The 55,382-nt window shown below is 68.4% G+C and carries 55 protein-coding genes (1 of these 55 running past the window's edge); 18 read left to right on the plus strand and 37 right to left on the minus strand.

Going from position 1 to position 55,382, the window contains the following annotated elements; genetic code table 11:
- The 10 genes from B0W80_RS14905 to B0W80_RS14945 form a co-directional block, all read right to left on the minus strand.
- A partial coding sequence (locus B0W80_RS14905; RefSeq protein ID WP_179106931.1) for an autotransporter-associated beta strand repeat-containing protein occupies window positions 1-1,840 on the minus strand: 1,840 nt, incomplete at its 3' end.
- Window positions 1,841-2,260: 420 nt separating this feature from the next.
- A complete protein-coding gene (locus B0W80_RS14910) occupies window positions 2,261-2,686 on the minus strand; it encodes a hypothetical protein (RefSeq protein ID WP_076999940.1) in 426 nt (141 codons plus the stop codon).
- 12 nt (window positions 2,687-2,698) lie between these two features.
- Window positions 2,699-4,282 carry an FAD-dependent monooxygenase gene (locus B0W80_RS14915; RefSeq protein ID WP_076999941.1) on the minus strand — a complete coding sequence of 528 codons (1,584 nt, stop codon included), beginning with the start codon at window positions 4,280-4,282 and terminating at the stop codon, window positions 2,699-2,701.
- A gap of 31 nt (window positions 4,283-4,313) precedes the next feature.
- Entirely contained in the window at window positions 4,314-5,657 is a 1,344-nt protein-coding gene (locus B0W80_RS14920) for a TolC family outer membrane protein (RefSeq protein WP_076999942.1), read from the minus strand.
- 28 nt (window positions 5,658-5,685) lie between these two features.
- Window positions 5,686-8,769, minus strand: a complete 3,084-nt coding sequence (locus tag B0W80_RS14925) for an efflux RND transporter permease subunit (protein ID WP_076999943.1) — start codon at window positions 8,767-8,769, stop codon at window positions 5,686-5,688.
- A complete protein-coding gene (locus tag B0W80_RS14930; protein ID WP_077000006.1) occupies window positions 8,766-9,857 on the minus strand; it encodes an efflux RND transporter periplasmic adaptor subunit in 1,092 nt (363 codons plus the stop codon). The genes B0W80_RS14925 and B0W80_RS14930 overlap by 4 nt, the downstream gene beginning before the upstream one ends.
- 43 nt (window positions 9,858-9,900) lie before the next feature.
- Entirely contained in the window at window positions 9,901-10,350 is a 450-nt protein-coding gene (locus tag B0W80_RS14935; RefSeq protein WP_076999944.1) for a hypothetical protein, read from the minus strand.
- A 53-nt stretch (window positions 10,351-10,403) separates the two neighbouring features.
- Window positions 10,404-10,853 carry a hypothetical protein gene (locus tag B0W80_RS14940; protein WP_076999945.1) on the minus strand — a complete coding sequence of 150 codons (450 nt, stop codon included), beginning with the start codon at window positions 10,851-10,853 and terminating at the stop codon, window positions 10,404-10,406.
- On the minus strand, window positions 10,850-11,041 hold the full coding sequence (locus tag B0W80_RS34930; RefSeq protein ID WP_143684632.1) for a hypothetical protein: 192 nt from the start codon (window positions 11,039-11,041) through the stop codon (window positions 10,850-10,852). The genes B0W80_RS14940 and B0W80_RS34930 overlap by 4 nt, the downstream gene beginning before the upstream one ends.
- A 59-nt stretch (window positions 11,042-11,100) precedes the next feature.
- Window positions 11,101-14,316 (minus strand): BTAD domain-containing putative transcriptional regulator, encoded by a 3,216-nt coding sequence (locus B0W80_RS14945; RefSeq protein WP_076999946.1) that lies wholly within the window; start codon window positions 14,314-14,316, stop codon window positions 11,101-11,103.
- Between the two features lie 93 nt (window positions 14,317-14,409).
- Between B0W80_RS14945 and B0W80_RS14950 the strand changes: the two genes are divergently transcribed.
- Window positions 14,410-14,850 (plus strand): hypothetical protein, encoded by a 441-nt coding sequence (locus B0W80_RS14950; RefSeq protein ID WP_083745412.1) that lies wholly within the window; start codon window positions 14,410-14,412, stop codon window positions 14,848-14,850.
- Window positions 14,851-14,869: 19 nt separating this feature from the next.
- Here B0W80_RS14950 and leuB read toward each other — a convergent pair whose 3' ends face one another.
- From leuB to B0W80_RS14970, 4 genes are read right to left on the minus strand one after another with little or no spacing between them, the layout of a single operon-like run.
- Window positions 14,870-15,943 carry a 3-isopropylmalate dehydrogenase gene (leuB, locus tag B0W80_RS14955; RefSeq protein WP_076999947.1) on the minus strand — a complete coding sequence of 358 codons (1,074 nt, stop codon included), beginning with the start codon at window positions 15,941-15,943 and terminating at the stop codon, window positions 14,870-14,872.
- A 15-nt stretch (window positions 15,944-15,958) separates the two neighbouring features.
- Window positions 15,959-16,564 (minus strand): 3-isopropylmalate dehydratase small subunit, encoded by a 606-nt coding sequence (gene leuD / locus B0W80_RS14960; protein ID WP_076999948.1) that lies wholly within the window; start codon window positions 16,562-16,564, stop codon window positions 15,959-15,961.
- Between the two features lie 11 nt (window positions 16,565-16,575).
- Complete coding sequence (gene leuC / locus B0W80_RS14965) at window positions 16,576-18,000, minus strand: 3-isopropylmalate dehydratase large subunit (protein WP_076999949.1); 1,425 nt, start codon at window positions 17,998-18,000, stop codon at window positions 16,576-16,578.
- A 6-nt stretch (window positions 18,001-18,006) separates the two neighbouring features.
- On the minus strand, window positions 18,007-18,972 hold the full coding sequence (locus tag B0W80_RS14970; protein WP_077000007.1) for a tripartite tricarboxylate transporter substrate binding protein: 966 nt from the start codon (window positions 18,970-18,972) through the stop codon (window positions 18,007-18,009).
- A gap of 82 nt (window positions 18,973-19,054) precedes the next feature.
- Here B0W80_RS14970 and gcvA point away from each other — a divergent pair, with 82 nt between their 5' ends.
- Together gcvA and B0W80_RS14980 are read left to right on the plus strand one after the other, a co-directional pair.
- On the plus strand, window positions 19,055-20,005 hold the full coding sequence (gcvA, locus tag B0W80_RS14975) for a transcriptional regulator GcvA (RefSeq protein WP_179106932.1): 951 nt from the start codon (window positions 19,055-19,057) through the stop codon (window positions 20,003-20,005).
- A gap of 147 nt (window positions 20,006-20,152) precedes the next feature.
- A complete protein-coding gene (locus B0W80_RS14980; protein WP_076999951.1) occupies window positions 20,153-20,338 on the plus strand; it encodes a CsbD family protein in 186 nt (61 codons plus the stop codon).
- 84 nt (window positions 20,339-20,422) lie between these two features.
- On the opposite strand, the gene B0W80_RS14985 is transcribed toward B0W80_RS14980, so the two are convergent.
- Window positions 20,423-21,400, minus strand: a complete 978-nt coding sequence (locus B0W80_RS14985) for a tripartite tricarboxylate transporter substrate binding protein (RefSeq protein ID WP_076999952.1) — start codon at window positions 21,398-21,400, stop codon at window positions 20,423-20,425.
- 160 nt (window positions 21,401-21,560) lie between these two features.
- Here B0W80_RS14985 and B0W80_RS14990 point away from each other — a divergent pair, with 160 nt between their 5' ends.
- The 4 genes from B0W80_RS14990 to B0W80_RS15005 all read left to right on the plus strand — a co-directional run bounded on the left by B0W80_RS14990 (window position 21,561) and on the right by B0W80_RS15005 (window position 25,321).
- Window positions 21,561-22,133, plus strand: coding sequence for a VOC family protein (locus B0W80_RS14990; protein ID WP_076999953.1), 573 nt, complete (start codon window positions 21,561-21,563; stop codon window positions 22,131-22,133).
- Window positions 22,126-23,619, plus strand: a complete 1,494-nt coding sequence (locus B0W80_RS14995) for a bifunctional 3-(3-hydroxy-phenyl)propionate/3-hydroxycinnamic acid hydroxylase (protein ID WP_083745415.1) — start codon at window positions 22,126-22,128, stop codon at window positions 23,617-23,619. The genes B0W80_RS14990 and B0W80_RS14995 overlap by 8 nt, the downstream gene beginning before the upstream one ends.
- Before the next feature lie 33 nt (window positions 23,620-23,652).
- Window positions 23,653-24,408 carry an IclR family transcriptional regulator gene (locus tag B0W80_RS15000; RefSeq protein WP_256856583.1) on the plus strand — a complete coding sequence of 252 codons (756 nt, stop codon included), beginning with the start codon at window positions 23,653-23,655 and terminating at the stop codon, window positions 24,406-24,408.
- A 61-nt stretch (window positions 24,409-24,469) separates the two neighbouring features.
- The gene (locus tag B0W80_RS15005) at window positions 24,470-25,321 is read left to right on the plus strand and encodes a fumarylacetoacetate hydrolase family protein (protein ID WP_076999954.1); all 852 of its coding nucleotides are present in this window, start codon (window positions 24,470-24,472) and stop codon (window positions 25,319-25,321) included.
- Window positions 25,322-25,398: 77 nt separating this feature from the next.
- Here the strand turns inward: B0W80_RS15005 and B0W80_RS15010 are convergent, their stop codons facing one another.
- Both B0W80_RS15010 and B0W80_RS15015 read right to left on the minus strand, forming a co-directional pair.
- Complete coding sequence (locus B0W80_RS15010) at window positions 25,399-25,857, minus strand: HEPN domain-containing protein (protein ID WP_076999955.1); 459 nt, start codon at window positions 25,855-25,857, stop codon at window positions 25,399-25,401.
- Window positions 25,838-26,479, minus strand: a complete 642-nt coding sequence (locus B0W80_RS15015) for a nucleotidyltransferase domain-containing protein (RefSeq protein ID WP_083745416.1) — start codon at window positions 26,477-26,479, stop codon at window positions 25,838-25,840. The genes B0W80_RS15010 and B0W80_RS15015 overlap by 20 nt, the downstream gene beginning before the upstream one ends.
- 304 nt (window positions 26,480-26,783) lie before the next feature.
- Here B0W80_RS15015 and B0W80_RS15020 point away from each other — a divergent pair, with 304 nt between their 5' ends.
- The gene (locus B0W80_RS15020) at window positions 26,784-27,335 is read left to right on the plus strand and encodes a hypothetical protein (RefSeq protein WP_143684633.1); all 552 of its coding nucleotides are present in this window, start codon (window positions 26,784-26,786) and stop codon (window positions 27,333-27,335) included.
- A gap of 33 nt (window positions 27,336-27,368) precedes the next feature.
- Here B0W80_RS15020 and B0W80_RS15025 read toward each other — a convergent pair whose 3' ends face one another.
- The 14 genes from B0W80_RS15025 to phnG form a co-directional block, all read right to left on the minus strand.
- A complete protein-coding gene (locus B0W80_RS15025) occupies window positions 27,369-28,412 on the minus strand; it encodes an aldo/keto reductase (protein WP_076999957.1) in 1,044 nt (347 codons plus the stop codon).
- A 115-nt stretch (window positions 28,413-28,527) separates the two neighbouring features.
- A complete protein-coding gene (locus B0W80_RS15030; protein WP_076999958.1) occupies window positions 28,528-29,085 on the minus strand; it encodes a phosphonate degradation HD-domain oxygenase in 558 nt (185 codons plus the stop codon).
- 2 nt (window positions 29,086-29,087) lie between these two features.
- On the minus strand, window positions 29,088-29,894 hold the full coding sequence (gene phnE / locus B0W80_RS15035) for a phosphonate ABC transporter, permease protein PhnE (protein WP_076999959.1): 807 nt from the start codon (window positions 29,892-29,894) through the stop codon (window positions 29,088-29,090).
- A 151-nt stretch (window positions 29,895-30,045) separates the two neighbouring features.
- Window positions 30,046-30,990: a phosphonate ABC transporter substrate-binding protein gene (gene phnD / locus B0W80_RS15040; protein WP_076999960.1), complete on the minus strand. Its 945-nt coding sequence runs from the start codon at window positions 30,988-30,990 to the stop codon at window positions 30,046-30,048.
- 54 nt (window positions 30,991-31,044) lie between these two features.
- Window positions 31,045-31,887, minus strand: a complete 843-nt coding sequence (gene phnC, locus B0W80_RS15045) for a phosphonate ABC transporter ATP-binding protein (protein ID WP_077000011.1) — start codon at window positions 31,885-31,887, stop codon at window positions 31,045-31,047.
- 99 nt (window positions 31,888-31,986) lie between these two features.
- On the minus strand, window positions 31,987-32,241 hold the full coding sequence (locus tag B0W80_RS15050) for a Txe/YoeB family addiction module toxin (RefSeq protein ID WP_076999961.1): 255 nt from the start codon (window positions 32,239-32,241) through the stop codon (window positions 31,987-31,989).
- Window positions 32,238-32,489 (minus strand): type II toxin-antitoxin system Phd/YefM family antitoxin, encoded by a 252-nt coding sequence (locus B0W80_RS15055; RefSeq protein WP_076999962.1) that lies wholly within the window; start codon window positions 32,487-32,489, stop codon window positions 32,238-32,240. The genes B0W80_RS15050 and B0W80_RS15055 overlap by 4 nt, the downstream gene beginning before the upstream one ends.
- A gap of 148 nt (window positions 32,490-32,637) precedes the next feature.
- On the minus strand, window positions 32,638-33,792 hold the full coding sequence (locus B0W80_RS15060) for an alpha-D-ribose 1-methylphosphonate 5-triphosphate diphosphatase (protein WP_076999963.1): 1,155 nt from the start codon (window positions 33,790-33,792) through the stop codon (window positions 32,638-32,640).
- On the minus strand, window positions 33,789-34,505 hold the full coding sequence (gene phnL, locus B0W80_RS15065) for a phosphonate C-P lyase system protein PhnL (protein WP_076999964.1): 717 nt from the start codon (window positions 34,503-34,505) through the stop codon (window positions 33,789-33,791). The genes B0W80_RS15060 and phnL overlap by 4 nt, the downstream gene beginning before the upstream one ends.
- A complete protein-coding gene (gene phnK / locus B0W80_RS15070) occupies window positions 34,502-35,311 on the minus strand; it encodes a phosphonate C-P lyase system protein PhnK (protein WP_076999965.1) in 810 nt (269 codons plus the stop codon). Before phnK ends, phnL begins: the two co-directional genes overlap by 4 nt.
- Window positions 35,308-36,201, minus strand: coding sequence for an alpha-D-ribose 1-methylphosphonate 5-phosphate C-P-lyase PhnJ (locus B0W80_RS15075; protein WP_076999966.1), 894 nt, complete (start codon window positions 36,199-36,201; stop codon window positions 35,308-35,310). The genes phnK and B0W80_RS15075 overlap by 4 nt, the downstream gene beginning before the upstream one ends.
- Window positions 36,198-37,292: a carbon-phosphorus lyase complex subunit PhnI gene (locus B0W80_RS15080; protein WP_076999967.1), complete on the minus strand. Its 1,095-nt coding sequence runs from the start codon at window positions 37,290-37,292 to the stop codon at window positions 36,198-36,200. Before B0W80_RS15080 ends, B0W80_RS15075 begins: the two co-directional genes overlap by 4 nt.
- A 3-nt stretch (window positions 37,293-37,295) precedes the next feature.
- Window positions 37,296-37,940 (minus strand): phosphonate C-P lyase system protein PhnH, encoded by a 645-nt coding sequence (gene phnH / locus B0W80_RS15085; RefSeq protein ID WP_076999968.1) that lies wholly within the window; start codon window positions 37,938-37,940, stop codon window positions 37,296-37,298.
- Window positions 37,937-38,452 carry a phosphonate C-P lyase system protein PhnG gene (gene phnG / locus B0W80_RS15090; RefSeq protein WP_076999969.1) on the minus strand — a complete coding sequence of 172 codons (516 nt, stop codon included), beginning with the start codon at window positions 38,450-38,452 and terminating at the stop codon, window positions 37,937-37,939. Before phnG ends, phnH begins: the two co-directional genes overlap by 4 nt.
- Before the next feature lie 77 nt (window positions 38,453-38,529).
- On the opposite strand from phnG, the gene phnF reads away from it, so the two are divergent.
- From phnF to phnN, 3 genes are read left to right on the plus strand one after another with little or no spacing between them, the layout of a single operon-like run.
- On the plus strand, window positions 38,530-39,297 hold the full coding sequence (gene phnF, locus B0W80_RS15095; protein WP_076999970.1) for a phosphonate metabolism transcriptional regulator PhnF: 768 nt from the start codon (window positions 38,530-38,532) through the stop codon (window positions 39,295-39,297).
- Window positions 39,290-39,997, plus strand: a complete 708-nt coding sequence (locus B0W80_RS15100; RefSeq protein WP_076999971.1) for a DUF1045 domain-containing protein — start codon at window positions 39,290-39,292, stop codon at window positions 39,995-39,997. The genes phnF and B0W80_RS15100 overlap by 8 nt, the downstream gene beginning before the upstream one ends.
- Complete coding sequence (gene phnN, locus B0W80_RS15105) at window positions 39,994-40,545, plus strand: phosphonate metabolism protein/1,5-bisphosphokinase (PRPP-forming) PhnN (RefSeq protein WP_076999972.1); 552 nt, start codon at window positions 39,994-39,996, stop codon at window positions 40,543-40,545. The genes B0W80_RS15100 and phnN overlap by 4 nt, the downstream gene beginning before the upstream one ends.
- On the opposite strand, the gene B0W80_RS15110 is transcribed toward phnN, so the two are convergent.
- From B0W80_RS15110 to B0W80_RS15130, 5 genes are all read right to left on the minus strand, one after another.
- Window positions 40,542-41,306: a hypothetical protein gene (locus tag B0W80_RS15110; RefSeq protein ID WP_256856584.1), complete on the minus strand. Its 765-nt coding sequence runs from the start codon at window positions 41,304-41,306 to the stop codon at window positions 40,542-40,544. The genes phnN and B0W80_RS15110 overlap by 4 nt on opposite strands.
- Window positions 41,307-41,521: 215 nt before the next feature.
- On the minus strand, window positions 41,522-41,869 hold the full coding sequence (locus B0W80_RS15115) for a YbaN family protein (protein WP_256856585.1): 348 nt from the start codon (window positions 41,867-41,869) through the stop codon (window positions 41,522-41,524).
- Window positions 41,870-42,013: 144 nt separating this feature from the next.
- On the minus strand, window positions 42,014-45,376 hold the full coding sequence (locus B0W80_RS15120; RefSeq protein WP_143684634.1) for a hypothetical protein: 3,363 nt from the start codon (window positions 45,374-45,376) through the stop codon (window positions 42,014-42,016).
- Window positions 45,377-45,394: 18 nt separating this feature from the next.
- Window positions 45,395-45,871, minus strand: a complete 477-nt coding sequence (locus tag B0W80_RS15125) for a hypothetical protein (RefSeq protein ID WP_076999976.1) — start codon at window positions 45,869-45,871, stop codon at window positions 45,395-45,397.
- Window positions 45,868-46,293 (minus strand): hypothetical protein, encoded by a 426-nt coding sequence (locus B0W80_RS15130; RefSeq protein ID WP_076999977.1) that lies wholly within the window; start codon window positions 46,291-46,293, stop codon window positions 45,868-45,870. The genes B0W80_RS15125 and B0W80_RS15130 overlap by 4 nt, the downstream gene beginning before the upstream one ends.
- 213 nt (window positions 46,294-46,506) lie before the next feature.
- Here B0W80_RS15130 and B0W80_RS15135 point away from each other — a divergent pair, with 213 nt between their 5' ends.
- From B0W80_RS15135 to B0W80_RS15155, 5 genes are all read left to right on the plus strand, one after another.
- Window positions 46,507-49,416: a HAMP domain-containing histidine kinase gene (locus tag B0W80_RS15135; protein ID WP_076999978.1), complete on the plus strand. Its 2,910-nt coding sequence runs from the start codon at window positions 46,507-46,509 to the stop codon at window positions 49,414-49,416.
- Window positions 49,417-49,521: 105 nt separating this feature from the next.
- On the plus strand, window positions 49,522-50,508 hold the full coding sequence (locus B0W80_RS15140) for an ABC transporter substrate-binding protein (RefSeq protein WP_076999979.1): 987 nt from the start codon (window positions 49,522-49,524) through the stop codon (window positions 50,506-50,508).
- Window positions 50,505-50,915: a response regulator gene (locus B0W80_RS15145; RefSeq protein ID WP_076999980.1), complete on the plus strand. Its 411-nt coding sequence runs from the start codon at window positions 50,505-50,507 to the stop codon at window positions 50,913-50,915. Before B0W80_RS15140 ends, B0W80_RS15145 begins: the two co-directional genes overlap by 4 nt.
- Window positions 50,912-52,030: an adenylate/guanylate cyclase domain-containing response regulator gene (locus tag B0W80_RS15150; RefSeq protein WP_076999981.1), complete on the plus strand. Its 1,119-nt coding sequence runs from the start codon at window positions 50,912-50,914 to the stop codon at window positions 52,028-52,030. The genes B0W80_RS15145 and B0W80_RS15150 overlap by 4 nt, the downstream gene beginning before the upstream one ends.
- Before the next feature lie 83 nt (window positions 52,031-52,113).
- Entirely contained in the window at window positions 52,114-52,338 is a 225-nt protein-coding gene (locus tag B0W80_RS15155; protein ID WP_143684636.1) for a hypothetical protein, read from the plus strand.
- A gap of 5 nt (window positions 52,339-52,343) precedes the next feature.
- Here B0W80_RS15155 and B0W80_RS15160 read toward each other — a convergent pair whose 3' ends face one another.
- Window positions 52,344-53,267, minus strand: a complete 924-nt coding sequence (locus tag B0W80_RS15160; protein WP_076999983.1) for a LysR substrate-binding domain-containing protein — start codon at window positions 53,265-53,267, stop codon at window positions 52,344-52,346.
- A 123-nt stretch (window positions 53,268-53,390) separates the two neighbouring features.
- Here B0W80_RS15160 and B0W80_RS15165 point away from each other — a divergent pair, with 123 nt between their 5' ends.
- Both B0W80_RS15165 and B0W80_RS15170 read left to right on the plus strand, forming a co-directional pair.
- On the plus strand, window positions 53,391-54,371 hold the full coding sequence (locus B0W80_RS15165; RefSeq protein WP_076999984.1) for a tripartite tricarboxylate transporter substrate binding protein: 981 nt from the start codon (window positions 53,391-53,393) through the stop codon (window positions 54,369-54,371).
- A 14-nt stretch (window positions 54,372-54,385) separates the two neighbouring features.
- On the plus strand, window positions 54,386-55,382 hold the 5' portion of the coding sequence (locus B0W80_RS15170) for an FAD-dependent oxidoreductase (RefSeq protein ID WP_076999985.1). 419 nt of this gene lie beyond the right edge of the window; the window shows 997 of its 1,416 coding nt (coding positions 1-997); its start codon is at window positions 54,386-54,388; the stop codon falls past the right edge of the window.

Here is a 55,382-nt window from a genome sequence, read left to right on the forward strand (position 1 = left end):
CGTTGCCGAGCGTGACGGGCGCGCTGGCATCGAGCGTGGTGCCGCCTGCGGCCGTCAGCGCGCCGGTGCCGAGCGAGGTGTTCGTGCCGACGACGAGGCCGCCCGCATTCAGCGCGACGCCGCCACCGAAGTTGTTGCTGCCCGCGAGCACCAGGTTCGATGCGCCGTTCTTGGCGAGCGAGCCCGCACCGCCGATCGGGCCGGTTAGCGTGATGGGCGCCGTGCCTCCGATGTTCATCGCGCCGTTGAGCGCGACGACGTTGCCCAGCGCCACCGGTGCCGTCGCGTCGAGCGTGGTGCCGGCCGCTGCGGTGAGCGTGCCCGTGCCCAGCGCCGTGTTCGTGCCCACCCGCAGCGTGCCGGCGTTCAACGCGACACCGCTCGCGAAGTTGTTGTTGCCCGCGAGCACGAGTTCACCCGCGCCATTCTTGGTGAGTCCACCTGCGCCCGACACCGTGCCGGACAGCGTGAGCGTCGACGCGCTGCCATAGGCCAGCGTGCCGCCGAGCGCCACGTCGTTGGTCAGCGTCATCGGCGCCAGCACGTCGAGCGTGCCTCCGGTCGCGCGCAATGCGCCGGTGCCGATCGCGCCCGCATTGGAAAGCCGCAGCGTGCCGGACGCGAGGTCCGTGCCGCCCGCATAGTCGTTGGTGCCCGCGAGCGTGAGCGTGCCGCTCCCGTTCATGCGCACACCGCCGGGCCCCGACAACACGCCGCTCAGCGTGAGATCGTTCGCGCCCTGCACGCCGATGCCTGCACCCGCCAGCGACATCGGTGTCGCAACATCGAGGCCCGCGACCAGCGGCGCGATGTTGCCGCCGTTGGCCAGCAGCGGCCCGGCGCCGAACACACCGGCGTTGTCGAACTGCACGAGCCCGCCGTTGAGCGTCTGCGCGCCGGCGACCCGCGGGCCGCCTGGCAGCGTCCAGGTGCCGCTGTTGACGGTGAGCCGGTTGAAGTTGGTGTAGATGCCCGAAGGCAGCGTGCCAGATCCTGCCGAAGTGCGGTCGGTGCCGGCCAGGTCGTTCTGCAACAGCAGTTCGTTGTCGCCGCCCACGCCGCCGTCCACGATGCCCGTGCCTGCGAAGCCGATGTTGAGGCCGATCACGTTGAGCACGTTGAGGCCCAGCCCCACACTGCCGCCAGTGTTGATGCTCGACCCCGTCACCGCGGCGAAGCGGTTGGTGCTGCCTGCGCCCAGCGACACGCTGCCCGAGATGGTGCCGCTGTTGATGAAGCTGTTGCCCGCAGCCGATGGCTGGAAGGCCGCGCGGCCGGTGATGGTGCCGGTGTTGACCATGTTCACCGTCGCGCCGCCATAGGCCGCGACCACCGGCATGTCGCTGCCGAGCACGGTCAGGCCCAGCAGTGGCAACGAGCCGATCGTGCCGTCGTTGCGAATCGAGGTCGTGCCGCCCGCGCCGTTCTGTACGGCCAGCGCCATGCCGCTGAGGTCGAGCAGGTTCAGGCCGAGCAGGCCGCTCGTGCCGCGCATGGTGCCGGTGCCCGTGTTGGTGACGCTGACCGTGCTCGGCGCCGCGTTACCGATGAACGTGCCGTTGCCGAGCACCGTGAGCAGGCCCAGCAGGCTGGGGTCGATGAGGCCTCCGTTGGTCAGCGTGACGTTGCTGCCGGTGAGCGTGAGTGCGTTGCCGACAAGTGCGCCGACTCTGCTGCCGGCTTGGACGTTGGCAGTGAGGTTGTTGGTGTTGCTGACGAAGCCCAGTTCGGCAATGGGTCCGGCGCAGGTGACCGTGGTACCGACCTGGTTGCAGTCCGCATGCGCCGCAGCGCTGAAGAGCAAGGCCATGAAGCCGACGAGCACCACGACGAGTGGCATTTTCCTGCTCGGTCGACGCAACTGCCTGGTAAAGAACGCCAGGCCATCGGGGCTGACAAGCCGCACATCGACCTCGTCGTTTTGCATCATTCAGGGCTCCAGGGAAGAACGATTACCAGCGAAGAATTCTGTTCACCGAAGACGCATTGCGCGAGTTCGCAATTTCCCAGCCCTCCAAAGTTTTAGACGTCGAAGGATATGTAGGAGGCGAGCGCAAAGCCGTAGTCCGGTCGCTACGCGGGAGGGTTACGCGATCCCACACTCATCCATGAATCGACGCGTTGCTCGCTGTGCGCGCGAACGAACGCGCACGCGCACGCGCACGCGCACGCGCCTTGCATCCTCTAACTGGCGGATGAAGAGAGCGATGAAAGGAAGCTGGGCGCGGGCCGTATCAGCGGCCTATATCAGCGGCCCGTATCAGCGCAGGCAGTTGGACCGGATCGCCTGCGCATAGCGCGCCTGCTCTTCGAGCGCTGCGATCTGCTGTGCCGCATCGCCTTTCGCCTCGCGCGGCGGTTCGAACTGCGCGTTGCCGTCGGCCAGCAATATGAAGTGCCTGTTCTCGCCGTACTTGCCGCCCGCGTCCTTCACGGCCACGTAGCCGCAGCCCACGCGGGTCTGCTTGCTGTACCAGACGTGTTCGAAGCGTGCGGGCTCCTTGCCGTCGAGCTTGGCGCGCACGGCTTCCTTCACGTCCTGGATGGGCACCAGATAGGTCGAGTACCACCAGCCCGTGACGCAGACGGCGAACACCGCGAGGGCGAGTCCGATCGCCACCGCGGCGTGCAGCACGCGCGATTCGATCCACGATGGCTTTCTGACCCGTTCCGCATTCGCTGCCATACACGTCCTTCTCTATGCACTTTGCGCGCTATCGTAGTGCCACGCCAAGCGCTCGCGAAGGTAGTCGTCCACGATGCCCGGGTCGACGCGCGCACCGCTCAGGCCGATGTAGCCATCGGGCCGCAGCAGGTAGAAGGACGTGCCCGGGATTCGCGCACGCGCGAGCTGGGCTTCGTTGACGGGGTCGGACGGCAGCACATGCATACGCAGCAGATCGTGGCGAGCCCATTCGCTGCGCTGCGGCGCGGGCTGCCCGAACACCAGCAAATGGAAGTGCAGGTCGTCGAGCTCGGCGAACAAGTCCTGCACCGGCCCCTGCGCCGTGAAGCGCAGCTGCAGCCACGGGAAGCGGTCGCCGGCGCGCGGCGCGGCTTCGGGCGGCGAGTCCTGCGTCATCGACAGCGCACTCTCGCGGTACTCGATGCCGATCTGCGACACCGTGCGGAATGCCCTGCGCTGGATGCGCGGCTGGCGCATGGCCAGCGCACCGACCCGTGCCAGCACCTCGGTGCGCAGGAGGCCGGCGAACCAGCTGTCCGACACCACCAGACGAAAGCCGCGGTCGGTGGTGTCGAGCAGGCGCCGCGCCACCGGCATCCGTTCGGCCTCGTAGGAATCGAGCAGCGACGCATCGGCCCGGCCCTGCGTGACGAGGGCCAGCTTCCAGCCCAGGTTGTAGGCATCCTGCAAGCCGGTATTCATGCCCTGCGCGCCCAACGGGCTGTGGATGTGGGCCGCATCGCCAAGCACGAAGGCGCGGCCTTCGCGAAAGCGCGAGGCGCTGCGGTGATGGATGCGGTAGGTCGAGAACCAGGTGCAGGCCGCGAACTGCAATCCTTCGCCGGCCTGCGCGTGTACCGCCGGCACCACGTCCTCGAAGCGCACGTCGGGCCGGTCGCGCAGTGCCTCGGGCAGGATGCCGACCAGACGCCAGTGGTTCGTCCCGCGCATCGGGAACATCAAGTGGAAGCCCTCCTTCCACAGGTACACGTTGACTTCATCAGGCACCATGCCGCCGCTGGCCTCCACGTCGGCAACGAAGAAGACCTGCTCGTAGGGCGCGCCGGGAAAGCCGATGCCGCTCTGCTCGCGCACCGCGCTGCGCGCGCCGTCGCAGCCCGCGATGTAGGCGGCCCGCACTTCGCGCAGGCTGCCGTCGGGCCGGCGCAGCGTCGCGATCACGCCCTCGGCCGTCTGCGTGAAGGCCATCAGCTCGGTGTTCCAGGTCACCGACTGGCCGAAGTCGTGCAGCCGCTCGCCGAGGATCTTCTCGTTGTCGTCCTGGCCGAGCACCAGGATGTACGGGTACGGGCTCAGCTGCTCGCCCGCATCGGCCAGCGGCACGCGCGCCATGCGCCGGCCGTCGGCCCAGAGGTTGGCGCCATCGCCGCGCTTGCCGAGCGCGATGGCCTGCTCGACCACGCCGAGCTTCTGGTAGATCTCGAGCGTGCGCGCCTGCACGCCGAGTGCGCGGGTCTCGCGCGCCGGGTGGGCGTGGCGGTCGATGATCGACGTGCGCACGCCGCGGCGGGCGAGTTGGTTGGCGAGCATGAGGCCGGTGGGGCCGGCCCCGACGATCAGAACATCGGTGTCCATGTCTTCCTCCTGTCTTCGCTGCGGGTGCGCATCAACGCACCAGATAGCCGTCGAGCGCGCGCAGGTCATCCTCGCGCAGCTCACCGGCGGCGGATGCGAGCCGGATGCGGCCCAGCAGATAGTCGTTCTTCGCCTGCGCCAAGTCCAGTTCGGCGGTGTACAGGCGCTGTTGTGCGTCGAGCACGTCCAGCTCGGTGCGGCTGCCCAGGTCGCGGCCCAGCGTGGTGGCTTCGAGCGCGGTGCGCGCCGACACCACCGACTGCTCCAGCGCACCGATGCGCGCCACGCCGGTCTTCACGGCGAGAAACGCGTCCTGCACCTGCAGCCGGGCATCGCGTTGCGCGGCGCCCAGCTCTTGCTCGGCCTGGTCGCGGCGCGCGATCGATTCGCGATGGCGCGAGTTCAGCGCGCCGCCGGTGTAGAGCGGCACCGTGAGCTGCACTCCGACGCTGGCGCCGCGGCCGCTGTCGGGCGACACGGCCGCCGGCAGGCTGCCGTTCTGTCCCTGACGCGTGAAGCTGGCCACCAGGTCGACGGTGGGCCGGCCGCTCAGCTTGTACTTGTCGATCTCGGCTGTGGCGATCAAGACCTCGCTGCGCTTGACCAGCACGCGCGTGTTGCCGTCGCTGCCCTTCATCTGCCAGCTCTCCAGGCTGTCGGGCTGCGGTGCGGCGGGCGCGAAGCCGGCGCGCAGTGCGGCCAGCCCTTCCGCCGGCAGGCCGGTGAGCTCGCGGTATTGCGCCTGGCGCAGCGCCAGGTTGCTCTGCGCAGAGACCTCGCGCGCGCCCACGCTGTCGTAGCGCGCCTGCGCCTCCTGCAGGTCGGTGATGCGGCCGCGGCCCACGTCGAAGCGGGCCTGGGCGCGGTCGCGCTGCATGAGCACCGCGGCCTGCTCGGCCTGCGCGACGCGCACGGTCTCGCGCGCCAGCAGCACGTTGAAGTAGGCCTCGGCCACGCGCCGCAGCAGGTCCTGCTGCGCATCGCGGTGGCTCACCTCGGCCAGCGCGCTCTGCTGGTGCAGCTGCTTGCGGTCGGCGCCGGCCTTCGGGTCGTAGAGCGGCTGCACCAGCTGCACGCCGACCTGGTGCACGTTGCCGCGGCTGTCCGACTGCGAGCTGCCCACGGCCGTGTTGACCGTCGACTTCTCGCTGACGCGGCTCAGGCTGGCCTGAAGCGACACCTGCGGCTTGAGCAGCGCGTCGCCCTGCACCGCCTTTTCGCGGCCCGCGAGCAGGGCCTGTTCGGCCGCGCGCATCGTCGGGTCGGCGCGCAATGCGCCTTCGTAGGAGGCCATCAGGTCGAGCGCGAAAGCGGCGCCCGATGCAGCCGTGATCAGCACCGCCGCAGCGGCCTGCTTCATCCGTATCGTGTTCATCGTCGCGTCCGTGGAAGTCGGTCGGTGGTCATGCGGCCGCGGGCCGCTTCGCGCCGTACCAGCTGGCATAGAGCGCGGGGAGGAAGAGAAGGGTGAGAAGGGTCGCGACGAAGAGCCCGCCCATGATCGACCAGGCCATCGGGCCCCAGAAGACCGAGCGCGTGAGCGGCACCATCGCGAGGATGGCGGCCAGCGCCGTCAGCGTGATAGGCCGCATGCGCCGCACCGCCGACTCGACGATCGCGGTCCACAGCGGCACGCCGGCCGCCACGTCGTGGTCGATCTGCACCACCAGGATCACCGAGTTGCGGACGATCATCCCGGCCAGCGCGATCACGCCGAGCATCGCGACGAAGCCGAAGGGAATGCGGAAGGCGAAGAGCATCGCCGCCACGCCGATCAGCCCCAGCGGCGCGGTGACGAGCACCAGCGCCATCTTCTTCATGTCCTGCAGCTGCAGCATGAGCAGCAGCAGCACGGCCGCCACCATCAGCGGCATCACCGCGAAGATCGAGGCCTGCGACTTGCTGCTGGACTCGAGCGCACCGCCGACGTCGATGCCGTAGCCCAGCGGCAGCGTCCTGGCGAGCGCGTCCATCTTCGGCTGGAGGGCCAGCGCCACGTCGGGCGCTTCCGCGCCGGCCACGTCGGCCCGCACGGTGAGCGTGGGCACGCGGTTGCGGCGCCACAGCACGCTGTCTTCGCTGTCCAGCGAGAGCCGCGCCACCTGCGAGACCGGCACGAACTTGCCGTCGCGCAGGTAGATGCGCGCGTCCTTCAGGTTGTTGAGGTCGGTGCGTTCTTCCTCGACCAGGCGCGCCACCACGTCGAGGCCCTTGTCGCCCTCGCGGTACTGCGTGATGGTGGTGCCGCTCAACGAACCCTGCAGCGCCGACTTGACCTCGCGCGAGCTGATGCCGAGCTGGCGCGCCTTGTCCTGGTCGACGTCGACGCGCAGCCGCTTGAGGCGCTCGCCCCAGTCCTGGTTGACGCGCCGCACGTGCCGGTCGGCGCGCAGCAGCGACGACACCTGTTCGGCGATGCCGCGCACCTGCTCCGGGTCTTGGCCGAACACGCGGAACTGCAGCGGGTAGCCCACGGGCGGGCCGTTCTCGAGCCGGTTGACACGGCCGCGCACCAGCGGAAAGCCGTTGTCGAGCAGCTGCTGCACCTTGGCCAGCACGCGCTCGCGGGCCTCGCCGCCCTTCGTCATCACCATCAGCTCGCCGAGGTTGAGGTTCGGCGTCTGCACATCCAGCGGCAGGTAGAAGCGCGGACTGCCGGTGCCGACGTAGCTGGTGACGGCGACCACGTCGTCGTCTTTGCGCAGCAGCGCTTCGAGCGTCTCCACCTCGCGCTGGCTGGCCTCGAAGGTGGCCGACTGCGGCAGCCACAGGTCGACCATCAGCTCGGGCCGGTCTGAGGCCGGGAAGAACTGCTTGGGCACCAGGCCGAAGAGGGCGACCAAGCCGGCGAAGAGCGCGAGCGTGGCGGCGATCACCCAGCGGCGATGCGCCAGGCACAGCTCGACAAGTCCGCGGAAGCGCGCATAGAAGCCGCGCTGGTAGATGGCGTCTTCGTCGTGGCCGCCGTGGCTGACATGGCCGCCATGGCCGTCCGTGCGGGCATGCTCCTTCAGCAGCTTGAAGCCGAGGTAGGGCGTGAACACCACCGCGACGATCCACGACAGCATCAGCGAGATGCCCACCACCTGGAACAGCGAGAACACGTACTCGCCGGCGCCCGATTTCGCGAAGCCCACCGGCAGGAAGCCCGCCGCCGTGATGAGCGTGCCGGTCAGCATCGGAAAGGCCGTCGCCGTGTAGGCGTAGGTGGCGGCGCGGTAGCGGTCCCAGCCCTGCTCGAGCTTGAGCGCCATCATCTCGACCGCGATGATCGCGTCGTCCACGAGCAGCCCCAGCGAGATGATCAGAGCGCCCAGCGAGATGCGCTGCAACTCGATGCCGAGCACGTACATCACGAGGAAGGTCAGCGCCAGCACCAGCGGGATGCTCAGCGCCACCACCAGGCCGGTGCGCAGGCCGAGCGAAAAGAAGCTCACCACCAGCACGATGACCACGGCCTCGAGCAGGCTCTTCTTGAACTCGTGCACCGACTCGGCCACCACCTTGGGCTGGTCCGACACCGCATGCACCTGCACGCCCACCGGCAGGCTGGCCTGGATGCGCGCGACGGTGGCCGAGAGCTGCTGCCCCAGGCGAATCACGTCGCCGCCCTTGCGCATGCTGACCGCGAGGCCGATCGCCTCCTGCCCGTCGAAGCGCATCTTCGACGTGGCCGGGTCGACCAGGCCGCGCCGCACCTCGGCGATGTCGCCCAGGCGAAAGCTGCGCCCGTTGGCGCGGATGCCCATGTTGCGGATGCTCTCCACCGAATCGAATTCGCCGCTCACGGTGAGCCGCAGCTGCTCGGACGCGGTCTGCACGGTGCCCGCCGCCTCGACCGTGTTGGCCGCGGCCAGCGTCGAGGCGATGAGCGCGGGGTCGATGCCCAGCGAAGCCAGCTTCGCGTTGCTGGCCTCGACGTGGATCTTCGGGTCCTGTGCGCCGACCAGGTCGACCTTGTTCACGTCGGCCACGCGCAGGAACTCGTTGCGCGCGGCATCGGCGATGTCGCGCAGCTCGGCATAGCCGAAGCCGTCGCCGGTGATGGCGTAGAGGTTGCCGAAGGTGTCGCCGAACTCGTCGTTGAAGAAGGGCCCGCGCACGCCCTGCGGCAGCGTGGCCTGGATGTCGCCGAGCTTCTTGCGCACCTGGTACCAGACCTGCGGCACCGCGGCGGGCGGCGTGGCCTCGCGCAGGTTGACCTTGATCTGCGTCACGCCGGGCTTGGCGTAGCTGCTGGTGAAGTCGATCTCGGCGATTTCCTGCAGCTTCTTCTCGAGCTTGTCGGTCACCTGCTCGGCCATCTGCTGCGCGGAGCTGCCGGGCCAGGAGGCCTGCACCATCATGGTCTTGACGGTGAACTCGGGGTCTTCCTTCTGGCCCAGGCGGCCATAGGCGAAGAGGCCCGACAGGCCGAGCAGCAAGAGCAGGAAGACGATCATCTGCGGGTGCTTCAGCGCCCATTCGGACAGATTGACCCGGCTCATGGCTGCGCTCCCGTCGCGCTCGCCGCCGCCTTCACCTTCTGCCCCGCATGCAGCATGTGGACGCCGGCCGTGACCACGGTCTCGCCGCCCTTCAATCCACTCGCGATCGCCACGCTGTCGTTCTGCGCGCTGCCCAGTTCGACCGGCCGTGCCGCCACCTGGGCGCTCGCCGGATCCACCACCCACACCGTCGGCTTGCCGCCCTGGTGATGAATGGCCGAGAGCGGCAGGCGGATGGCAGAGCGGCCTTCGACGTCGGGCACGAAGACCGAGGCCGTCATGCCCAGCACCAGCGCCGCGTCGGCACCCTTCACGGCGATGCGTGCGGCATAGGTGCGGGTCACGCTGTCGGCATCGGGCGCCAATTCGCGCAACGTGCCTTCGTAGCGCTGGCCGGGGCGCGCCCACAGCGACACCTCGAGCCGCCTGGCGCGCCGCAGTTCGTCGATGCGCGATTCGGGCACGCTCACCGCCACCTCGCGCTCGCCGTCGGCGGCCAGCGTGACGACCTGCTGGCCGGCCGACACCACCTGGCCGGACTCGGCGTTGATCGATGCGACCACGCCGTCGCGGTCGGCCACCAGCTCGGTGTAGCCGCGCTGATTGACGCGCAACTGCTGCTGTGCAAGCGAGGAGCGCAGCTGCGATTCGGATTCGGCCAGCGCCAGGCGCTGCTGGTCGACCTCGGCCTGCGAGGCGAACTTGCGCGCGAGCAACTGCTCAGTGCGCTGCAGGTCGACGCGGTTCTGCGCGACGCGGCTGCGGGCCGCGTCGACGCTGGCGGCGGCGGACACCACCTGCAGCGCCTCCTGCGCCGGGTCGAGACGCATCAATGTCTGGCCGCGCCGCACGTGGGTGCCGACCTCGACCAGGCGCGCGACGATGCGGCCCGAGGCTTGGAAGCCCAGCTTGCTCTCGTAGCGCGACTGGACCTGGCCCGAGTAGGTGGCACCCACGGTGCCACTGCTTTCGCCGGCCACGACGCTGCGCACGGGCCGGATCTCTTCGTGGGCGGCTTCTTCCTTGGGCGCGCAGCCGACGGCCAGCAGGGCGGCGCCGAGCCAGGCCAGCACGGTGGGGGGATTCATGGCGAGCTCCTTCTCCTTCTTGTCGTCGTCGATCAACCGGGCCTCAGCGCAGCACGTAGCCGCGCCCTTCCATGCAGGCCTTGAAGGCCCGGTCGTAGGCGGATTTCTGCTGGGCCTGCGCCTGTTGCTGCTGCTGCGCGGCCTGGCGTTCCTTCATCTTTCCGCGCACCGCGGCGCCGAGCGCGCCGGCGGCGGCGCCACCGGCCGGGTCGCGATCGCCGATCGCGGCGATCGCCGCGCCACCCATGGCACCGCGGGCCATCGCGCCGGGTGGCTGGGCTGCAGGCGCGGCGGCGGCCTGCGCCTGTGCCGGGTCGAAGCCGGTCTGGTCGCGGCCCCAGGCGTAGCACTGGTACTTGTCCTTGTCCTGCTGCTTGGCGCTCTGGCCCTTGGCGGGGTAGATGGCCGGCGAAGCGGTGCCGGCGGCATGGGCCAGGCCGGCGGCGCCGAGGGTCAGGGACAAGGCGAGGATGGACAGGGTCTTGGAAGTCATGGCAGGTCTCTCTTTCGTGGGTTGGTTGGTTGATTGGTTGAAGCACGGGGGGATCAGGTGGGCGGCTGGAGTCGCAGGAACAGGCTCGCGAGCCAGAGGGCGGACACCACGGCATGCAGGTAGAAGCCGGCGCCGCTGGTGGTCAGCGGGTTCCAGCGCGAGGGCGTGGGAAAGCGCACGTAGCGCAGTTGCTGCGCCAATGCGTTGCCGCGGTCACGCAGGTGGTGCCAGTAGGTGGTGGAGCGGAACTCCATCACCAGGAAGGCCAGGCTGACGATCAACCCGCCGGTCTTGAGCAGCTCGGCGCGGGCGAAGCTGCTGCGCACGGTGTGGGACGACAGCGCGGTGATGATGCTGCCGGTGGTGCCCAGCAGCAGCGCCAGCTGGTAGAAGCGCAGCGTGGCGTACAGGCGCATGAAGTCGCACACGCACTTGTATTCCTCGGCCGGGTCGCCGGACACCGACGCCGGCGCTGCATCGAGCGCGTCGACCGCCGCGTTCACGGCTCGCTCCTGCCGCGGCGGCGCACGGTGCGCGGGGCGAAGCGCTTGTGCCCGCTCAGCACCTGGCACAGCTCGGCCAGCGACTGGAAAGGGGCGGTGCGGCTGCTGCGGACATCCTCCACCACGCCGGCCAGCGACTCGGCGTCATGGCGGTACACGCGAACCAGGTAACTGCGAATCTCTCTCACGACGGCTCCTTCTTTCGATGGGAGCCAGTGTCGGAAGCGGGCCTCTACTTATTGGCTACTTATTCGCGAATCGGCGGGGCCTCGGCCTGGGCCAGCCGCAGGCTGCGGTACAGCTTCTCGGTGCCGGCCGAGGGCGGCAGGCTCAGCGTGACCGACAGCGTCTGCTTGAGCCGCCGGTAGGCGCTGACCGCCTCGGGCAGGCGGTCGAGGCGGTGATAGCAGCGCATCAGCCCTTGGTAGAAGGGCTCGACCACGTCGTCGGCCTCCAGCCCGCGCAGGTAGAAGGCGATGGCTTCTTCGGGCCGCTGCGCATGCTCCAGCGCGCTCGCGTGGTCGGCCACCGCCTGGATGAATTTGCCGCGCAGGCGTTCGCGCTGCGCGACCGGCCAGCTCTCGCCTTCTTCTTCGGCCAGGAAGGCGCCGCGGTAGAGCGCCAGCGCCTCGCCCAGGGCCGTGCCGTCGGCGGCGGCCTTGGCGCGCGCCGTGGCCAACACGCGTTCGAAGGCCCAGGCGTCGACCCACACCAGCGCGCGGTCGAGCGAGAGCTGCCCGCCTTGCTGGACGACGGCATCGTCGGTGCCGAGCAGGCCGCGCAACCGGCGCACCGCGGCGGCCAGCGAGCGCGCGGCCGCGTCGCCGGTTTCGTCGGGCCAGAAGGTGTCGAGCAGCACGCCCTCGGGCGCGGCGCCGCCGCGCGCGACGACGGCCTTCAAGAGCGCCAAGGTCTTGCGCGGCGCCTTGCGGCCGAATTCGACCGGTCGGTCGTCCACTCGCAGCTCGAAGCCGCCCAGCGTGCGCACGCGCACCGGCCAGGGCCAGTGGGGCAGCTCCTGCGACGGGGGCTCGATGCGCCAGCGCCGGATCAGCCCGCGCACCAGCTCCAACTCGATGCCGTGGGCGATGGCCAGGTGCAGCAGCACCGGCTTGCGCGTGACGGCGCGGTGCGCGTAGGCGGCCCTCGTGCGGTCGGCCGCCGCCAGCGCGAAGCCTTCGGCCAGCTTCCGCAGCGTGCGCGCGGCATCGCCCTGCACGTGGGCGACGTAGGCTTCTTCGAGCAGCAGCTGGGCCTCCATCGCCTCCAGGTAATTGCCGCGCGAGAGCGCGCGCGAACGCTCGACGATCGCCAGCGCCCGCGCGGCCTCGCCACCCTCGGCCAGTGCGCTGACGTAGAGCGGGGGAAACACGGCCTGGAAGTAGGCGGCGCCCACGCGCTCCACCGCCTCGAGCCCCTGCTTCGCGTAGCCCAGCGCGGCCTGCGTCTCGCCCTGCAGTTGCGCCAGCATCGTGCGCGCCACGAAGTAGTTCATCTCGGCATCGCGGCTGCCGCGCGCCGGGTGCACCTCCATGCGTGCGATGCGCGCGCGGGACTCGGCCGCGCGCCGGAAGGTGAGGTCGAGGTAGGCATGGAACTGCATGGCCGCGAACTCGGCCTGCAGCAGCCCTTCCTCGCGCGCCAGGTCCTCGGCCCGCTGGAAGCGCATGGAGGACGCCTCGAAGTCAGCCTGCCGCAGGTCGTGGATGGCGCGAAAGATGTACCAGAAGGCGCGGTTGAGCGCGCTGGCGGGCAGCGTCTCGACGGCCGGGTCGACCTGCCCGATGAGCCGCAGCGCGAGCTCGTGCTCGGCGGCGTTGTGGAAATAGGTGATCAGGTGGGTCGCGGTGACCAGGCGCTGGTTCCAGTCGATCGCGTCGTCGCCCACCAGCGCCAGCAGCCGCGGGCCGAAGCTGCGCACGGCCGGGTGGCCCAGGCGGCAGAAGGCGAGCGCGGCATGCAGCGCGGTCAGGCTCATGAGCTCGATGCTGCGGGTCGGGAACACCGTCTCGCCGGCCATCAAGGGTTCGAGCCGATCGGCCCAGGGCGCCACCTCCGACCAACCCAGGCGCGCGAACCACAGCGTCTGAACGACCGCGGCGCCGCAGGCGAGCTGGCCGACCGCATCGCCGGACTCGGCGAAGCGCTGGTGGCGCGCCTGCAGGACCTGCAGTGCACGGTCGGGCGCGATGGCCATCAGTGCGCGGCCTTCCCAATAGCCGAGCCACGGATCGCGCTCGCGTTCCGCGGGCGGAATGCGGGCCAGCCAATCGAGCAGGGTCTGTCGCCGGCCCTGCTGCAGCAAGCCTTCGGCCTGCACGCCGGCCAGCCGCGCGCAGGCCGCGCCGTCGCCGGCTTCCTCGTACAGCGCAAAGGCCTGCTCCCCGTGGCCTTCGGCTTCCAGCAGTTGCGCAGCACGGGCCGCCACCGCGCGCAACTCGTCGGCACCCCAGGCCGCGCGGGCCTGGTGCTGGAGGAAGCTGCGGAACAGCGCGTGGAACTGGAACACGTGACCGGCCGCCGGCTGCGCGACGCGGCGCCGGTCGGTGAACAGGTGGCGCTTGTAGTGATGGTCGAGCAGGCGCCCGGCCTCGGGCAGGCCGGTAAGCTGTTCGGCCAGCGGCACCGTCATCAAGGGCAGGAAAGCCAGTTGCATGAGCGCGCGCCGGTGCTCGGGCGCGGTGCCGTCGAACACGCGCTGCGCGAAGTAGCCGAACACGTGCTGCAGCGATTCGGCATCGTCCTCGTCGGGTACGCCGGTGGGTTGTTGCCGCGCGCGCGCCAGCAGCAGCGTGAGCCCGGCAGCCCAGCCGTGCGAGCGCAGCTGCAGCGCGTCGACCCGCGCCTCGTCAGCCACGCCGCGCTTGCGTGCGATGGCCCGCGTTTCGGCGGGCGTCAGGCGCAGCGCCTCGCCGTCGACCAGCGCCATCGCATCGCCGGCCAGCAGCCCGGCATAGGCCGCGGGCGGCTCGGCCCGGCTCAGCACGAAGACGTTGGCGCCGTCGGGCACCTGCGCCATGCCCTCGGCCACGATCGCGTGGAAGCCGGCGCCCTCGGGCACGTCCTGGAAGTTGTCGAGCACCAGCACCGCATCCGCACCGAGGCCGGCGTACAGGTCGCGGAAGAAGCGCCGCGCGAAGCCGCGCAGGTCGGGCAGGTACTCGGGTGTGAGCAGCGGCAGCCGGTCGCCCGCGCCCGCCGCAGACGCGGCCAGCCGCAGGTGGTAGATGAAGGAGGCAGGGTCGGCATCGGCGGCATCGACCTGGTACCAGATGCCGCCGCGCTTGCGGGCTTCGAGGTGGCCGGCGAGCAGCGTGGTCTTGCCGGCGCCGGGCTGGGCGGCGAGCCAGACCACCGGCTGCCGCGCTGCCTTGTCCAGCAGCGTGAACAGGCGCGTTCGCGCCAGCACGTCGTGCAGACGCGGCCGCGAGATCTTGGCGAGAGTCACCTGCTTTCCGGCCATGCGCTCCTCCGTCCGGCGGATGATACGGCGCGGGCACCGGCGCTACGATGCGGCTCGCGCGAATGGCGCGCTAACGAACGGACGGAGGAAGCGATGGCAACGGACAGCAGCAGCCCGGTCAATTTCGGCGCGGGCCGCAATGGATGGTGGGGCTTCGACCTCGCGAAGTGGCCTTGGCAGGCGGGAGCGCCGCAGTTTCTGGACCAGCAGATCAACCCGGGCTGGTCGGTGTTCAACATCACCTACAACAACTCGTCGGCGCCGGCCATCGAGCGCGACGTGCTGCAGCAGCACAGCTACGGTCGCCAGATCGGGCGGGTGATGGACGCGGTCTCGGTGCTGGTCGAGCAGCTGCCAGCCGCCGCGAAGCGCGACAAGCGCGTGGCCGAGTTCATTGCGCTGGCGAAGGACGTCGAGCGCATCAAGGACGATGCCCGGCTGCCGCGGCTGGAGAGGCTGCAGAAAGAGATCGACGCGCTCCGCCAGGAAGACCCGCCCGCCTACGAGCGGCTGCGGCGCACCATCGTGCGCTGAGCGTGCGGGCCGGCAGGCCTCAGCCCTTCGCCAGTGCCGCCACCACCGCCTCGCCCATCTCGCGCGTGCCGACGCGCTCGCAGCCGGGCTGGAAGATGTCGCCGGTGCGCAGGCCGTCGGCCAGCACGCGGCGCACGGCGCGCTCCACGCGCCCTGCCGCGTCCGGCAGATCGAAGGAGTGGCGCAGCATCATCGCCATCGACAGGATGGCAGCCAGCGGATTCGCGAGGTTCTTGCCGGCGATGTCGGGCGCCGTGCCGTGCACTGGCTCGTACAAGCCCATCGTGCCGCTGGCCATCGAGGCCGAGGGCAGCATGCCGATGGAGCCGGTCAGCATGGCCGCGGCGTCCGAGAGGATGTCGCCGAAGATGTTGCCGGTGACGATCACGTCGAATTGCTTCGGGGCGCGCATGAGCTGCATGGCCGCGGCATCGACGAACAGGTGCGTGAGCTCGACGTCGGGGTACTCGGCGCCCACGCGCGTGACGACCTCGCGCCACAGCTGCATCACCTCGAGCACGTTGGCCTTGTCGACCGAGCACAGCCGCCGCTGTCGCATGCGCGCGGTGCGGAAGGCGACGTGGGCGATGCGCTCGATCTCCGGTTCGGAATAGCGCATGGTGTTGAAGGCCTCGCGCTCGCCGCGGGCGTTGATGCCATGCCCGCGGGGCTCGCCGAAGTAGACGTCGCCGGTCAGCTCGCGCAGGATCATCAGGTCGAGCCCCTCCACGACTTCGGGCTTGAGCGTGGACGCGCCGAGCAGTTCCGGAAACAGGAAGGCCGGACGGAAGTTGGCGAACAGCCCCAGGTGCTTGCGCAGGCGCAGCAGGCTGGCGCCGGGCCGCATCGCGAAGGGGATGGCCTCGTCGCCGGGCATGCCGGCCGAGCCGAACAAAATGGCGTCGGCACGGCGGCCGGCCTCGAGCGTGGCATCGGGCAGCGGGTCGCCCGCGCTGTCGATGCCGGCCTGGCCGATCGGCGCTTCCACCAGCTCCATGGCCTGGCCGGGGCCGAGCACGGCCTTCAACACACGCACGGCCTCGGCCGTCACTTCGGGGCCGATGCCGTCGCCGGGCATCACTGCAATCTTCATGGGAACAGGCTTTCTTCAGGGGGTTGAAGAGGCCGGGGCGCGCTCGCGCTCGTAGGCCTCGATGCGCGCCGTCTGGCGCAGGGTGTAGTCGAGCTCGTCCAGGCCTTCGAGCAGGCAATGGCGCGCGAAGGCGTCGATCTCGAAGCGGGCAGTGGCGCCGTCGGGGCTGCTCACCGTTTGCGCGGCCAGATCGATCTGCAGCCGCGTGCCGGGCGCGCGCTGCAGCATGTCGAGCAGGCCCTCGACGTGCGCCTCGGGCAGCACGACGGGCAGCAGCCCGTTCTTGAGCGCATTGGTGAAGAAGATGTCGCCGAAGCTCGGCGCGATGACGGCGCGAAAGCCGCCATCGGCCAGCGCCCACACGGCATGCTCGCGCGACGAGCCGCAGCCGAAGTTGCGCCCGGCCACGAGGATGCGCGCATCCGCATAGGCCGGGTCGTTGAGCGGGAAGTCCGGCCGCCGAGCGCCCTGCGCGTCGTGCCGCACGTCGCGGAACAAAAAGGCGCCGAAGTCCGCCGAGCGCGGCTTCTGCAGGTAGAGCGCGGGCACGACCTGGTCGGTGTCGACGTTGATGCGCGGCAGCGGCGCGGCCACGGCATCGAGTTGGGTGAAGGCATCCATGGCGTTCGTCCTCAGGCCGGCAGCAAGGTGCGCACGTCGGTGAGCCGCCCGGTCACGGCCGCGGCCGCCGCCATGGCCGGGCTCATGAGGTGCGTGCGCGCGCCGGGGCCCTGGCGGCCGACGAAGTTGCGGTTGGAGGTGGAGGCGCAGCGCTGGCCCGGCGCGACCTGGTCGCCGTTGGTGCCCAGGCACATAGAGCAGCCGGCGTGGCGCCACTCGAAGCCGGCCGCGCGGAACACGGCGTCCAGGCCTTCGGCCTCGGCCTGTTGCTTGACCAGGCCGGAGCCCGGCACGACCCACGCCTCCACGCCATCGGCCACGCGGCGGCCGCGCGCTACCGCCGCGGCGCTGCGCAGGTCTTCGATGCGGCCATTGGTGCAGGAGCCGATGAAGACGCGCTGCACCGGTACGTCGCTGAGCGCCTGGCCGGGCTCGAGGCCCATATAGGCGAGCGCACGGCGCACGGCCTCGCGCTTCTCGGCATCGGGCGCCGCCGCCGGATCGGGCACGCGGCCGGAGATGGGCAGCACGTCCTCGGGGCTCGTGCCCCAGGTGACCATGGGCGCGATGTCGCTGGCATGCAGGCGCACGTCGCGGTCGAAGTGCACGTCGGCGTCGCTCGGAAGCTGGCGCCAGCGCGCGACGGCGGCGTCCCAGGCTGCGCCCTGCGGCGCATGGGGTCGGCCGGCGAGCCAGGCGAAGGTGTCGTCGTCGGGGGCGACCATGCCGGCGCGCGCACCGGCCTCGATCGACATGTTGCACACGGTCATGCGGGCTTCGATCGACAGCGCGCGGATGGCCTCGCCGGCGTATTCGATGACGTGGCCGGTGGCGCCGGCGGCGCCGATGCGGCCGATGATCGCGAGGATGATGTCCTTGGCCGTGACGCCCGCGCCGAGCCGCCCGTCGACGGTGATGCGCATCGTGCGCGGCTTGCGCTGCCACAGCGTCTGGGTGGCCAGCACGTGCGCGACTTCCGAGGCGCCGATGCCGAAGGCCAGCGCACCCAGCGCGCCGTGGGTCGAGGTGTGGCTGTCGCCGCAGACGATCAGCATGCCGGGCAGCGACAGCCCCTGTTCCGGGCCGACCACGTGGACGATGCCCTGGCGCCGATCGTCCAGGCCGAAGAAGCGGATGCCCGCGGCGGCGCTGTCGTCGTGCAGGGCCTGGGCCATCGCGCGCTTCTCGGCATCGCCGATCTGCGCCAGGTCGCGCGAGCCGGTGGGCACGTAGTGGTCGGGCGTGGCGAAGGCCAGGTCGGGCCGGCGCACCGGCAGGCCGCGCTCGCGCAGCATCTGGAAGGCCGGCGCCGAGCCGTCCTGCACCAAGTGGCGATCGACGTAGAGCAGGCTCTGGCCGTCGTCGCGCTGCATCACGACGTGCTGCGACCAGATCTTGTCGAAGAGGGTTCGGGGCGATGAAGAGACAAGGGTCATGGACGGTCAGTCCAGCTTTGCGCCAGAAGCCTTGACGATGGATTCGTAGCGCTTGATCTCGGAGACGATGAACTGCCCGAAGTCCTCCGGCGTGCCGCCGCCGATCTCGGCACCGAACTCGGCCATGCGGCGCTTGAGGTCGGCCGACTGCAGCACTTCGTTGGCCTGCGCGTTGAGCTTGTCGATGACGGGCCGCGGCGTGCCGGCCGGCGCCATGAGCCCGTACCACGACGACGCATAGATACCCGGCAAGCCGGCTTCGTCGAAGGTGGGCACGTCGGGCAGCGCGGGGTTGCGCTTCTTCGACGCCACGGCCAGCGCGCGCATGCGGCCGCTGGCGATGAAGGGCAGGCACGTGGTGGTGTCGAGCATCAGCGAGATGTGGCCCGCCGCCAGGTCGGCCTCGGCCGGCGCGGTGCCCTTGTAGGGCACGTGCACGATGTCGATCTTGGCCGCCGACATGAACTGCACGGCCGCCAAGTGCTGCGACGAACCGACGCCGCCCGAGCCGTAGTTGAGCTTGCCCGGGTTGGCCTTGGCCGCGTCGATGACGTCCTTGACCGACTTGAAGGGCGAGTTGCCCGGCACCACGAGGATGTTGGGCACCGCCGACACGTAGACGATGGGTGCGAAGTCCTTGACGGGGTCGAAGCCGAGCTTCGAATACAGGTGGATGTTGACCGCGTTCGGGCTGATCGACCCCATCAGCAGGTTGTAGCCATCGGCCTTGACGCGCGCCGCCAGCTCGGTGCCGATGTTGCCGCCCGCGCCGCCGCGGTTGTCGATGACGATCGGCTGGCCCAGCTTCTGCGCCAAGGGCTCCGAGATCATGCGCGCCGTGGTGTCGACGCCGCCGCCCGCGGGCCAGGGGACCATGAGCTTGATCGGCTGGTTGGGGTACGAGGGGTCGGCTGCCGCCGCACCCGCCACGGCCACCAGTGCGGCAGCGAGGCAGGCATGCACTTTCTTCATCATCGCGTCTCCTGTGCTTGTAGTGGGGCCGATGCTAGGTACGCCCATCCTTCGCGGCAATCACAATTAAGGCATGCACCCCATGAGCAAAGCTCATGACTGCGCACCCCTGACCCAATGGCTCTATGGCTCTATGGCTCGTCGGCTTCCTCCACTCAACGCTCTGCGCGCCTTCGAGGCCGCGGCCCGTCTCGGCAACTTCACGCGCGCGGCCGAGGAGCTGTGCGTCACGCAGGGCGCGGTGAGCCGCCACGTGGCCACGCTGGAAGGCTGGCTGCGGCTGCCCTTGTTCGACCGGGCGCGGCACGGCATCCGGCTCACTGCGGCCGGCCAGAGTTACTTCGACACCGCGCGCGCCGCGCTCGACCAGATCGACTACGGCACGCGCCAGTTGCAGGCCGGCCCCGACGAGCGGCGGCTGCGCATCAAGCTGCCGCCCACCTTCGCGATCCGCTGGCTCGTGCCGCGGCTCGCGCGCTTCCATGCGCTGCATCCGCGCATCGACGTGCAGATCACCACCTCGCACGAGCGGGCCGACTTCGACCGCGAAGACGTGGACGTGAGCATCCATTCGGAGGCGACGCCTCCGGCAGGGCCCGGCTTCCGGCGGCTCTTCGGCGAAACGCTGGTACCCGTGTGCGCGCCGGGCCTGCTGGCGCGCGGCCCCGCGCTGGCCCGGCCCGGCGACCTGGCGCAGCACGTGCTGCTGTGCTCGATGAACCGCCCCAAGGACTGGCCCGCCTGGCTGGCCGCCGCCGGCGCGCCGCAGATCGACGGCAACGGCGGCCTCAAGTTCGAGAACGCGGCGCTGGCCTATCAGGCCGCTGCCGACCAGTTGGGCGTGACGGTGGCGCTCGACGCCTTCGTGCGCGACGACCTGGCGACCGGCCGGCTGGTCGCGCCCTTCGCGTTGCGGGTAGCGACCAGAGGTGCCTATTACCTCGCGTGGCGCGACCAGGCACAGCAGCCCGAGCGTGTACGCGCCTTCGACGAATGGATCGTCGACGAGGCTCAGGCGATGGAAATCGGTTGATGCGCGGAGGGGCTTCGCACCTACAAGCGAACTGGCCAATTCCTCGTCTCACGGCAGAGTGCGTGGCGTGACGATGAAGTTGTCGCCATGGTGGCGGCGGCCGTTGCGAAATCGCGCAGCGGCAATGCTCCAACCGAGGAAACAGTCATGAACAAGGATCAAGTCAAGGGCACCCTGGAACAAGCCAAGGGCTCCGTGAAGGAAACCGTGGGCAAGGCGGTCGGCAACGAACGCCTGCAAGCCGAAGGCACGGCGGACAAGACGGCCGGTGCCGTTCAGAAGAAGGTGGGCGACGTCAAGGAAGCGGCCGAGACCCTGGTCAAGAAGCCCTGAGCCCGGCCCACTGAACTCGCCTCGGTGACTCGACCGGCAGTGCGGCATCGCGCCGCCTCCCGCGTCGAGCCCGGTTCCGCCGGCTCAGTCGAGCTTGACCTTGGCCTGGCGGATGACCTTGCCCCACATGGCACGGTCGGCCTCGATGAACGCGCTGAATTCAGCCGGTGAGTTGCAGCGCAGCTCGCCGCCGTAAGAGCGCCACTTGTCGCCCAGCTCCTTCGACTCGCACGCCTTCTTCATCGCGGCGCTGAGTTTGTCGAGGACGGCCTGTGGCGTGCCCGCAGGCGCCAGCAGTCCCTGCCACGCAATCGGTGCGTAGTCGGGCAAACCGGCCTCGGCGAAGGTCGGCACTTCCGGAAAGCTCGAATGCCGCGTCTTGCCCGTGATGGCGAGCAGCTTGAGCTTGCCCGCTCGAATGTTGCCGGCCGCTGCCGGAAGGCCGTCGAACATCAACTGCACCTGGCCGGCGATCAGGTCGGTGTACGGGCTGTTGCTGTTGTAGGGCACGAGGTTGGTCTTCACGCCAGCAGCGTCGTTGAACCACACGCCCGACAGATGCGAGTAGCTGCCGATGCCGGCCGTGGCGACCGTCACCGAATCGGGCTTGGCCTTGAGTTCGGCGATGAGCGCGCGCGCATCCTTGGCCGGCAACGCGGGCGTCGCGATCAATCCGGTGTTGAGCACACCCATCAGGCTGATGGGCGCGAAGTCGCGCTCGGCATTGAACGGCAGCTTGGCGTACAGGTGCGGCACGACCGACAGCGAACTCGTGGTGCCGATGTACAGCGAATACCCGTCGGCAGGCGCCTTGGCCGCAGCTTCGGTGCCGATGATGTTCGACGCCCCCGGACGGTTCTCCACGAAGAAGGACTGGCCGAGCACCTTGGTGAGCTCGGCGGCGATCTCGCGCGCATTGGCGTCGGGGCCGCTGCCGGCGGGGAAGGGGGCAATGATCTTCACGGGCTTGACGGGGTACTCCTGCGCCTGGGCGGCCAGTGCCGTGAGGGCCAGGGCGCATAGCGCCAGCAGGGGGCGCAGGCGTGGAAATGCTTGGGTCATCGATGTCTCCTTGGGTAGTGGAAAGCGGGTAGGGATCGGTTCGGGACGGTCGAATCCTACGAAAACAATGTTGATTTGTCAAAATACGATAATTACATTGCTTTTATTGTCCTTCATGGCGCACAATCTCCATCACGTTATCGACAGGAGACATTGCGTCATGACACGCCAACCGCCGGATACCCCCACATCGCTGGCCCTGCAGTTCAGCCACATCGGCTTCTATGTGCGAGACCTGCCGCGCATGGCCAGCTTCTACAAGGAGGCCCTGCGCTTCACGCAGACCGACGCCGGCGACCTGGGCGCGGTGCAGTTGGTCTTCCTGAGCCGCGACCCCGCCGAGCACCACCAGATCGTGCTGGCCACGGGGCGGCCCGAGACGCTGGCCTTCAATCCAATCAACCAGATCTCGTTTCGCGTGCCCGACATCGGCACGCTGCGGCGCTTTCACGACCGGCTGGTCGCGCATGGCGCGCAGGACGTGCAGCCGGTCACGCACGGCAATGCGATTTCCATCTACTGCCGCGACCCCGAAGGCAACCGCCTCGAACTCTTCGTCGATACCCCCTGGTACTGCGACCAGCCGCTGCGCGAGCCCATCGACTTCGCCGACAGCGACGAGGCGATCCTCGCGCGGGCCGAGGCCATCGCGAAGCGATTGCCCAAGTTCATGAGCCGCGCCGAATGGCAGGCCGAGATCGCGCGCCGCATGGCGGAGGACCAACGTGGCTGACCCGGTGTACGACGTCGCGATCGTCGGCCTGGGCCCCACCGGCGCGACGCTCGCCAACCTGCTGGGCATGGCAGGCCTCTCGGTGCTCGTGCTCGACAAGGAGGCCGGCGTGTTCCCGCTGCCGCGCGCGATCCACTTCGACGGCGAGGTGATGCGCGTGTTCCAGAACCTCGGCCTGCGCGAGGCCGTGCTCGAACGCGCGCGGCCCGGCACGCAGGGCATGCATTTCGTCAATGCCGCGGGCGAGACCATGCTGATCCGCGGCGGCACCGCGGCGCTGGGGCCGCACGGCTGCGCCAACAACTACTACTTTCACCAGCCCGAGCTCGAGGCCTTGCTGCGCGATGGGCTCGCGCGCTTTCCCAACGTGTCGGTGCGGCTGCGTCATGCGCTCGAAGCGATCTCGGACGACGGCGACGGCGTGCGCCTGACGGTGCGCTCGCTCGATGACGACCGCGCGTGCCGTTTCAGCGCGCGCTACGTCGTCGGCGCGGACGGCGCGCGTTCGCTGGTGCGCGCGCACATGGGCAGCCCCATGCACGACCTCGGCCTGCGCCAGCCCTGGCTGGTGTTCGACGTGGTGTTGCAGCGGCCGGTCGACCTGCCGGACCACACCGTGCAGCATTGCGACCCGGCCCGCCCCATGACCTACTGCAACGTCACGGGCACGCGCCGGCGCTGGGAAATCATGGTGATGCCCGGCGACGACCGCGAGGCGCTGCTCGCGCCCAAGAACCTGTGGCGCATGGTCGATCGCTGGGTCGCGCCCGACGACGCGACGCTGGAGCGCGCGGCCATCTACACCTTTCACTCCGTCATCGCCGAGGGCTGGCGGCGCGGGCGGCTGCTGCTTGCCGGCGATGCCTGTCACCAGACGCCGCCCTTCCTGGGCCAAGGCATGTGCGCGGGCATCCGCGACGCGGCCAACCTGACCTGGAAGCTCGAAGCCGTGCTGCGCGGCCGCGCGGCCGACACCCTGCTCGACACCTACGAAAGCGAACGCGCGCCGCACGTGCGCGAACTCATCGAACTCGCGGTGCGGCTCGGCGGGATCATCCAGACCACCGACCCCGCGCTGGCCGCCGAACGCGACGCGAAGTTCCGCGCCGGCGCGCCCGAGGTCTTCGAGCTACCGCCGCAGGCCCTGGGCACCGGCGCCTTCGACGCACGCGGCGGCGCGCCGGCCGGGCGGCCGTTTCCGCAACCTCGGCTCGCCGATGGACGACTGCTCGACGAGGCGCTGGGCCGCCGCATGGCGGTGATCGGCCGCAACGGCACCATCGCCGGCGTGTCGGCCGCCACGCACGACCGCTGGGAGCGGGCCGGCGCGATCGTGATCGACCGGCCCGAGCCCTGCATCGCCGATTGGCTCGACGCGCACCACGCCGACGCCGTGGTGCTGCGGCCCGACCGATATATCGTCGGGGTCGCGCGCACGGCCGCCGAACTCGAACGCATCTCGCAATGGGTACCGGCCGCGCCATGAACGCCGACCCACGACCCATTGCAAGGACCCCGCGTGAGCGAAGAAAAATCCAACTCCAGCCTGGAGCGCATGCTCGCCGTACTCGACCTGTTCGACGACCAGCGCCTGGCGCTCACGGCCGAGGAAGTAGCAGCGGCGCTGGAGGTCTCGCTGCCCACCGGCTACCGCTACGTGCGCACGCTGCTGGAGGCCGGACTGCTGCAGCGCGTGGAGAACTCGCAGGTCGCGCTGGGCCCGCGCATTATCCTGCTCGACCACTACATACGGCGGGCCGACCCGGTGCTGCGCGAAGGCATCCCGGTGATGCGCGAACTGGTGGAACAGACCGGCTTCGACTGCGTGACCACCGGCCTCTTCGGCACGCAGGTGCTCGACACCCACCGCGAGCTGGGCAGCCGGCCCGCCACGCTGGCCTACGGCCGAGGCCGCCCCCGGCCGTTGTTCCAGGGCGGCGCGCCGAAGGTGCTGCTCGCGAGCTTCACGCCGGTGCAGTTGCGCAAGGTGTTCGAGGCGCGGCGCGAGGAAGCGGTGCGCTCGGGCCTGCCGGCCGAGTGGACCGACTTCCGCAAGTACTACGCCGCCATCCGGCGCGCGGGCCACTACGTGTCGAAGGGCGAACTCGAACCGCAGCTGACCGCGGTGGCGGCGCCCATCCTCAAGGACGACGGCAGCGCCTGGGCCGCGCTGTCGCTGGTGCTCGAGACCGCGCGGCTCGCGGTGGTCGACACGGCCAAGCTGGTGCGGCTGGTGACCGAAGGCGCGGCGCGCATCGGCACCCGGCTGGGCTGATGGCCGCCCTTTCTTCTTTCCTGGATTTCTCAGTCTTCAACACGGATTCGACTTCATCATCATGAAACTCATCAGCTACCACTATCAAGGACAAGACAGCTACGGCGCCGTGCTCGCCGGCGACCGCGTGGCCGACTTGCGCAGTGTGTTCGGCGCGCGCGCCGACGACCTCAAGGCCCTGATCGCAGCCGACCTGCTGGCCGAGGCCGCGCGCGCCGCGGCCGGTGCGAACGAGACGCTGGCATTGGCCGAAGTGCAACTGCTGCCCGTCATCCCCAACCCCGGCAAGATCGTCTGCGTGGGCCTCAACTACGGCGACCACGTGCGCGAGACCGGCCGCACCGTCACCGAGCAGCCGACGCTGTTCCTGCGCGTGGCGGAATCGCAGCTCGCGCACGGCGAAGACATCGCGCTGCCGCCCGAATCAAGCAAGCTCGACTACGAAGGCGAGATCGCCGTCGTCATCGGCAAGGGTGGCCGGCGCATCGCCGAGGCCGATGCCTGGCAGCACATCGCCGGCTATGCCTGCTACAACGACGGCACCATCCGCGACTGGCAGACCGCCACGCCGCAATGGACCGCCGGCAAGAACTTCTGGCGCACCGGCGGCTTCGGCCCCTGGATGGTGACCCGCGACGAGATCGCCGACGACCAGGTGATGACCCTCGTCACGCGCCTGAACGGCGAAGAGATGCAGCGCACCACCACCGACAAGCTGATCCACAGCATCCCGCGCCAGATCGCGCACATCTCGGCCTTCACGCCCCTGTCGCCCGGCGACGTGATCGTGACCGGCACCCCGGGCGGCGTCGGCGCCAAGCGCACGCCGCCGGTGTGGATGAAGGCGGGGGACGTGGTGGAGGTGGAGGTGGATGCGATCGGGGTTCTGCGCAATGGGGTGAGGGGGGAGTAGCGCGCAGCGCGACACGCTCGCGCGTCACCTTCATCGGGTGGCGCGGCCTTGCGCGCATGCGTCGACGGGCAGTGGTTCTACTTGAGCAAATCAGGCTTACTCTGCTGCAGCCACGCGCTCGTGGCTTCCATGTATTCCCGCGCCGTTGCCAGGGCGTCCTCGACGTCACGCTCCTTGGCGGTGAACGCACCTTGGTATTTGCGATTGCGCCAGTCTTTGAGTGCCTCGGCCTGGTCTTGAAGCCGGATCGACAGATTCATCACGGCAGCGGCCGCCTCGAGGCCGGCATCGTGGTGGCCCGCTCTGGAAGTCACGCGCACGCCGCGGGCAGCCAGCACCCCGAGTGCGCAGAAGAAGACGGCGTCGTACGCCGCATCCATACGGGTGCTGGTGCTGTTGGCCGAGCGCCGCGCGTCTTCGAGCTTTCGGCCGGCCTCGGTCAGCCAACCCTGCACGGCGCTCTTGTTGACCGTGGAAATCCGCTCCAGTGGCGTTCCTGGCGTGTTGAGCAGCGCATCAAGCGTAGGGATGGACATCTCCCTTCAGATGTACCAACGGATGCGCCATCACGTCCATTGCGAAGCCGTCCCGCTCCGCCACGAGTTTGCCGAACTCGGCCGTGGTCAAGACCGATGCATTGAACGGACGCCCGTATTTGCGTGCAAGCGGCTTGAGCGCCGCGTTCGTCTTCAATTCCGATACGTCGCCGAGGACCAGAACGTCGACGTCACTCGACGCCTTTTCCTCATGCCGCGCATACGAACCGAAGATGGCAGCCGCTTCGATGCCTCGAAGCTCGTCCAGGCTCGCACGCAAATCGGCCACGAGGTCACTGCTTTGTCGGAAGAGCGTGACCAACGGAACGAGCGTGGGGTCACGCGAGGCGCGGAAATGCGTAGGCGAGTCACGGCCCTCGACGACCAAGCCAGCGTCCTGCCAGCGCTTGAGCCAGCGATGCGTATTGCCGCGATCCGTGTGCGCCGCTGCGGCGAGTTCACGCGAGCCGAATTCCTCGTTGGCGTGCTCGAACAAGTAGCGAAGCGCCCTGAATCGCTCACTGCCACCGAATAGCTCAGAAAACATCCGTTCGTTGATGACGACGCTCCTAGTGTTTGATTGCTGTGCTTTATACAGCGTCAGCTGTATTTCGTACAGCATGTCGCCAAGACGCGGCAGCGCGTGCAACCAGCCCGAACCACGGGCGAGCGCCTACAGACGCCCCAGCAACAAGACTTGTAAGCTAAAAGAACTAATATCAAATCTTGCCGTCATGTCTTCCGTCTGTGCCGCCTGTGGGCAATCCAACCGCGCAACGGCCATGTTCTGCATCGGCTGCGCGAGCCGATTGCCCGGCTTCGCGCCGACCGGGCCTTCGGGGCTCGAAATGATCGCGGCAACGCGACGGCCGCGCTCGCAAGCGATCTTCCACCCTGCCACGGCGCGAGCACCGGGCTTGCCGGGAATGCAGGCGCTCTGGCTGCGACTCGCCGTCGCGGGACTCGTGCTGACCGCCGGCTTCACCGGGTGGTACGTCTACGTCACGCGCACAGTGCCGGGCGCCCGGCCCAGCGCATCGACCGCAGACGCGGTGCCGTCGGTGGTGCAACTCGAGCCGGCGGCGGCACCATGGCCCCTGTCGGCGCCGTTGCCGCTGGCCGCTGCGCCCGACCCGCGAGCCGCAACCGCGACCCCCGCAGCGCAAGACAACGCGCCCACCGACGCGGTCGCGAAGTTCTACCGCGCCCTGTCCGCCGGCGATGGCCACGCGGCCGCCGCCTTCATCACGCCCGGCAGGCGCGGCGTCGGTCCCTACGACGAAGTGCGCATGTCGACCTTCTACCGCTCATTCAAGGAGCCGCTGCGGCTGCAGTCGGTACGCCAGATCGATGCCGACCGCGTCGAGGCGCGGTACAGCTACCGGGCGACGCGGACCCCATGCCAGGGCGTCGCGATCGTCGAGACCGAGCGCGTCATGGACCAGACGCTGATACGGCGCATCCGCGCGAACTGCTAGCGGCTGAACGGACGCGTTGCCGAGATGGGCGGCCTACCCCGCCAACTGCTTGCGCCGCGCCCCGCCCTGCCGCTCCAGCATCCACCCCGGGTACTCCGCCGGCAGCGCGCTCACCTCGCCAAGCTTCGACAGGTCGTCGGCGCTCAACGTGACCGCCGTCGCGGCGATGTTGTCGTCGAGCTGGTCCGCACGCTTGGCGCCGATGATCACGCTGGTCACCACGGGCTGGTGCAGCAGCCAGGCCAGTGCGATCTGCGCGACCGACACCTTTTTCGCCTCGGCGATCGGCCGCATCGCGTCGATGACGTCGAAGGCGCGGTCCTTGTTCACCGGCGGAAAGTCGAAGGCGGTGCGGCGGCTGCCCTGCTCGGCCGAACCGGCGCCGCCATCGCGCGCGTATTTGCCGCTCAACAGGCCGCCGGCCAGCGGGCTCCACACCATGAGGCCGACCTGCTCGCTCTGCAGCATCGGCACCAGTTCGCGCTCGAGGTCGCGGCCGGCGATGGTGTAGTAGGCCTGCAGCGATTCGAAGCGCGCGAGGCCCAGCCGCTCCGAAATGCCGAGCGCCTTGGCAATCTGCCAGGCGGCCCAGTTGGACACGCCGACGTAGCGCACCAGGCCCTGCTGCACCAGCGAGTCGAGCGCGCGCAGCGTCTCCTCGATGGGCGTGGCCGGGTCGAAGCCGTGGATCTGGTACAGGTCGACGTGGTCCAGCTGCAGGCGCTTCAGGCTCGCGTGCACCGAATGCACGATGTGATGACGCGAAGCACCGCGCTCGTTGGGGCCGGGGCCCATCTCGCCCAGCACCTTGGTGGCGACGACCACGTTCTCGCGCGGGATCTTGAGGTTCTTGAGCGCCTGGCCGGTCATGATTTCCGAGCGGCCGCCGGCGTACACGTTCGCGGTGTCGATGAAGTTGATGCCGGCGTCGATCGCGCGGCCGACGAGCTGGTCGACCTCGGCCTGCTGGAGCTGGCCGATCTGTCCCCACATGCCGCCTTCGCCGCCGAAGGTCATGGTGCCGAGGCACAGTTCCGAAACGAAGAGGCCGGTACGGCCGAATCTGCGATAGCGCATGCGAAGGACTCCTTGTTGTCGAAGCCGCACAGTATCGGCCTCGACCCGCTGCGCCCGCATGCCGGATCGTGGCGCGAGCTTGCCCGATCCTGCAAACCCGCGAAGGCAGGGTGCCTCAGGCGGTGGCAAGCGCGCGGGCCATGTCCATGTAGTGGCCGAGCGTCGGTGTCGGCTTGCCGGGCACCTTGGCGAAGTCGTCGTAGCGCCGCAGCCGCACGGCCTCGGCCGCGAAGGGCTGGTCGATGAAGCGCTGCGCCTGCTCGTCGGTGTAGATGCCGCCCTGCAGTTCGAGGCTGCGCTTCGATGCCGGCGAGAGCGTGTCCCAGTAGCCGGACTCCGTCACGCACAGGTAACGCTTGGCGTCCACGTGCAGCCGGATCGGGTCGAGCACGGCCGGCGCGAACAGGCCGCGCAAGAAGGGTAGCGCGATGTACTGGTGCAGGTCGTCACGCTGCTGCTGCGGCTGCGATGCCTCGCCCGCGCGCTCGGTCGCGAGCAGATGGCCCAGGTCGTGCAGCAGCGCCGCGACGATGGTCTGCGGCGTCTCGCCGGCCTCTTCGGCCAGCTGCGCGCATTGCAGGGCGTGGTCGAGCTGGCTCACGGCTTCGCGGCCGTACTGGCGCTGGCCCTTGGCTTCGAGCAGCCGGGCGATCTCGGACAACTGGAGCGGCATGTTCAGACCAGCAGCTTGCGGATGCGGGCCGACACCAGGTCGATCAGGCTCACGCTGACGACGATGATGATCATCACGGCGCAGGTCTGCGCGTACTGGAATCCGCGGATGATTTCCCACAGCACCACGCCGATGCCGCCCGCGCCCACCATGCCGACCACCGAGGCCGAGCGCACGTTGGATTCGAAGCGGTACAGCGCATGCGAGATCCACAGCGGCATCACCTGCGGAATCACGCCGTAGACGATTTCGTGCAGCGCGCTCGCGCCGGTGGAACGGATGCCCTCGACCGGCTGCGGATCGATCGACTCCACGGCCTCGGCGAAGAGCTTGGCCAGCACGCCGGTGGTGTGCACCCACAGCGCCAGCACGCCGGCGAAAGGCCCCAGGCCTACCGCGACCACGAAGAGCATCGCGAACACCATTTCGTTGATGGCACGGCATGCATCCATGAGCCGGCGCATGGGCTGATAGACCCACCACGGCACGATGTTGGCCGAGGCCAGCAACGCGAGCGGAACGGCCGCGACCACCGCCAGCGCCGTGCCCCACAGCGCGATCTGCAGCGTGACGATCATTTCCTGCGCGTACATGCGCCAGTCGGTGAAGTTCGGCGGGAAGAACTCCGAGGCGTAGGTGGCCATGTTGCCGGAGTCGCGCCACAGCTCGAAGGGCCGCATGTCGGCGCCCTGCCACGAAGCGGCCAGGAGCAGCAGCAACATGGCCCATGAGAGCTGCCAGGCCAAGCCGCGCTTGGGCGCGGCCGCTCCGGGCACAGGCGGATGAATGTTCGTGATCGAGGGTTGCATGTCAAGAATCTCCGGCTGCCAGACGGTCCATTGGCCGGCAAAGCCTGGCTCGTTCGGGGAACACCGCGGAACCGGCTTTGCCGGGCCGCTGGTGTTGCCCCCGGAGAGGGGGTTGGCGGACCACACGAAGTGTGGGGAGCCTGGGGGTGAACTAGTTCAGTGTTGCGAGTTTCTTGTCGATGTCGGCCAGGCGCGCCTGCTTGTCGGCATCGGCGATGGCCGAGTCGGCTTCGATCTTGTTGCGCTGGCCGAAGAGCTCGAGCTGCCGGATCGGCAGCAGCTGCTTGTCGCTCGACTCCTTGAAGCCCGAGAGCTTGGAGATCTTCATCACGATCTCCTTCTCGCGCGCATCGGTCTTGGCGTAGTTGTAGAAGAAGTTCTTCAGCTTCGTCTTGGTGGCTTCCGGCAGGTCCGTGCGCATCACCAGCGGGTCGAGGGCGATCAGCGGAGAGGTCCAGACGATCTTGATGTCCTTGAACTTCTCGGGCACGCGGTCCTTGATCTTGTCGAGGTTTTCGCTGTTGTTGGTCGCCACGTCCACCTGCTTGTTCGCCACGGCCAGCGCGTTGGTCTCGTGGTTGGCGCTGCGGGTGAGCTTGAACAGCGACTTGGCGTCCACCTTGTTCTTGGCGAAGGCGTAGTAGCTGGGCACCAGGAAGCCCGAGGTCGAGTTCGGGTCGCCGTTGCCGAAGCTCAGCGACTTGCCGTTCTTGATCACGTCGTCGAGCGTGTTGAGCGGGCTGTCCTTGTGCACGATCAGGTGCGAGTAGTAGCCCTGGGTGCCGTCGGCATTCACCATCTGCGCGAACACCTCGCCGCTGGCGCGGTCCACCGCCTCCATGGCCGACTTGTTGCCGAACCAGCCGAGCTGCACCTTGTTGAAGCGCATGCCTTCGATGATGCCGGCGTAGTCGGGCGCGAAGAAGGCTGTGACCTTGAGGCCGGTCTGCTTGCTCATGTCGTCGATGAGCGGCTGCCAGTCCTGCTTGAGGTTCTGCGTCGCCTCGGTCGAGATGATGCCGAAGGCGATGTCCTGCGCGAGCGCGGCGGTCATGCCCAGGCCCAGGGCGAGGGCCGCGCACAGTTTCTTGATCATGGAGTGGCTCCAGGTTGAAGGAAGAGAAGAAAGAAGGACGTAAGCAAAGAAGCGTCAGGCTGCGAGCGGCACCAGCGTGGGCTGCGGCAGCACGTGCACCTGGCCGCCGGCGCTGGACGGCGCCAGCAGTTCGTCGGCCTGCACGCCGTACAGCTCGCGCAGCAGCCCCGCGTTCAGCGCCGACGACGGGCCGTCGTAGACGATCGCGCCCTGCTTGAGCGCGATGACCCGCGGGCAATACTTCATGGCGATCTCGACCTGGTGCAGCGACACGATCACGGTGCAGCGGTCTTCGCGGTTGATGCGCGCGAGGATTTCCATCACGTTGCGCGACGACTCCGGGTCGAGCGAGGCGATGGGCTCATCGGCCAGCACCACCTTGGCGCCCTGCACCAGCGTGCGCGCGATGGCGGCGCGCTGCTGTTGCCCGCCGGAAAGGGTTGACGCGCGCTGCGCCTGGCATTCCGCGATGCCCACGCGCGTCAGCGCATCGAGCGCCCGTGCCCGCTCGTCGCGCGTGAAGCTGCGGCTCCAGCTGCGCCACCAGGGCATGCGGTGCAGCGCGCCGACCATCACGTTGACCAGCACCGGCAGCCGCGCCACCAGGTTGAACTGCTGAAACACGAAGCCGACCTGCGCGCGCACGCGGCGGATGTCGCGGTCGATGCGGCCGCGCTGCTGCACGCGCCGGCCGTCGATCTCGATCAGCGACTCGCTGCCGCCGTCGGCCGCCACCAGCCCGGCGACGTGACGCAGCAACGTGGACTTGCCGGAGCCCGAGGCGCCGATCAAGGCCACCATCTCTCCCTTGGCCACATCGAGATCGATGTTGCGAAGGGCGTGCCGGCCGTTGGCGAAATGCTTGTCGAGCTGGCGGATGCGCAGGGCTGTTTCCATCGTCATGGTCGAAGTCGTCTAGACAACTGAAGTCTGACGCTCGCCTGTGACGTGCTCTTGACGCTTTGACGACGGGGGTGTGTCAGCCGCGCCGGGTACTCAGTAGTGGTAGCGCAGTTGGGCGATCAACAGCGCGTCCTTTTCCGTCCGGTACACCATGCGGTGCTCGTCGGTGATCCGCCGAGACCAAAACCCGGCCAAGGCATGTTTCAGCGGCTCGGGCTTGCCAATGCCCGCGAAGGGCTCGCGCATCGTGTGTTCGATCAGCTCATTGATGCGTTTGACGATGCGCTTGTCCTGGAGCTGCCAGTACCCGTAGTCTTCCCACGCCTGCTCGGCGAAGATCAACTTCACTTGGCAAGCTTTCGCATCTTCCCTCGACCGGCTTCGAGCGCCTCGGCCGCTGCAAGCAGCCGCCGTGCATTGGCGGGACTTCTAAGCAGGTAGGCCGTTTCTTCCAGCGACTGGAAGTCCTCCAGCGACAACATGACGACCGACTGCTCGCCGTTGCGCGTGATGATGAGCGGCTCGTGATCGTCGCAGACGCGGTCCATCGTCTTGGCAAGGTTGGCACGAGCGGAGGTGTAGGTGATGGCGTTCATTGAATGCCCCAGAATATGTACGCGTTATTGTACATATTGGCACGACAGAGACAGACCGGGCCACGTATGGCCTTCGCCGATTCGCCGAGGCGCAGCAACCGGCGATGCATTGCCAAGCCACCAATCGATCAGACCGCCAAGCCGCGCGTCAAAGCACGCGCCGCCCTTCCCGCCAAACCCCACGAACCACCGCATGCCGCGACCCATCCGGCAGCTCGGCCATGCGCACGCGCACCAGGTCCGCGCGCAACCCTGGTGCGAGTTCGCCGCGGTCGTCGAGGCCGGTGGCCTTGGCGGGGGCGCGGGTGACGGTGGCCATGGCTTGCGGCAGCGTGAAGATGTCGTCGGCGACGAGGCGCATCACCGCGCCCAGCAGGCTGCCCGGCACGTAGTCGGAAGACAGGATGTCGAGCAATCCGTTGCGTGCCAGCTCGGCCGCAGAGACGTTGCCTGAGTGCGAACCGCCGCGCACGACGTTCGGGCCGCCCATCACCGTGGCCAGGCCGCGTTCGCGTGCTGCGGAAGCAGCCGCCAGCGTGGTCGGAAACTCCGACATGCTCGCGCCCTCGGCGTGGGCCTGCTCGACGTGCGCGATGGTGGTGTCGTCGTGGCTGGCGAGTGCGATGCCGTGCGCGCGGCAGTAGTCGACGAAGTGGCGCCGGTGCGGCTCGGCGTACTGCGACTGCAGGACGGCGGCATGCGCGACCTGGCGCTCGAACTTCTCGGCACTCCAGCCCTTCTTGCCCGTGTAGTAGATGCGGGCGACCTCGATGTTCTCCCATTGGCGCTGGCCGGGCGTGTGGTCCATCAGCGAAATGAGCGTCACGCGCGGGTGGCCGTGGAAGGGCTCGAAAAGCTCGATGGTGTTGGGCGCCGGCAGTTCGCAGCGCACGTGCAGGTGGTGGTCGGCGCGCAGAAGATCCTTCTGCGCACAGTTGTCCAGCGTGGCGAGCGTGGTGGTCCAGGTGCTGCCGCGCAGGCTCTCGGGGTCGGCCTCGCCCACGCCGAGCGCATCGAACACGGTAGTGATGCCGGCGGCAGCCACCTCCGCATCGTGCGCCAGCAGCGCGGGCATCTCGGCCCACTGCACCTTGGGGCGCGGCATCAGGTGGCGCTCGAAGTTGTCGGTGTGCACTTCGACCAGGCCGGGCAGCAGGTAGTCGTTCTCGAGATCGACGATGCCGGTCGCGGTGTTGCCGGCGTCCAGCGCGGCGATGCGGCCGTCGGCCACCGAGAGGCTGCCGCGCACGACCTCGTCGGGCAGCACCATGCGGGCGTTGGCGAAGACGATGGGCTCGCTCATGCGGGGCTCCTGAAGTCGGCGACATTGACGCGGCGGGTCGCCACGGCGGCGCCGACGTCCGCGTCATGGAAGATGCCCACGAGCGCAGCGCCGCGGGCGGTCGCCTCGCGGATCAGCTCGATCACGGTGCGCGTGTTGGCCGCATCCAGCGACGCCGTGGGCTCGTCCAGCAGCAGCAAGGGCTTCGGCTTGATCATGTTGCGCGCGATGTTGATGCGCTGCTGCTCGCCACCCGAGAAGGTGGCGGGCGGCAGGTGCCACAGGCGCTCGGGGATGCGCAAGCGCTCGAGCCAGCGGCGTGCCTCGGCGCGTGCGGCTTCGAGCGCCGCGGGGTCGTCGCCCGCGTCCTCGGCCAAGGGCTCGGCCACCACGTCGAGCGCCGGCACCCGGGGGATGACGCGCAGGAACTGGCTGACGTAGCCGATGGTGTCGCGGCGCAGCCGGACCATCTCGCGCGGCGTGGCCTCGGTCACCTCGACCGGCGAGCGGCCGGGCAGATGCAGGGTGATGCGTCCGGCGCTGGCGCGGTAGTTCGAATAGATCAGCTTGAGCAGCGTGCTCTTGCCCAGGCCCGAAGCGCCATCGAGCACCACGCATTCGCCGGGCGAGACGCTGAGCTCGACGCCGTCGAAGACCGGCAGCGCGAGCTGGTTCTGGTGATGGAGGGTGAAGCGCTTGGCCACCCCCTGGAGTTGGAGCAGGGGTGTGTTCATGGCTGCAGGACCGAAGAAACGAGAAGCTGGGTGTAGGCGTGCTGAGGATCGTCGAGCACCTGGTCGGTGAGGCCGGCCTCGACGACGCGGCCCTTCTGCATCACCATCATCCGGTGCGCGAGCAGGCGCGCCACCGCGAGGTCGTGCGTGACGATGATGGCGGCGAGCTGCATCTGGCGCGTGAGCTGTCGCAGCAGGTCGAGCAGGCGCGCCTGCACCGACACGTCGAGGCCGGAGGTCGGCTCGTCCATGAAGACCAGGCGCGGCCGCGTGACCAGGTTGCGCGCGATCTGCAGGCGCTGGCGCATGCCGCCGGAGAAGGTGCGCGGCGCGTCGTCGATGCGCGCGGCGTCGATCTCGACGCGCTGCAGCCATTCCGTGGCGCTGGCGCGCAGGCGGCCGTAGTGGCGCTCGCCCAGGCCCATCAGCCGCTCACCGACGTTGGCGCCGGCCGACACGTCCATGCGCAGCCCTTCGGCCGCGTGCTGGTGCACGAAGCCCCAGTCGGTGCGCGCCAGCAGGCGCTGCTCGGCCTCGCTCATCGCGAACACCTCTCGCAGGCCGCCGCCGCGCGTGCGGAACTGCACGCTGCCGGCGTCGGGCTTGTCGCGGGCCGCCACCGCATTGAGCAGCGTGGATTTGCCGGAGCCCGACTCGCCCACCACCGCGAGCACCTCGCCGGGCCAGAGTTCGAACGATGCATCGTGCAGGGCGATGCGATCGCCGTAGCGCTTGTGGATGCCGCGCACGCGCAGCAAGGGTTCGGGGTGTTCGGCTGCGGCTACCTCAGCCAGCACGGCACTCATGCTGCCTCCGTCATACGGTCGCCGCGCACCGGTGCCACGTCGGCGTCTTCATCCTGCCGCGACTGGCAGTAGTCCGAATCGGAGCACACGTGCATGCGGGTGCCGCGGTCGTCGGTGATCAGCTCGTCGAGGAAGCTGTCGGTCGCACCGCACAGCGCGCAGGCCGCGTCCCAGCGCTGCACCTCGAAGGGATGGTCCTCGAAGCCCAGGCTCTCGACCGGTGTGTAGGGCGGCACGGCATAGATGCGCTTCTCGCGGCCGGCGCCGAAGAGCTGCAGCGCTGGGTTCATGTGCATCTTGGGGTTGTCGAACTTGGGGATGGGTGACGGCGACATCACGTAGCGATCGTTCACGAGCACCGGGTAGTCGTAGGTGGTGGCGATGTGGCCGTAGCGCGCGATGTCCTCGTACAGCTTGACGTGCATGAGCCCGTACTCGGCCAGGCCGTGCAGCGTGCGCGTGACGGCCTCGCGCGGCTCCAGTCGCTGCATGGGCTCGGGCACCGGCACCTGGTAGACCAGCACCTGGCCTTCGGCCAACGGCATTTCGGGAATGCGATGCCGCGTCTGGATCAGCGTGGCCGCCTGCGTGCGCGTGGTGGTTTCCACGCCGGTGGTGCGCTCGAAGAAGCGGCGGATGTTGACCGCGTTGACGGTGTCGTCCGAGCCCTGGTCGATGACCTTGAGCACGTCGCGCGGCCCGATGACCGCGGCCGTGACCTGGATGCCGCCGGTGCCCCAGCCGTAGGGCAGCGGCATCTCGCGCGAGCCGAAGGGCACCTGGTAGCCGGGAATCGCGACCGCCTTGAGGATGGCGCGGCGGATCATGCGCTTGGTGCGCTCGTCGAGGTAGGCGAAATTGATGTTCGGGTCTGCGGTGGTGGCGGTCATTGGTCGTCGTCCTTCGCTGCGGGGGCGGCGCGCATGCGGCGCACCAGCTCGAGCTCGGCCTGGAAGTCCACGTAGTGCGGAAGCTTCAGGTGCTGCACGAAGCCCGAGGCCTCGAGGCTGTCGCTGTGCGACAGCACGAACTCCTGCTTCTGCGCAGGCGACTCGACGGCCTCGCCCAGTTCGTCGGCGCGCAGCGCGCGGTCGACCAGGCTCATCGCCATCGCCTTGCGCTCGCCGTGGCCGAAGGCCAGGCCGTAGCCGCGCGTGAACTGCGGCGGCTCGGTCTTGCTGCCGGCGAACTGGTTGACCATCTCGCACTCGGTGATCTCCAGCTCGCCGATGGAGATCGGAAAGCCGAGCTCTTCGGGCTCCAGCTCCAGGGCCACGCGGCCGAAGCGGATCTCGCCGACGAAAGGGTGGCTGTGCGAATAGCCGCGCTGCGTCGAATAGGCCATGGCGAGCAGAAAGCCTTCGTCGCCGCGCGCCAGGTTCTGCAGGCGCGTGGCGCGCGCCGCCGGAAATCGCAGCGGCTCGCGCGTCAGGTCGACCGGTGCGGGGTCACCGGCCGGCACGGGGCGCGTCTCGATCAGGCCTTCCTGGTTCAGCAGGTCGACCACGCGTGGCGTGGCGGCGGACACGTCGGCTCGCGTCGTTACGGCAACGCCGGCCGGCGTGGCTTCGCCCTCCGCGAGCAGCTTGAAGTCGAGCAGCCGCTGCGTGTAGTCGTAGGTCGGCCCCAGCACCTGCCCGCCGGGCAGGTCCTTGAAGGTGGCGGAGATGCGGCGCATGAGCTCCATGCGCGAGGTGTCGAGCGGCACGCTCGTGCCCAGGCGCGGCAGCGTGGCACGGTAGGCGCGCAGCAGGAAGATGGCCTCGACCAGGTCGCCGGCCGCCTGCTTGATCGCAAGCGCGGCGAGGTCCGGGTCGTACACCGAGCCTTCGGTCATCACGCGGTCGACCGCGAGCTTGAGCTGCTCGCGGATCTGCGCGACCGAGAGCTCCGGCACATCGGCGTCGCCGCGGCGCTGCTCGGCGACCAGGCGATAGCTTTGCAGGATGGCGGCTTCACCGCCCTTGACGGCCACGTACATCGATCAGGCCTCCAGGTCGATGCGCGTGGTGCGCGGCAGGCCGACGATCTGATGCTGCGTGGCGAGGAACAGGTCGACGCCGCGCGGAAAGGCCGAATGCTGCGCGGCGCGCTGCGCGAGCAGACGCTGGGCCAGCGCGTCGGGCAGCCCGTCGACGCACAGGCGCGTCTGCGTGCGGATGCCGGGGCCACGCAAGGTCCAGCCTTCCTCGTCCTGGCCGTCGGCCAGCGAAGGCACGTCGACCACGCAGGTGGCCGACTGTTCCGGCGCGACGTCGCTGCCCTGCGCGAAGCGGTCGAGCGCGGGCGGTTCGTCGCTGCTGGCGACCCAGGCGAACTGCGCCTCGGCCGGGTCGTCGACCAGCGTGCAGCCGCTGTGGAAGCGCAGCCACGCGGCGGCGTCGCTGTCGGCCAGCGAAGGCGAGAGCCAAAGGCGGCAGTCCGGGTCGAGCAGGGCCAGCAGCAGTGCGGCCGATGCCGCGTGGCCTTGCCGCGGCACCTCGGCGTCGTGCGGCAGGTCGACGATGCGGCCCGGATGCGACAGCGCCTGCAGCGCCGCACGAAACACGGCCTGGCTGCCCAGTGCCAGATCGGAGAAGCCCGCGCCGACGGCGGACAGGTCGGTGATGGATGCGTGATGGTCGCTCATTGCTCTTCCTCTTCGGCGTCGTCGGCACTGCCCGCCTCGCGCGCGACGGTGATGAACTCGACCTTGCTGGCCTGCGCACGCGCCTGGCGCTCGGCGCGCTGCTGCGCGAGATGCCGGCGGATGGGCTCCAGCAGGGCCTCGTCGAGCCGTGGCTGTTGCGATGGGTCTTGCAGCAGGGCATCGGCCACGGCCGCGAGCTGGGCCTGGCGATGGGAGCGACCCCGCACATAGGCGACGCCGACAGCCGCTTCGTCGCGCGCGACGCCGGCAAGGCGAAGTGCGCAGCGGGTGATGGTCACCTCGCCGAGGTTGAAGCGCTCGCCGGTGCCGCCGGCACGGGCCTGGACCATCGTCAAACCGGTCTCCGGCGCGCGCAGCCAATGCGGCGTACGCTTCGCATGCTCGCCCAGCGCCGGCTCCAGCAACGAGAGCGGCGCGCGTGCCAGCAGCGCCATCCACTGCGCCCGGTCGAGCGGCCGGTTGGCAGGGGGGTTGTCAAAGGCATGAAACATGGGGGTGCTAACCTGGAAAAGTTGTATAGACAAATCGAACAACGCGTGTCAGCTTAGGCACGGCCCATGTCCCTTTCATGACAACGACGATCACTTCTCCGAGCCTCGATCTCGCCGCCCCCCCAACGCGCCCCACGCGCGATTCGTTCTGGACCCGCATCGCCGCCGAGCTGGCCGAAGCCATCGCGCGCGGTGTCTATCCGCCTGGCGAGCGCCTGCCGTCGGAGCACGCGCTGGCCGAGCAGTACGGCGTGAACCGCCACACCATCCGCCGGTCGCTGGCCAGCCTGAGCAGCCAGGGGCTGCTGCGCGTCACGCAGGGCAGCGGCACCTACGTCGAGGACTTCGCGGTCGAGCTCACACTGGCCCGGCGCACGCGGCATCAACAGAGCATGGCGCAGGCCGGGCTGCGCGGCGTGTTGCGCGTGCTCGATGCGGGCACGGTGCGCGCCACGGCGGCCCAGGCCCGCGCGCTGCAACTGCCGGCACGCAGCGCGCTGCTGCGGCTCGCGGTGCTGGGCGAGGCCGAGCAAGCGCCGCTGCACGTGGGCGAGCGCTTCTTTCCGCTGCCACGCTTCGAGCGCCTCGAAGCGGTGGTGCGCGAGACCGGCTCCATCACCGCGGCCTTCACCGCACATGGCGTGGCCGACTACACGCGGCGCGAGAGCCGGGTCACGGCGCAGATGCCCGAGCCCGCGCTGGCGGCCCAGCTTCGGCAACCGGCCACGCGGCCGGTGATGCTCGTCGAGAGCGTGAACGTCGACACCGAGGGCGTGCCGATCGAGTTCGCGCGCACCTGGTTCGCGGGCGACCGCGTGACCTTGACGGTGACCCACGATGAATGAGGCGCCGATTCATCGTTACGCCATCTACTTCGCGCCGCGCGAGCGCGACGCATGGTGGCTGGCCGGCAGCCGCTGGCTCGGTCGCTGCGCCGCACGCAACGAGCCCTTGCCGTTGGCGCCGGTGCCGGGCGTGTCGGCGTCGCGGCTGCACGCACTCACGCGTGCGCCACGCCGCTACGGCTGGCACGCCACGCTAAAGGCGCCTTTCGCGCTGGCGCCGGGCGTCGACGAGGCCCGGCTGCGCAATGCCCTCGGCGAACTCGCGCGGGCCTTCAGCCCCTTCACGATGCCGCGCCTGAAGGTGGCGCAGCTCGACGACTTCCTGGCGCTGGTGCCCGACGGCGACACCCATGCGATCGAGACGATCGCCGGTGCCTGCGTGATGCGCCTGCATGCGCTGGGTGCAACGCTCCCGCCCGACGAGCTGGTGCGCCGGCGCGCGAGCGGGCTCACGCCCGAAGAAGATGCCTTGCTGCTGCGCTGGGGCTATCCCTTCGTGCTCCAGCGCTTTCGCTTTCACCTGTCGTTGACCGGCTCGCTGAAGGATGCGGAGCCTTCGGACGTAGCAGCGCTGACGGAAGCCGCGCGCCACCGCTTCGAGGCGCTGCCGCCTTGTCGCTTCGACGTGCTGTCCCTCTTTGCCGAACCCGAGCCCGGCAGCGACTTCCGATTGCTCGACCAGGTGGAGCTGGGCACATGAGCGAACGCCTTGTCTACGTGATGGGCCCGTCGGGCGCCGGCAAGGACAGCCTGATCGCGTGGCTGCAGGAGCATCTGCCGCCGCACCTGCCCCTTCATCTGGCGCGCCGCACCATCACGCGGCCCACGCGGCAGGGCGACGAGGCGCATCACAGCGTGAGCGAACAGGCTTTCGCGCTCCTGCACCAGGCGCAGGCTTTCGCGCTCGACTGGCAGGCGAACGGCCTGCGCTACGGCGTGCGCCATGACGAAATCGAGCCGCTGCATCGCGGACATTGGGTGCTGGTGAACGGATCGCGCGCCTACCTGCCGCAGGCGCTGCTGAAGTTTCCGCAGCTCACCGTCGTGCATGTGACGGCGAGCATCGACGTGCTGCGCCAGCGCCTCGCAGCGCGTGGGCGCGAAACGCCCGAGTGGGTCGAGGCGCGCGTTCAGCGCGCGATGGTGTTCCAGCCGCCCGCGAACGCGATCGAAGTGCGCAACGACGGCGCGTTGGCCGAGGCCGGCGCCCAGTTGGTGCGCGCCTTCGAGCGCCTGGCCCTGGCTTAGAAGCGCGCCTTGACGTACGCCGACGGCCCGTGCAGCTTGACCTTGAGCTGCCCGTTGGCGGTGCCGGCCGTGCCGAAGTCGTGCCGCAGGTCGATTTCGGTGACGCCGTAGGAAAGCACTACGCCCACGTTGCGCACGGGGAACCACTCCACGCCGGCCGCCGCGTTGTAGATGTGGCCATGCAGCTTGCTGCCGCCCTTGCGCACGCCTGAGAGATCGGCGAACAGGCGCAGGTCGGGTGTGATGGCATGGCGCACGCCGACTTCGAGCAGCGGCGCGATGGCGTCGTCGCTGTCTTCCTGGCTGAAGGTGGCGGTGGCGCCGTTGATGCCGGCCACCGCGCTGCTGTTGAGGCTCGCACGGTAATAGGCGATGCCGGCGCCCAGGCCCAGCACCGTGTTGCCCGAGCCGATCCAGTATTTGTAGGCCACCTTGCCGAACTCGAGCTTGGTCTGCAGGTTGACGCTGCCGAGCGCCGTCACATTGCCCAGCGGCCCGACCGCGAAGCTGTTGGCGAAGCCGGTGCCGTAGTCGCGCTTGAAGCGGTAGTAATCGAGCGAGAGGCCGTGGTTGTCGCCGATCAGGAAGTCGGCCGAAATGCGCGGCATGGTCACGCGGCCACCTTCGAGGTCACCCGAGCCCAGGGTGCCGTAGGGCGTGTTCACGGCCGCGTTGACGGTGGGCTTGGCGTCGAAGGCGCCGACCGACAGGCTGAAACGGTCCAGTGCAGGCGAGACTTGCGCGACGGCGGCCGTCGACATGGCAAAGCCGGCCCCGGCTGCTACAGCGAGGGCGCACGAACGAAAAGAGATCATGAGAAGAGGGAAGAATGGGTGTGCGGCCGATGCCCGGCGTCGAGCCGATGCGATGGTGGCCGCGAATCTCCCCTGGAAGCGAGCGCCAATTTAGACGCCATGCGCATGCCGGCAAGCTCAGAATGTCGCGACCAGCCGTAGGAGCCGGCCTTGAAGGTCTTTTACCGCTCAGGCCTGCGCCACAGCCAGATGGCCACGGCGAGCATGAACAACGGCGCCGCGATCCTCGCCGCGAGCGGCAGCGGCGCGAACTGCAAGGCAATCGCACTGGTCGACATCGCGGCACTCGCGGCCCACTTGGCTCGCCGCGGCACGACCCCGCCCCGGCGCCATTCGCGAATCGGTGGACCGTAGACGGGATGGCCAAGCAGCCAGGTTTCGAGCGCCGGCCAGCCGCGGCCACCGCACCAAGCAGCCAGCAGCAGGAAAGGCACCGTGGGCAAAAGCGGCAGCACGACGCCTAGCGCGGCGAGTGCAAGGCACACGATGGCGAGCAGGCGCCAGAGCACGGGCGTGAATCGGGAGGATCGCATCGAGAGGGCGGGAGGACCTTGGCAAAGCGGCCGTTGCCATTGTCGCCAGCTCGCCGACTTCGCTGACTCAATCGACGGAGAAAGATCTTGCGGACCCGTGCCGCGTCGCGAAGTCCTACGCTACTTCACGGACTGCTTGTTGGACGGCGGCTCGCTCATGAGGTTGAAGCCGTTCTCTGACGATTCTCCGAACAAGAATTGCCTGGCCAGGATGCGTCGTTGGTTGTCGAGTTCAGACGTGTACTCGCCATCGAATTGAGGCGGAAGCGGGTCGGTTGCGCTACCCACACGTTTCCGGACTTCGCGTACCAGTTCTTCGATATGAATCTCGATCTCTTCGGACTCGTCGTTCGACGCATCGCGATCCGGCTGAAAGTGGATCAACCCACTATCGTCGCTGTCCGATTCAACCGTCGACTTGAAACGCGACGCCTTGGACGCCGGCTTCGACGGCGTGTTCAAGTCGCCCATCTCGATGTCTTCGTCGTCGCTGCGCTCCGGCTCAGTGTCGCTGTCGATCTCGCCCGAAGCCGGGGCATCCATCCGCTGCAACTTCTCCGCCGTCTTCTTGAAATACCCGAACCAGTGATCGGGCGAGATCTTCGCGACAAGCATCTGCGAGATGACGTCTTTCAGCAGAGGCAGGACGGATTGGAGCTTGACCGCCCCCTCCCCGACCAGATGATCGACCCGCTCGGTGGCCAACGTCGTGAAATCGTCGAGCGTGGGTTGCAGCCTGAAGTGCCCCATTCCCGTGTTGGGCACGTCGGTGACGCCCATCTGGGCGTTGCGCGACATCTGGGCGTTCTTTTCCTGCACGTTCTTGTGATACGCGAAGGCCAGGCCCAGGTTGAAGAGGGACGTCAGCACGCCCATGCTGGACATCGCCAAGGACGCGATGTGGACTTGCTGCCCCGTGGGAAACATGGAGATCGCGCCCATGATCAGGCTGTTCAATGCCTTCACGACTTGCGGACTGAAGGACCCTGCGGCGCCGAAGTAGGCGTAATGCTGTCCGAACTTCTGCGCAAATTCGGGCTTGCTGGTCATCTCGCTGCGCCACTCGCGTGCGCCCTTCATCAGCGCAAGGCGATCGTCGGCTTTGGCCCACGCTTCGTTGTTCGAAACGTTCTCGCCATGGAAGCGCCGACGCTCGACCTCTGCGTAGCGTAAAGACCCCAGGAATGTCTTGAGAGCCTCTTCTTTCACGACAGGGTGATCGCGCGATTCGAACAGGGCGTCGAGCTTTGGAACCTTGAGCTTCAGCTCGGCGACGATCTCCGACAACTGGTCGATCCTGTTCAGCAACTGCGTGGATTTCGCCGCGCTGGCCCATTGCGACGCGAGTTGATCGAAGAGCTGCCGCCGTTGATCGGAGGTCTTGCACTCCCGAAACGCATCCAGCAATTCTTCGGTCGTCAGCGCCAATGGCAGACCGTCCCGCGGATGCCCTGCAACCTGGATGGGGACACTCCACATTTGCCAACTGGCGTCGAAGTTGCCGGGCGGCAGGATGTGCGAGAGCAGCGCCGCCAGATGCACGCCAAGGTCGAACTCCAGAATCGACGTGATGCTTTCGACGCGCGCCTTGCCCGCGCCTTTCGTCAGCTGATTGAGCTTTTCCGGGACGATCGGGTTGTCGCTCGCCTCCGGCTGGCCGGGCTTGGCGCGAAGGTCGCCGCGGGGGCTGAGCGCCAGAATTTCGAGCAGCGCCGCGAGCCGCGTACGCTGGTCCTGCCCGGCCAGCACGGGCTGAGTGAATGAATAGGTGATCGCCTGCGCCGTCAGCACGGCTGCTGATCCGATGCCCAGCCAGGCCGGGTTGAAGCCCAGCCACTCGTCGACCGTTGGCGATAGTCCGTGCACATCGCCCGGCGCGTGCGTCATGTTTAACTGGCCCGGTGCAGAACCGCCCGTCATCAGGTGCAACGCCGGCGACACCAGCCCCAGCAGGGATGCCACCGTGTTGAACACCGCGCGCAGTGCCCGCCCCTTGGATTGGCTTTCGTGAATGTTGAGCGCTTCGTAAAGTTGAAGCGTCTGGAGTACGAACCGGTGGCTCTTGATTTCGGTTTCGACGAGCGCCTTCATACGGCTCGTGTGAAGCTCTGCGTGATCGGGCTGAAGAAAGCGGCCGAACTGTTCGGCGTCCACTTTTCGGCAAAAGTCGTCCAGGAAAGCTTGCCTGTCTCGCAGGCTGACCAGGTCGAGCAGTGCTTCACCGGCGCCGATCCGCTTGCCCGAGGCCCAGGCGAGCTTTGCAATTTTTGCATCGAGCTTTGAAATCGCCGTCATGATTTCCGGGACATTGTCAGCATCGACGTCTGTATCGCCATATACGATCAGGTGCATCCTCGCCTGTTGCACCCGGGCTTCCAGGCTCGCGCGCTCTCCGGTCGCCGCTTTGAATTCACGCAAGCTTTCCTTGTCGAGGCCTCGGTTGACCAGTTCGGCCTCGCGATTCCTGATCTTCAGCTTGATGTCGGCCAATTCATTGAAAAGCCCGATGACCGCTTCGTTTTCGTTGGCGTCGAGTCTTTCTTTGATGCCCTCCAACAAAAAAATTTCTTGTTTGACGTTCTCGGCAAGCCGCAGTGCCACATTTTCGTTTTTTTCATTGACTCCGAAACGTGGGTTGATGTTGGGCATCACAGCGGGCCCTCGAAGCTGGAAGCGCGCCACAGCTTCAGAGTGCATCTTCGTCTGCCAAAAGGTGGACCCGAAACAGCTGAGAAACTGAAACGGAAACGCGCTCAGCAGCGCGGTGCCTACGTGTTGCGCCTTGCCGGTCAGCGACAGAATGCTGATCAGAAACGTGACCCCGGAGGCTATGCCGGTAGCAAAGCCGTTGGAATTGACGGCGGGTGGCGCGTAGCAGCGACCGGCTTCGTCGGTGCCGAGGACGGTTTCCGGGGTCCAGGTGTTGTTTTTCCAGACTTCGATCAGTTCGGCAGTTAGAACGCCGAGGTGATTGCGGATAGCTGCGTCACCCGGGTTGTTCGCTTTGAAATATTGGTCGCGACACGCCATGTATTCGCGGACTTTTGCTCTGTACTCTTCCTGCGTTTGATACTTGATTTCGAGATGAGTGGCCTCGTCGCTCAGAAATTTGTTGAGCATATTGACTGTATCGGGCGACGCGTCGACGTCGTTGAACCATGCTGGGACTGTTCTTTTTTTTACGACCTCATCCGCACGTGACAGCAGCGCAGCTTTTTTTGCTGTTTCCAGTTGGCTGATCAACTCGTTCGTTCGCGGCGAAAGGTCACCGACGCTCACATATTCTCTTGGCGAAAAATCCGAAAGCTCGAAGGCTTTATCGGAAAGGTTTCGCCTGCGTGGCATCTCGGGCGAATCACTTTTCGAGATTTTTCTGATCGTCGGGTTTTTTATACTCTGTGTTGGTTTCGCATTAAATGGGCTGCGCGCTTCCCCTAAGGGCCAGTACGCCCTGCTCTGGATGACGATGGAATTCAAATGCATGATTCATTCCCTTATTGCTCAGGTAAACGACAATCTTCGGTTCCCGGAAACAGCGACGTCATCCGAGCAAACGAAATCCCATTGCTCCAGTTTTTGGAGCTGCAACGCCATCCAATGAGCGACTGCACCGGTATCCACACCTTCGACCGCAACCGGCCAAGCGAAAGTCATCGAGCCGCTGTCTTCATCGATCGAATAGCGCCCAGGCCATTCCGCGTCGTTCATGACAAGAAGCATGGCGTGGATGACAGGCTCGGCATTTCGCGGAATACCGCCGATCACCACTTCGATGAAGGCCAGCCCTTCGAGTCCGGCGCGGTCGTCGTGAATCATGCGAACAGTCCGCGACCCGACAAGCAGGTCGACCTGAACCGACGGTGCATGCACGTCCCTTGACAGGGTGACGGCGGGCGGAAGCGGATGGCCTGCCTCGATGGCCAATGCACGAACGAATTCAAGAAAGCGGGCCCGGGCGCCGGTGTCCCTGCCGATCATGAAAAGCGCCGGAACGCGCTCTCGTCGCGCCACTCGCGCAGCGCGCCGGCCAACTCGTGAAGCGCCGGCAACAGCGCCTGTGCATCGAGGCTCTGCGCCGGGTACTTCGTTCTGTAGTGGAGTTCGCGCGTTTCCAGCCGGATCGCGAACATGCCTCCGTTCAAACGAGATGCGCGGTGCGTCGACATCAATGCGGCGCACATGAGCGTTTCCAACTGGTCGGTTTGCTGCGGCAGTGGGCAGACCACTGCGCGGATCTCGACCAGGTCGGACACCTCGGGGTCGTGCGTGATGTCGAATCTCAAGTCGTCGATGTCGAATCCGAACTGGAGTTCGTCCGACTCTCCGGCATCGCAAGGCTCGGGCGGAAAGCCCTCGTGGTCGTAGACGTCCTGTATGAACCGGACGAACTTCTGTCTCATGTCTCCAGGGTGCATGCGCGTTCTCTTTGTGTTTGGCCAATGCAGCAGTGCAGTCTTGGCGCCGGATGAGTAACGCCTCCATCGCGGCGGTTCCGGGTCTCAAGGTTTCCCCCAATAGGGGCTGCGATTTCGAAACCGCACCCCTTGCGCCTCCTGTTCACAGGCCACAATCCCACGCGGGCTGAAAATCGACGCCCCCTGCTGGAGGCGTGCATGCTCAACGACACGGCGGGCCGACCCGTGCGGCGCCGGCACCTGTTTCCCAAGTACGCGCTGCTGATCAGCTTGCTGGTCGGCGGCATGCTCGTCGCCAGCGGCGCGGTGGTCATCTACTTCTCGTACCGCGAGAACCAGGAGCACGTGATCGCGCTGCAGGCCGAGAAGGCGCAGGCGGCGGCGACGCGCATCGAGCAGTTCGTGCTCAACATCGAGCACCAGCTGGGCTGGACCGCCCTGCCGCGCGCCGATGCGACGGGGGGCGTCGATCCGCGCGAGGCGCGCTACCTCGAATACCTGAAGCTGCTGCGCCAGGTGCCGCCGATCACCGACGTGGCGTGGATCGACGCCGACGGGCGCGAGCAGCTGCGCGTGTCGCGCCTGGCGATGAACGAGGTGGGCCGCGGCGTCGACCGCACGACCGACCCCGCGTACCGCACGGCGATGGGCGGCAAGATGTGGTTCGGCCCCGTGTACTTTCGCCTCGGCACCGAGCCCTACATGGTGCTGGCGCGCCCGGCCGGCGCGGGCGGCGGCGTGGTGGCGGCCGAGGTCAACCTGAAGTTCGTGTGGGACGTGGTCTCGCGCATCCAGGTCGGCACCCGCGGGCTCGCCTACGTGGTCGACGCCGAAGGCACGCTCATCGCCCATCCCGACATCAGCCTGGTGCTGAAGAAGACCGACATGGCCGCCCTGCCCCAGGTGGCGGCGCGGATGCACCCGGGCTCGAATGCGGGCAGGGAGGCGGCGCACGACCTGACGGGGCAGCGGATGCTGGCCGCCTACACGCGCATCCCGACGCTGGGGTGGACGGTCTTCGTCGAGTCGCCGCCGGCCGAGGCCTTCGCGCCGCTCTACGCCATGCTGCAGCGCATGGGCCTCGTGCTGGTGCTGGCGCTGGTGATCTCGGCGGCGGCGACCTTCTTCCTGGCGCGCGCGCTGGTGCGCCCGTTGCGCATGCTGCAGGCGGGCGCGGCACGCATCGGCGCCGGCGACCTCGACCGCACCATCGAGGTCCGCACCGGTGACGAACTCGAAGGGCTGGCCGACCAGTTCAACCGCATGGCCGCGCAGCTGCGCGAGTCGTACGCGCAGCTGGAGCGCAAGGTGGAGCTGCGCACGGCCGAGCTCAGCGAATCGCTGGCCTTCCAGACCGCCATCAGCGAAGTGCTGCGCGTGATCAGCGAATCGCCGAACGACGTGCAGCCGGTGTTCGAGGCGATCCTCGACAGCGCGGTCGGGCTCTTCGGCAGTCGCACGGCCTCGGTGCTGCGCTACGACGACGGCCTGCTGCATCGCGTCGCCCAGCGCAACTGGTCTCAGCTGGCGGTCGAGGACGCGGGCCGCTACTACCCCGGCCCGCCGGACCCGCACATGCTGAGCGGCCGCGTGATCGCCGCGCGCGCGGTGGTCACCATCGACGACGCGGCCGCCGACCCCGGCTACGACCCGCACACCGCGCTGGCGGGCGGCTGGCGCCGCATGCTCGGCGCGCCGCTGCTGAAGGACGGCGCGCCGATCGGCGTGATCGTGGTGGCCTGGGACGAGCCCGGGCCCACGCCGCAGCGCCAGATCGACCTGCTGGAGACCTTCGCCGGCCAGGCGGCGATCGCGATCGAGAACCTGCGGCTCATGAACGAGACCAAGGAGGCGCTCGCGCAGCAGACCGTCACCTCCGAAGTGCTGCGGGTCATCAGCAGCTCGGTGGCCGACGAGAAGCCGGCCTTCGACGCCATCCTCGACGGCTGCCAGCGCTTCTTCGCTGCCTCCGGCATGGGCATCGCGCTGGCCGACGAAGACGGCACGCTGCACAACGGCGGCTTCAGAGGCACGCACGAGACCCTGCTGCGCGCCCTGGTCGGCGCGTTTCCGCGCCCGCTGCAAGGCAGTGCGACCGGCGTGGCGATCCGCGAGCGGCGCGTCGTCCACTACGCCGATGCCCTGGCCGCCGCCGATGCACCGCCGGCGCTGCACGGCGTGGCCGAGGCGGCGGGCAACTTCTCGATCGCCATCGCGCCGATGCTGTGGGAACAGCGCGGGGTCGGAGCCGTGGTGGTGGTGCGCGATCCACCGCATTCGTTCTCCGAGAAGGAACTGGTCCTGCTGAAGACCTTCGCGGACCAGGCCGTGATCGCGATCCAGAACGCGCGGCTGGTCGGCGAGCTGCAGGAAAAGGGGCAGCTGCTGGCGCTGGCCAACCAGCACAAGTCGGAGTTCCTGGCCAACATGTCGCACGAGCTGCGCACGCCGCTCAACGCGATCATCGGCTTCAGCGAGGTGCTGGCCGAGCGCATGTTCGGCGAGGTCAACGAGAAGCAGCTCGAGTACCTGCAGGACATCCATGCCTCGGGCCACCACCTGCTGAGCCTGATCAACGACATCCTCGACCTGTCGAAGATCGAGGCCGGCCGCATGGAACTGGACCTGTCGAGCTTCGACCTGCCGATGCTGCTGGACAACACGACCACGCTGGTGCGCGAGCGCGCGCTGCGGCACGGGCTGACGCTGGCGCAGGACATCGACGTGCGGCTCGGCGAATGGGTGGCCGATGCGCGCAAGCTCAAGCAGGTGGTCATCAACCTGTTGTCGAACGCGGTGAAGTTCACGCCGGCCGGCGGGCGCGTGACGCTGTGCGCACGTTTGCGCGGCGACGCGGTCGAGATCGCCGTGGTCGACACCGGCGTGGGCATCCCGGCCGACCAACAGGCGCTGGTCTTCGAGGAATTCCGGCAGGCCACGGGCGACTACCTGCGCAAGTCCGAGGGCACCGGGCTCGGGCTGCCGCTGGCCAGGCGCTTCGTCGAACTGCACGGCGGCACGCTGCGGGTGGAAAGCGCACCGGGAGAGGGCTCGACCTTCGCCTTCACGCTGCCGCGGCGCACGCTGGACGCGACGGCGCGGGATTGATCATCGGCGGCAAGGGGAGGAACATAGCGGCCGGCACGCAGATCCCGCGCGCCGGTGGCGTCGCATCGACGAGGTGATCACATGACTTTGAACGCCCCTGGGGGCTTGCTGTCGCGGCGCGCCGCGATCACCACGCTGACCATGCTGGCTGCTGCGTCGCGCGCGCAGCAGAGGCCGCAAAAGTCCAACGCGCGGCTGGCATTTCTGGGTGGCGCGATCTCCGAACCTGCCACGGTTCAAGCCCAGGTCGGCTCCATGCGCCAAGGGCTGCGCGATCTGGGCTGGGTCGAAGGGCGCAACTTGGGCATCGATGCGCGTTGGGCGGAAGCCAGGTACGAGCGCCTGCCAGGGCTGCTCGACGAACTCCTTCGGCTTGATCCCGACGTTCTGGTCACCTCCGGGCCCCGGCCGGCGATGGTTGCCAAAGACAAGGTGAAAAGCCTGCCAGTGGTGGTCGTGAACATCGACGACCCCGTACAGATGGGCCTCATCACGAGCCACACGCGCCCGGGCGGCAACATGACCGGCGTCACGGCGGCGTTCCGCGGCATTTTTCCGAAGCGACTGCAACTGCTCAAGGACGTGGTGCCGGCCGCGCGCCGCTTCGCCATCTTGTTCAACCCGGACACACTGCCGCGCCAGAATCTCGTGCAAGACGTGCCGAGCTGGGAGCAAAGCCTCGGCATCACTTTTCAATTGCTGGAAATGCGCGGTCCCGAAGATGTCGAGCCTGCGTTCGCCGCGATGGCACGCGAGGGCGCGGATGCGATCGTCCTCGTCGCCGATGCGATGGTCTGGACGCAGCGTGCCAGGATCACGGCCATGTGCCTCGAGCAACGCCTTCCTTCGGCCTGGGGTGGGGGCGGCTATCTCGACGCGGGCGGCCTGCTGTCTTACCAGGGCGATTTTCCGGCCCTCTACCGCCGCGCCGCGGTGTTGGTCGACAAGATCCTCAGGGGCACACCGCCCGGCGAAATTCCCTTCGAGCAAGGCACCAAGCTCGAACTGGTGGTCAACCTCAAGGGCGCCCGCGCGCTGGGCATCACCATTCCGCAAAGCGTGCTGGTGAGCGCCGACGAGGTCATCGAATGAGCAGCATCCTGATCGTCGAGGACAACGAAAAGAACATGAAGCTCGTGCGCGACATCCTGCAGCACGACGGCCACGCCACGCTCGAAGCCACGACCGGCAGCGAAGGCCTGCGGCTCGCGGCCGAGGCGCGGCCCGACCTGGTGCTGCTCGACATCCAGTTGCCCGACCTCGACGGCATCGCCGTGCTGCGCGGCATCCGCGGCAATCCGGCGCTCGACGCGATGCCGGTGGTGGCCGTGTCGGCCTCGGTGATGCCCGACGAGCGGCAGAAGGTGGTGGACTCGGGCTTCGATGCGCTCGTCAGCAAGCCGATCCAGCTCAAGCAATTTCGCGAGACCGTCCGGCGCTTCCTGAGCGAAGGCCGCGGCCGCACCCACCGCACGAACCCGCCACCGCCCGACCGATGACCGCCACCATCCTCGTCGTCGACGACACGCCGCTCAACCTCAAGCTTCTGTCCGACCTGCTGGCCGCGCGCGGCTACCGCACCGTGCCTGCCTCGTCCGGCGAAGAAGCGCTGCAGAAGCTCGCCACCGAAGCGCCCGACCTGGTGCTGCTCGACGTGATGATGCCGGGCATGAACGGCTACGAAGTGTGCGCCGCGATCCGTGCCGACCCGGCGCACGCGATGCTGCCGGTGGTGCTGGTCACCGCACTCGACCCCGCGAAGGAACGCGCCAAGGGCCTCGAAGCCGGCGCCGACGACTTCCTGACCAAGCCGGTGGCGCAGGCCGAACTGCTGGCGCGGGTGAAGTCGCTGCTGCGCATCAAGCAGCTGTACGACGAAGTGCAGCGGCAGCGCAGCGAGCTGGCCGAATGGAACTGGACGCTCTCGCAGCGCGTGGACGACGGCGTGAAGCAGCTCGAGCGCGTGGGGCGGCTGCGGCGCTTCTTCTCGCCGCAACTGGCCGAGGCCATCGTCAACGGCGGCGCGGTCGATCCGCTGAAGAGCCATCGCTGCGAGATCACCGTCGTGTTCCTCGACCTGCGCGGCTTCACCGCCTTCACCGAGACCACCGACCCCGAGGAAGTGATGGCCGTGCTGGCCGACTACCACGCCGCGATGGGCCAGCGCATCCTCGAATTCGAAGGCACGCTGGAGCGCTTCACGGGCGACGGGATCATGGTGTTCTTCAACGACCCCGTGCCCATTCCGGACCCGGCGCCGCGTGCCGCACGCATGGCGCTGGCCATGCAGCGCGACGTGGCGCTGCTGGCCGAACGCTGGCGCCGGCGCGGCCATGCGCTCGAGCTGGGCATCGGCATCGCGCAGGGCTTCGCCACGCTGGGCGGCATCGGCTTTCCGGGGCGCATCGACTACGGCGCCATCGGCACCGTCACCAATCTCGCAGCCCGCTTGTGCGGCGAGGCCGGCGGCGGCGAGATCCTGGTGTCGCAGCGCGTGTGGGGCCTCATCGACGGCATCGCCGCAGCCGAGCCGGCCGGCGACCTGGTGCTCAAGGGCTTCGCGCGGCCGGTGGCGGCCTTCCGGCTGCGTGGCGCCGAAGGGTCGCCGCCGTAACCAGTCGAGGCAAAACGCACGGAAGTCACGCATTGTTCGACCGCATGGTCGAGAAACCGGTGCCGGAACATTAAAGTCGCCCGGTGTCCATGCTCGTCCTGCGCGATGTCGCCTCTCAACCGCTGCCCGCCATGATCTCCGGCGGCGGCAACGTCGACGGCGTTCGCGTGCTGGTCGCCGCCGGCCTGGTGAAGGCGACGATCCCGCCGCCCAAGCGCACGCGTGACGGCTACGAGCAATTGCCCGCGATGGTGACCGAGATCACCAGCCTGGGCTGGATGATGATGAAGCGCTTCCCGCCGCGCTGATCCGCTCAGCCCCGTGCCGCACGCTGCGGCTTTTTCGACGGCCCGAAGGCCTCGCTCCATGCCTGATCGAAGGCGGTGCAGAAGGCCTGCTGCACCACCGACAGCGGCCGGTGCCGGTTGCGGATGATGCGGATCTCCAGCCGCTCCGCGCTCTTGAAGGGCCGCACCGCCAGACCGGCGAAGGTCGGCCCCGCCACCGCCGCCCGATCCACCACAGCCATCCCCGCGCCCGACTGCGCCAGCCAGCAGGCTGAACTCGCGGAGCGCGCCTCGATGTCGAGCGCCATGGAGGCCGCCGCCTTGCCGTAGGCACGGCGCAGGGTTTGGCCGTAGGGCGTGTTCTCGGGCGAGGTGACCACGCGCTGCCCGCGCAGATCGGCCGGCGCGATCGTGGCCTTGGCGGCCAGCGGATGGTCGTCGCGCATCACGCAGGCCAGGCCGCAGTGGTAGCGCTCGACCTCCGCCAGGTTGGGATGCTCGTTGGGCAGCAAGCCCACGGCCAGGTCGGCCGAGTGATCGAGCAGCGCATCGACCATGATCGGCGCGACCAGGATCTCCATTCGGCTCTTGAGCCGCGGGTACTGCGCATACAGCAAGGCCAATGCACGCGGCGCGAGGTGATTGGCCAGGCTGGCCGACACCGCCAGTCGCAGCATGCCGGTCTCGGGCCGGGCCAGCGCGCGCGAGACGTCGCGCACGCGCTCGACGCCGCGCCACAGGTGGTCGATTTCATCGTAGAGCTGGCGTGCCTCGGGCGTGGGCACGAGCCGGCCCTTGATGCGTTCGAACAGCGTGAGCCCGCTCTGTCGTGCAGCATGGGCCAGCAGCTTGCTCACCGCGGGCTGCGACACGTGCAGCAGCTCCGCGGCGCCGACCACGCCGCCGGTCAGCATGACGGCGCGGAAGACTTCCATGTGGCGCAGGTTCATCGCGGGCTCCGAAAGGACATAACCGGAGGTTAAGGCCTGGCGATGTCTTTTCATTTGCGCGTGGGCGACGCACGCCCGACCATCCCTCGACTCCCTTCGAGGGACAAAGATGGAGACATTCGAATGACGAGACACCACGACACCTCCCGCCGCCGCCTGCTGCAAGCCGCAGCCCTGCTGGCCTTCATGCCTGCATCGCATGCGCAAAGCTTCCCCAGCAAGCCCGTGCGCATCTACCTGCCCCAGCCACCCGGCGGCGCCGCCGACCGCGTGGCGCGCGTGCTCGGCGAGCGCCTGGAGGCGCGCTGGAAGCAGCCGGTGGTCATCGAGAACAAGCCCGGCGGCGGCGTCGTGATCGGCACGCAGGCCACGGTGCGCGCCGCACCCGACGGCCACACGCTGGGCCTCTTGGGGAGCTCGCTCAGCATCAACGCCGTGCAGCGCAAGGATCTCCCGTACGACAGCGAAAAAGACCTGCTGCCCATCGCCCGCATCGGCTACTACACGGTCGCGCTGGTGGCCGCTGCCGACTTCCCGGCCGCCAACGTGCGCGAGCTGGTGGCGCTGGCCAAGAAGCAGCCGCCCAACCAGCTTTCGTTCGGCTCCAACGGCATCGGCACCTCGGCCCAGCTGGCCGGCGAGATGCTCAACCACATGGCCGGCATCCAGCTGCAGCACGTGCCCTACAACGGCGCGGCCAAGATGTACACCGACATCGTCGGCAAGCAGATTCCGCTGGGCTTCGCGGTGGCCAGCTCGGCAGAAAGCTTCGTCAAGGCCGGGCAGCTCAAGGTGCTGGGCGTGACCAGCCTGAAGCGCAGTCCGCTCTATCCGGATTGGCCGACCATCGCCGAGACGCTGCCGGGTTTCGAAGCGGTCAACTGGGCGGGCTTCGCGGCGCCGGCCGGCGTGCCGCGCGAGCTGGCACAGCGCCAGGCGAACGACATCCTCGCCGTGCTCGCTGCGCCAGAGGTCGCCAAGGTGATGGCCGAGATGGGCATCGAGATCGCGCCGCAGGGCCCCGACGAATTCAAGCGCTTCATCCACAGCGAGATCCGGCGCTTCGCCGAAGTCACCAAGCCGCTGAGCGGCGGCACCAATTGATCGAGAGAACACGCATGACGACGACTCCAACCCATTCCTATACACGCCGCATCCCCGTCGACGCGCCCTACGACCTGGTGGTGGCCGGCGGCGGCCCGGCCGGCACCGCGGCCGCCGTGTGCGCCGCGCGGCTCGGCCTGAAGACGCTGCTGGTCGAGGCCACCGGCTGCTTGGGCGGCATGGGCACCTCGGGCCTGGTCGCCTCGTTCGGGCCGGTGTCCGACGGCGAGCGCATGCTGGTGGGCGGCTTCATGAAGGAACTGCTCGACACCATGTGGCAGCAGAAGGCCTTCGGCCCGCAGGTGGTGCCCGAATTCCTGAACGCACAGCTCAACCGCTGGGTGCCCTTCAAGCCCGAGCACCTCAAGCGCATCCTCGACGACTTCGCGGTGCAGGCGGGCGTGGAGCTGCGCTTCTTCAGCCGCGTGGTCGACGTCGAGATGGAAGGCGACCGTCTGCGCGGCGTGGTGCTGAGCAACGTGGAAGGCCTGCGCTTCGTCGAGGCCAAGGCCTTCGTCGACGCGACCGGCGACGCCGCGCTCGCCGCGCTGGCCGGCGCCGAATGCAAGGTGGTGCTGCGCGACACCGACACCGTGGCGCCCAGCACGCTGTGCTCGCTGCTCGGCGGCATGCACTGGGACGACCCGGCCTACGGCAGCGACTGGCAAGGCATCGACGCGGTGAAGAACCGCACCAAGGCCGAGCTGCTGCCGCAGGCCATCGACGACGGCCACTTCACGCAGGAAGACCGCTTCATGCCCGGCATGAACAAGATCGGCGAGCGCACGGCCACCTTGAACGCGGGGCACGTGTTCCAGCTGAACCCGCTGTCGGTGCGCAGCCTGTCCGACGGCATGGTGTTCGGCCGCAAGCTGGCGCTGGAGTACCTGGAGTTCTATCGACAGTACGTGCCGGGCTGCGCCGACCTGGAACTGCTGGCCACCGCGCCCGTGATGGGCGTGCGCGACTCGCGCCGCATCGTCGGGGAGTTCGAGCTCGGCATCGAGGACT

Source organism: Variovorax sp. KK3 (assembly GCF_001984055.1).
Lineage (GTDB): Bacteria > Pseudomonadota > Gammaproteobacteria > Burkholderiales > Burkholderiaceae_C > Variovorax.

Excerpts from the sequence above, each read along its gene's own strand:
- B0W80_RS15125 (WP_076999976.1), bottom strand. The coding sequence starts at position 45,871 with ATGATCGGCAGGGACACCGGCGCCCGGGCCCGCTTTCTTGAATTCGTT.
- B0W80_RS15110 (WP_256856584.1), bottom strand. The coding sequence starts at position 41,306 with ATGTCGACGGCCGCCGTCGCGCAAGTCTCGCCTGCACTGGACCGTTTC.
- leuC (WP_076999949.1), bottom strand. The coding sequence starts at position 18,000 with ATGACCCTTGTCTCTTCATCGCCCCGAACCCTCTTCGACAAGATCTGG.
- B0W80_RS15030 (WP_076999958.1), bottom strand. The coding sequence starts at position 29,085 with ATGCCGCTCCAGTTGTCCGAGATCGCCCGGCTGCTCGAAGCCAAGGGC.
- B0W80_RS14910 (WP_076999940.1), bottom strand. The coding sequence starts at position 2,686 with ATGGCAGCGAATGCGGAACGGGTCAGAAAGCCATCGTGGATCGAATCG.
- B0W80_RS15010 (WP_076999955.1), bottom strand. The coding sequence starts at position 25,857 with ATGTCCATCCCTACGCTTGATGCGCTGCTCAACACGCCAGGAACGCCA.
- B0W80_RS15145 (WP_076999980.1), top strand. The coding sequence starts at position 50,505 with ATGAGCAGCATCCTGATCGTCGAGGACAACGAAAAGAACATGAAGCTC.
- B0W80_RS14945 (WP_076999946.1), bottom strand. The coding sequence starts at position 14,316 with ATGGCCGGAAAGCAGGTGACTCTCGCCAAGATCTCGCGGCCGCGTCTG.
- B0W80_RS15060 (WP_076999963.1), bottom strand. The coding sequence starts at position 33,792 with ATGAGCGAGCCCATCGTCTTCGCCAACGCCCGCATGGTGCTGCCCGAC.
- B0W80_RS14920 (WP_076999942.1), bottom strand. The coding sequence starts at position 5,657 with ATGAACACGATACGGATGAAGCAGGCCGCTGCGGCGGTGCTGATCACG.
- leuD (WP_076999948.1), bottom strand. The coding sequence starts at position 16,564 with ATGGATGCCTTCACCCAACTCGATGCCGTGGCCGCGCCGCTGCCGCGC.
- B0W80_RS15055 (WP_076999962.1), bottom strand. The coding sequence starts at position 32,489 with ATGAACGCCATCACCTACACCTCCGCTCGTGCCAACCTTGCCAAGACG.
- phnC (WP_077000011.1), bottom strand. The coding sequence starts at position 31,887 with ATGGAAACAGCCCTGCGCATCCGCCAGCTCGACAAGCATTTCGCCAAC.
- B0W80_RS15080 (WP_076999967.1), bottom strand. The coding sequence starts at position 37,292 with ATGTACGTGGCCGTCAAGGGCGGTGAAGCCGCCATCCTGCAAAGCTAT.
- phnK (WP_076999965.1), bottom strand. The coding sequence starts at position 35,311 with ATGAGTGCCGTGCTGGCTGAGGTAGCCGCAGCCGAACACCCCGAACCC.
- B0W80_RS14915 (WP_076999941.1), bottom strand. The coding sequence starts at position 4,282 with ATGGACACCGATGTTCTGATCGTCGGGGCCGGCCCCACCGGCCTCATG.
- B0W80_RS15005 (WP_076999954.1), top strand. The coding sequence starts at position 24,470 with ATGAAACTCATCAGCTACCACTATCAAGGACAAGACAGCTACGGCGCC.
- B0W80_RS15165 (WP_076999984.1), top strand. The coding sequence starts at position 53,391 with ATGACGAGACACCACGACACCTCCCGCCGCCGCCTGCTGCAAGCCGCA.
- phnG (WP_076999969.1), bottom strand. The coding sequence starts at position 38,452 with ATGTTTCATGCCTTTGACAACCCCCCTGCCAACCGGCCGCTCGACCGG.
- B0W80_RS15025 (WP_076999957.1), bottom strand. The coding sequence starts at position 28,412 with ATGCGCTATCGCAGATTCGGCCGTACCGGCCTCTTCGTTTCGGAACTG.
- B0W80_RS14980 (WP_076999951.1), top strand. The coding sequence starts at position 20,153 with ATGAACAAGGATCAAGTCAAGGGCACCCTGGAACAAGCCAAGGGCTCC.
- phnL (WP_076999964.1), bottom strand. The coding sequence starts at position 34,505 with ATGAACACACCCCTGCTCCAACTCCAGGGGGTGGCCAAGCGCTTCACC.
- B0W80_RS15150 (WP_076999981.1), top strand. The coding sequence starts at position 50,912 with ATGACCGCCACCATCCTCGTCGTCGACGACACGCCGCTCAACCTCAAG.
- phnN (WP_076999972.1), top strand. The coding sequence starts at position 39,994 with ATGAGCGAACGCCTTGTCTACGTGATGGGCCCGTCGGGCGCCGGCAAG.
- B0W80_RS15015 (WP_083745416.1), bottom strand. The coding sequence starts at position 26,479 with ATGCTGTACGAAATACAGCTGACGCTGTATAAAGCACAGCAATCAAAC.
- phnE (WP_076999959.1), bottom strand. The coding sequence starts at position 29,894 with ATGCAACCCTCGATCACGAACATTCATCCGCCTGTGCCCGGAGCGGCC.
- phnH (WP_076999968.1), bottom strand. The coding sequence starts at position 37,940 with ATGAGCGACCATCACGCATCCATCACCGACCTGTCCGCCGTCGGCGCG.
- B0W80_RS14970 (WP_077000007.1), bottom strand. The coding sequence starts at position 18,972 with ATGAAGAAAGTGCATGCCTGCCTCGCTGCCGCACTGGTGGCCGTGGCG.
- B0W80_RS14990 (WP_076999953.1), top strand. The coding sequence starts at position 21,561 with ATGACACGCCAACCGCCGGATACCCCCACATCGCTGGCCCTGCAGTTC.
- B0W80_RS15130 (WP_076999977.1), bottom strand. The coding sequence starts at position 46,293 with ATGAGACAGAAGTTCGTCCGGTTCATACAGGACGTCTACGACCACGAG.
- B0W80_RS15020 (WP_143684633.1), top strand. The coding sequence starts at position 26,784 with ATGCAGGCGCTCTGGCTGCGACTCGCCGTCGCGGGACTCGTGCTGACC.
- B0W80_RS14950 (WP_083745412.1), top strand. The coding sequence starts at position 14,410 with ATGGCAACGGACAGCAGCAGCCCGGTCAATTTCGGCGCGGGCCGCAAT.
- B0W80_RS14925 (WP_076999943.1), bottom strand. The coding sequence starts at position 8,769 with ATGAGCCGGGTCAATCTGTCCGAATGGGCGCTGAAGCACCCGCAGATG.
- leuB (WP_076999947.1), bottom strand. The coding sequence starts at position 15,943 with ATGAAGATTGCAGTGATGCCCGGCGACGGCATCGGCCCCGAAGTGACG.
- B0W80_RS14935 (WP_076999944.1), bottom strand. The coding sequence starts at position 10,350 with ATGACTTCCAAGACCCTGTCCATCCTCGCCTTGTCCCTGACCCTCGGC.
- gcvA (WP_179106932.1), top strand. The coding sequence starts at position 19,055 with ATGAGCAAAGCTCATGACTGCGCACCCCTGACCCAATGGCTCTATGGC.
- B0W80_RS15120 (WP_143684634.1), bottom strand. The coding sequence starts at position 45,376 with ATGCATTTGAATTCCATCGTCATCCAGAGCAGGGCGTACTGGCCCTTA.
- B0W80_RS14985 (WP_076999952.1), bottom strand. The coding sequence starts at position 21,400 with ATGACCCAAGCATTTCCACGCCTGCGCCCCCTGCTGGCGCTATGCGCC.
- B0W80_RS15160 (WP_076999983.1), bottom strand. The coding sequence starts at position 53,267 with ATGAACCTGCGCCACATGGAAGTCTTCCGCGCCGTCATGCTGACCGGC.
- phnD (WP_076999960.1), bottom strand. The coding sequence starts at position 30,990 with ATGATCAAGAAACTGTGCGCGGCCCTCGCCCTGGGCCTGGGCATGACC.
- phnF (WP_076999970.1), top strand. The coding sequence starts at position 38,530 with ATGACAACGACGATCACTTCTCCGAGCCTCGATCTCGCCGCCCCCCCA.
- B0W80_RS14930 (WP_077000006.1), bottom strand. The coding sequence starts at position 9,857 with ATGAATCCCCCCACCGTGCTGGCCTGGCTCGGCGCCGCCCTGCTGGCC.
- B0W80_RS15100 (WP_076999971.1), top strand. The coding sequence starts at position 39,290 with ATGAATGAGGCGCCGATTCATCGTTACGCCATCTACTTCGCGCCGCGC.
- B0W80_RS15075 (WP_076999966.1), bottom strand. The coding sequence starts at position 36,201 with ATGACCGCCACCACCGCAGACCCGAACATCAATTTCGCCTACCTCGAC.
- B0W80_RS15135 (WP_076999978.1), top strand. The coding sequence starts at position 46,507 with ATGCTCAACGACACGGCGGGCCGACCCGTGCGGCGCCGGCACCTGTTT.